Consider the following 56,812-nt stretch of genomic DNA (forward strand, 5'->3'; position numbering starts at 1 on the left):
GTTTTGTTCCTGCATCGAAATCAGTGGGTCGATCCGTGTTGCATGCTGTATCGCGTGCCGGGGCCGGGCGGCACGGCGGCCGACGTCGGCGCTTGAGCGCCATACGGCCCGCGATGCGGCTCAGGGCTCGCGCCTTCGTGCGCGCCGCCCGTTCGCCCGCTCCAGCCGGGCCCGGACACGCTGCGGCGAGCCGGACGCCGCCGGCCACCACGCGGCACACGCGGCGGCCGGCGCCCGCCGGCGCCGTTCGATCAATGGTGTCGCGCCTGCGCGCGACACGCGCTCATGCAGCCGATTCGCGCGAAGCGGCTTCCTTGCGTGCGGCAGCCGCCGTCTGCTTGGCACCGCGCGTCGCCGTTTCGCTAACTGCGTCGAAACCGCTTTGTGCGGCTTCGATTGCCTGCCCCGTCGCTGCGCGCACGGAGTCTGCCGCGGCAGTCGCCGCGGACAGCGCCGAATTCAGCGCGGCGACCACCGCGCCCGAACCGGCCGGCGCATGCTTCGTCAGCTCGCCGACCACCTCCTTCACGCGCTTGTCGTTCTGCTCGTATTGCGCCTGCGCGACCTTCGCCCACTCGGCCTGCGTCGACACCGCGATGTCGAACAGATGGCGACCGTACGCGACGGCCTTGCCGGCCGCTTCCTGCGGTGCGGCGACTTGCTGCGCGAAGCCCGCAGCCGGGTTGCTCGCGTTGAACGCGTTCTTCAGCTTGTCCTCGTATTCCTCGAGCGCCGTCTTGGCCGCTTGCAGGTTGAGTTCGACAACGGCCTCGAAACCATTAATTGCCGGACGGGCAATCGCGAACCAGGCGGCAATTCCGGACTGATAATCGGCGGCGAATTTTTCGGGGGCAAATACGGACATCGGGCACGCTCCTGTTAGCAATGCGAGAGACGAACGAAAAAAAATGGAAGCCAGATCGAGGTCCGCTTCCTTATTCACAACCCGCAGGCACGATTGACTGCGGGGAGTTGAAGATTGCCATTCTAGATGGATTAATTGTCAATTAAATGGCATTAATACTAGGTGAAAACCCTGATCGATCGGGTTGATCTCCTCGCAATCTGCGCCCGCACACAATGGGGCCGCGTCGCAACGCCTTGTCCCGAAATGATTTTTACTTTTTTACGGCATGGCGCACCGCGACGTCCGTAACATTTACCCCGTCATTATTCCGGTTATTTGAAAAACAGGTGCGCATTGGAAAATAGGGCGGATTCCCCTGTAATCGTTTTTCCAGATTTATTTTGAAATCGTTACCGGGATTATTAATGACGAATTCAATGATCGTATATAAACCGCCGGGCCGGGCCAGCGGCGACACGCTCACCCGACCAGTTCGCGATGCAGCGCGCGAAACTCCTGCGCGAGCTTGTGTGCCGGCTCGAGATGGATCACCGGCGTCGACTGCTGATGCGACTCGCGGATCTTCACCGATGCCGAGAGCCGCGACGCCAGCACCGGCAGCCCTTCCTCGACGAGTTCGTCGACCAGCCGCTGCGGCAGGCTCGCGCGCGGCTGGAACTGGTTGATGACGATCCCTTCGACCTCGAGCGCGGCGTTGTGGTCCTGCTGGATTTCCTTCACGTTCTCGAGCAGCGTGTACAGCGCGCGGCGCGAGAAGTCGTCGCAGTCGAACGGAATCAGGCAGCGCTCGACCGCGATCAGCGCCGAGCGCGTGTAGAAGTTCAGTGCGGGCGGCGTGTCGATGTAGACGGCATCGTAGGTGTCGAGCTCGTTGAGCGCGTCGCGCAGCTTGTAGATCTTGTAGCGCGACTCGAGCTTGCCGTGCAGCGTGTCGAGGTCCGGATGCGCGGGCATCACGTCGAGCCCGTCGAACGGCGTCGGATGGATGAACGATGCGACGTCGACCGGCCGGAAGTTGAACGTCAGCGCGGTCTCGAAGAATTCGGCGACGCCGGGATGCGCGTCGGTCGCCCGGTCGCCGAGCAGGTAGTGCGTGGAATTCGCCTGCGCGTCGAGGTCGATGACGAGCGTGCGCAGCCCTTCGCTCGCGCTGATCGCCGCCAGGTTGCAGACGATCGTCGACTTGCCCACCCCGCCCTTCTGGTTGAATACGACCCGCCGCATTGTGTCTCCTTCGATCGAAACGTCGAAACAACGAGCTTAGCCGGTCAATCGTGGCGGCCGCGTGACATCGATCAGATACACGAACCGCCCGGGAGATTTGCTGAGCGGCGCGACGAACGACTGGAAATCACGACGGAAGACGCGCGCACGAGGAACGGGCACAAGGGCTAATGTTGCGACGCAACATCCGAACTGTTAAACTAGGGAAAACCCGTAGTTCAAGCTTGCGAAGGAGCAGTCGTGTACCCCGTATTTTCGTTCCTGATGGATCTGCTGCCGGGCCGCAGCGCGGCTTCGTTTTCGCCGTCGGCAAAAGTAAACCGTGTCACGTTCACGGGTGCCGTGGACCGCAGCGATGGCGTGATCCTGTCGATCAACGGTAGCGACGCGCTGGTCCGTTGGCCGAAGGGTGGGAAATCCGTCGAGCGCGTCAGCAATCTGGTCGCGATCGTCACGGAAGCGTAAGCGGTTCTGTTCTGCGGCGGCCACGGCGCCGGTCTTGTGATGGTTCGCACCGTCCGAAGCAGGTGACTCGGGTGTGAATGCCACGGCCCCCATGTCGGGAATGCGCCGTTGCAGGGCTTCAGGAAACCTGCTCACCGGCGCGGTTGCGTCGGTTGAAGTTTGCGGTCGGCATGCTCGCCACGTAAGCACAACAGACGTCAGGGCCATCGCGCCCGCGACGACGAACGTCCGCTGACGGGGAGTCCATTCTCAAGTCTCGCCCATCCGACGCGGCCGGCGCCAGCGGCTTCTCCCCGCCTTGCACGACGCCACCACGACGCTCCTTACGCCCGATCGGGCACGTTCCGCCCACACCCCAAAAAACGCGTAAACGAAAAAAGGACCCGAAGATCCAGGCTGAACCAGTGATTCAGCGTGGAGATTCGGGCCCCTCTTTACATCGGGAACCAGCGTTCCGCTTAGAACGGAATATCGTCGTCCATCTCGTCGAAGCCGCCGCCTGCCGGCGCGCTCGGACGGCTCTGGCCGCCGCCTGCACCGCCGCGCGGCGCGCCGCCGGCACGACCGCCGCCGCCGCCGCGTTCCATCTGTTCGCCGCCGCGGCCGCCGCCACCACCACCGTAGCCGCCGCCGTAACCGCCTTCGTCACCGCCGCCACCGCCGCCGCCCGAACCGCCGCGGCCGCCGAGCATCTGCATCTGGTCGGCGACGATTTCGGTCGAGTAGCGATCCTGGCCGTCCTGGCCCTGCCACTTGCGCGTGCGGATGCGGCCTTCGATATAGACCGACGAACCCTTCTTCAGGTACTCGCTGACGATTTCGGCGAGACGGCCGAAGAACGCGACGCGGTGCCACTCGGTCATTTCCTTGAAATCGCCGCTTGCCTTGTCCTTGTAGCGATCGGTCGTCGCGAGACGGATGTTCGCAACCGCGTCGCCGCTCGGCAGGTAACGGACTTCAGGATCGGCGCCGAGATTGCCGACGAGGATGACCTTGTTGACGGATGCCATGTGTTTCTCCAGTAAATTCGATGCCGGGCCGCCCGCGAATGTCGTCGGAGCGGCCCGCCGGGCAAGCCGGCGAGCGCCGCCGGTGCCTGCCCGAAAAGAAGGTTCAGGCCTTGCGCGGCGGCGCTTTCATGCTGGCCGCGATTATAAGCCACGCCGCCACGAGCCCCGAGCACGCGTAGAAGACGGTGTTCGCGCCGCCGTGCTTCAGCAGCCAGCCGCCCACGATGCCGCCGAGCGCGAGCCCGATCGATTGCGTGGTGTTGTAGACGCCCGTGGCCGCGCCCTTGCGCGAACCGGGCGCGAGCTTCGACACGAGCGACGGCTGCGACGCTTCCAGGATGTTGAAACCCAGGAAGTACACGAACAGGATCGCCGCCACAATCAGGATGGTATGCGGAGCGCTGCCGAGCAACAATTGGCCGATCAGGATAGCCAGAATGCCACCGAGCAGCACCGGCTTCATCTTGCCCCGTTTTTCCGCGACGATGATCGCCGGGACCATCATCACGAACGCGAGCCCCATCACCGGCAGGTAGACCTTCCAGTGCGCGGCGACCGGCAGCCCGCCGTCGACCAAGAGGCGCGGCACGACGAGGAACAGCGCCGTCTGCGTCGCGTGCAGCACGAGCACGCCGAAGTTCAGGCGCAGCAGCTCGCCGTTGTGCAGCACCTCGCCGAACGGCGCCGGCACGTGCACGGGCTTCGCCGCGTCGGGCACGATCCACACCACGACCCCGATCGCGAGGATCGACAGCACGCCGACGATCGCGAACAGCCCGCTCATCCCGACCCAGTGGAACACGATCGGCGCGCCGACGATCGCGACCGCGAACGACACGCCGATCGAGCCGCCGACCATCGCCATCGCCTTCGTGCGGTTCTGCTCGGAGGTCAGGTCGGCGATGAACGCGAGCACCGCGGACGACACGGCGCCCATCCCCTGGATCACGCGGCCGACGATGATCCACGTGATGTCGTGCGCGAACGCGGCGACGAAGCTCCCGAGCGCGAAGATCAGCAGGCCGGTGGCGATCACGGGCTTGCGGCCGAACTTGTCCGACGCCCACCCGTAGAAGATGTACAGCAGCGACTGCGTGACGCCGTAGGCCCCGAGCGCGATGCCGACGAGCAGCACGTTGTCGCCGCCCGGGATGGTTTTCGCGTAGACCGAGAACACCGGCATGATCATGAACAGGCCGAGCATGCGCAGCGCGAAGATCGCCGCGAGCGACGTGGTCGCGCGCAGTTCGGGCGCACTCATGCGGGAAGACGTGGCGGACGGATTGGACATCGGGAATGAATTTCGAATGATCGGAATGTCCGCCCGGCGGCGGGCGGCGGAAGATCAGGGCCACCGGCCCGGCAGGCCTGGCAGGCGCTTTCCGGGGCCGCTTTCCGGGACGTCGGGCAGGCAGCCTGCGGGCCGCCTCGCGCCGTGCGGCGCGGCCGCCTTCCCGGCGTGGACACCGCCTTGCTGCCAGCTGCTGCAAAGGCTGGGGGCCCCCAACGACGGCCTCGAAAAGCCGTTATAGTAGCAGGTTTGGTTCCCTCCATTTTCGCCAGGTTCATGGAACAGATCCGTATCCGTGGGGCACGCACCCACAACCTGAAAAACGTCAATCTCGACCTGCCGCGCCACAAGCTGATCGTGATTACCGGGTTGTCCGGGTCGGGCAAGTCGTCGCTCGCGTTCGACACCCTTTATGCCGAAGGCCAGCGCCGCTACGTCGAGAGCCTGTCCGCGTACGCCCGCCAGTTCCTGCAGCTGATGGAGAAACCCGACGTCGACCTGATCGAGGGCCTGTCGCCCGCGATCTCGATCGAGCAGAAGGCGACGTCCCACAACCCGCGTTCGACCGTCGGCACGGTCACCGAAATCCACGACTACCTGCGACTTTTGTTCGCACGGGTCGGCACGCCGTACTGCCCCGACCACGACATCCCGCTCGAGGCGCAGAGCGTGTCGCAGATGGTCGACGCGGCGCTCGCGCTGCCCGAGGAAACCAAGCTGATGATCCTCGCGCCGGTTGTCGCGAACCGCAAGGGCGAGCACGCCGAGCTGTTCGAGGACATGCAGGCGCAGGGCTTCGTGCGCTTTCGCGTGCGCTCGGGGGGCGGCACCGCGAACGAAGGCGTCGCGAAGATCTACGAGGTCGAGTCGCTGCCGAAGCTCAAGAAGAACGACAAGCACACGATCGACGTCGTCGTCGATCGTCTCAAGGTGCGCCCGGACATGAAGCAGCGCCTCGCGGAATCGTTCGAGACCGCGCTGCGCCTCGCCGACGGCCGCGCGATCGCGCTGGAGATGGATACCGACCACGAACACCTGTTCAGCTCGAAGTTCGCGTGCCCGATCTGCTCGTACTCGCTGCAGGAGCTCGAGCCGCGCCTGTTCTCGTTCAACAACCCGATGGGCGCGTGCCCGGAATGCGACGGCCTCGGCCAGATCACGTTCTTCGACCCGAAGCGGGTCGTCGCGCACCCGTCGCTGTCGCTCGCCGCGGGCGCCGTGAAGGGCTGGGATCGCCGCAACCAGTTCTACTTCCAGATGCTGCAGAGCCTCGCGGCGTTCTACGAATTCGACATCGACGCCGCGTTCGAGGACCTGCCGGAAAAGATCCGCAAGGTGCTGCTGTTCGGCTCGGGCAAGCAGACGATCCCGTTTTCGTACATCAACGAGCGTGGCCGCACGACGATCCGCGAGCACGTGTTCGAAGGGATCATCCCGAACCTCGAGCGCCGCTACCGCGAGACCGATTCGGTCGCGGTGCGCGAAGAGCTCGCGAAATACCAGAACAACCAGCCGTGCCCGTCGTGCGACGGCACGCGGCTGCGCCGCGAGGCGCGCCACGTGCGGGTCGGCACCGGCGACTACGCGCGCGGCATCTATGAAATCAGCGGCTGGCCGCTGCGCGACGCGCTCGGCTATTTCGACGGCCTGTCGCTCGACGGCGCGAAGCGCGAGATCGCCGACAAGGTGATCAAGGAAATCGTCGCGCGCCTGACCTTCCTGAACAACGTCGGCCTCGACTACCTGTCGCTCGAGCGCAGCGCCGAAACGCTGTCCGGCGGCGAGGCGCAGCGGATCCGGCTCGCGTCGCAGATCGGCTCGGGCCTGACCGGCGTGATGTACGTGCTCGACGAGCCGTCGATCGGCCTGCACCAGCGCGACAACGACCGCCTGATCGCGACGCTCAAGCACCTGCGCGACCTCGGCAACTCGGTGATCGTCGTCGAGCACGACGAGGACATGATCCGCACGGCCGACTACGTCGTCGACATGGGCCCGGGCGCCGGCGAGCACGGCGGCGTGATCGTGGCCGAAGGCACGCCGAAGCAGGTGCAGTCGAACCCGCAGTCGCTGACGGGCCAGTACCTGGTCGGCAAGCGCACGATCGAATACCCGGACGAGCGGCTCGCGCCCGATCCCGAGCGGATGCTGCGCATCGTCGACGCGCACGGCAACAACCTGAAGCACGTCGATCTCGAACTGCCGGTCGGCCTGCTGACCTGCATCACCGGCGTGTCGGGCTCCGGCAAGTCGACGCTGATCAACGACACGCTGTATCACGCGGTCGCGCGCCACCTGTACGGCTCGTCGGCCGAGCCGGCGCCGCACGAGGCGATCGAGGGCCTCGAGCACTTCGACAAGGTGATCAACGTCGACCAGTCGCCGATCGGCCGCACGCCGCGCTCGAACCCGGCCACCTACACGGGCCTGTTCACGCCGATCCGCGAGCTGTTCTCGGGCGTGCCGACCGCGAAGGAGCGCGGCTACGATCCGGGCCGCTTCTCGTTCAACGTGAAGGGCGGCCGTTGCGAGTCGTGCCAGGGCGACGGCGTGCTGAAAGTCGAGATGCACTTCCTGCCGGACGTCTACGTGCCGTGCGACGTGTGCCACGGCAAGCGCTACAACCGCGAAACGCTCGAAGTGCAGTACAAGGGCAAGAACATCAGCGAAGTGCTCGACATGACGGTCGAACACGCGTACGAATTCTTCAGCGCGGTGCCGGTGATCGCCCGCAAGCTGAAGACGCTGCTCGACGTCGGCCTCGGCTACATCCGCCTCGGCCAGTCGGCCACGACGCTGTCGGGCGGTGAGGCGCAGCGCGTGAAGCTGTCGCTGGAGCTGTCGAAGCGCGACACGGGCCGCACGCTGTACATCCTCGACGAGCCGACCACCGGCCTGCACTTCCACGACATCGCGCTGCTGCTCGAGGTGATCCACCGGCTGCGCGACCAGGGCAACACGGTCGTGATCATCGAGCACAATCTCGACGTGATCAAGACGGCCGACTGGGTGATCGACCTCGGCCCCGAAGGCGGGGCCGGCGGCGGCCAGATCATCGCGCAGGGCACGCCCGAGCAGGTCGCGAAGACCAAGGCGAGCTTCACCGGCAAGTACCTCGCGCCGCTGCTCAAGCGCCCGGCCCGCAAGGTGGCGGCCGGCTGACACTTTCCGTTCCCGCGCGCGGCTGCCCGGCCGCGCGCGCCCGGCAGCGGGGCGGCGCCGGCCTCCTCGTTTTCCCTTCTGCGGTTTTCCCCTCTGCGTTTACACCACGAGCCAAACAGCCCCGTGGCGGACCATAATGGCAGCTATACTTTACGGTCGTAAGGTTCGCCATCCGCACCAATCCGGTGCGACGCCGGGCGATCGCCGCCGTGTCGCCCACCGCGCGGCACGGCACACGAACGACAGGAATCCATGATGGAGAAGCAACAAGAGTCGCGCGACGCGCAGAACCGCGAGCCGCACCTGCGCAGCGTGCGGCTGACGAGCGACTTCAGCCTGCCGAAGCTGTCGGCGATCGAGATCGGCAGCTACCTGTTCGCCCTCGTCGCGATGGTGCTCGTCATCGAACTCAAGCTGCTGGGCGGGCTGCTGGCCGGCATGCTGGTCTATCAGCTGATCCACACGATCGCCCCGGTGATCGAACGCCACACCACAAGCATGCGCGCGCGCTGGGTCGCCGTCGTGCTGCTGTCGATCGCGATCGTCGGCGGGCTCACGGGCCTCACGATCGGCATCATCGACCACTTCGAGCACACGGTGCCGAACCTGCAGAGCCTCCTTGGCCAGCTGATGCAGATCGTCGAGCAGACGCGCGCCCGCACGCCGGCCTGGATCGCGAACCTGCTGCCGGTCGACGTCGAACAGATGAAGACCAAGGCGGCGCTGCTGATGCATTCGCACATGGACCAGCTCCAGCAAGGCGGCAAGAGCGTCGCGCGCGGCTTCGGCCACGTGGTGTTCGGGATGATCATCGGCGCGATGATCGCGATCGGCGTCGAGCACGGCAAGGTGCGTCGGCCGCTGTCGACCGCGCTCGTCACGCGCGTGTCGCGCTTCGCCGAATCGTTCCGCCGGATCGTGTTCGCGCAGATCAAGATCTCGGCGATCAACGCGACCTTTACCGGCATCTACCTGCTCGTCGCGCTGCCGATCTTCCACCAGCGGCTGCCGCTGTCGAAAACACTGGTGCTCGTCACGTTCATCGTCGGCCTGCTGCCGGTGATCGGCAACCTGATCTCGAACACGCTGATCGTCGCGGTGTCGCTGTCGGTCAGCATGGGCACCGCGATCGCGTCGCTCGCGTTCCTCGTCGTGATCCACAAGCTCGAATACTTCCTGAATGCAAAGATCATCGGCGGCCAGATCGAGTCGCGCGCGTGGGAGCTGCTGCTCGCGATGCTGATCATGGAAGCCGCGTTCGGGCTGCCGGGCGTGATCGCCGCGCCGATCTTCTATGCGTACATGAAGCGCGAGCTGTACATGCTGCGGCTGATCTGACGCGCCGTACCCGACGCAACCCGATCCCCGCGCATCACGCGATAAAAAAACGCCGCGCCCCGTCAAGGGCGCGGCGTTCTTGTTTGCGGCAACCGACGGCCTGCGCAGGCCGGCCGGCGCGCATCACCGATCAGCCGATCAGCGGAACACGACGGTCTTCGTCCCGTTCAGCACGATCCGGTGCTCGACGTGCCACTTCACCGCACGCGCGAGCGTCACGCACTCGACGTCGCGGCCGATCGCGGTGAGCTGGTCGGGCGTCATGCTGTGGTCGACGCGCTCGACTTCCTGCTCGATGATCGGGCCTTCGTCGAGGTCGGTCGTCACGTAGTGCGCGGTCGCGCCGATCAGCTTCACGCCGCGGTCGAACGCCTGGTAGTACGGCTTCGCGCCCTTGAAGCTCGGCAGGAACGAATGGTGGATGTTGATCGCGCGGCCGGCGAGCTGCTGGCACATGTTCGGCGACAGGATCTGCATGTAGCGCGCGAGCACGACGAGATCGGCCTGGTGTTCGTCGATCACTTCCAGCACCCGCGCTTCCTGCGCGGCCTTCGCCGCATCGGACGAACCGCCGACGAGCGGGAAATGATGGAACGGGATGTTGTAGCTGGCGGCGAGCTGGTAGAACTCCTTGTGGTTCGACACGATCGCCGGAATCTCGATCGGCAGCTGGCCGGTGCGGTAGCGGAACAGCAGGTCGTTCAGGCAGTGGCCGATCTTCGACACCATGATCACGACGCGCGGCTTCACGGCCGCGTCGTGCATTTCCCAGCGCATCCCGAACTGCTCGGCGAGCGGCGCGAATTCCTTGCGCAGCGTGTCGAGCGCCGACGCGGCATCCGCGCCGTCGCCGTCCTGCACGAAGTGCACGCGCATGAAGAACTCGCCGGTGCGGCTGTCGCCGAACTGCGCCGAATCGAGGATGTTGTTGGCGCGCTCGAACAGGAAGCCCGAGACCGCGTGGACGATGCCATGCCGGTCGGGGCACGACAGTTTCAAGATAAAGCTGTGATCGGTCGACATGACCGCTACTCCCTTCGTTTCGGTATTCGTCAAATAGGCCGTTCGTCCGGCCTCACCCTGGGGCCCAAGCCCGGGCAGGCAGGCGGCGCCTTCAGGTGGCTCGCCAGGTGGCGCGTCAGGCGGCCGGCGCGAACAGCGCGTCGATGCCCGCGGCGTCCGCCGCCGATAGCCAGCGGTGGCGCAGCAGCGTGTCGAGCATCGCGAGGCTCGCATCCATCGTCGCGCGGCCTTCGCGCAGCCAGCCGATCACCTCGGGCACGCCGGCCAGCAGGTGCTCGGCCACTTCGCCGTCCTGGTTGTGCGGCGCGAAGTCGCGCGGCAGCGGCAGGTCGTACACGAAGATCAGTTCGGACTGCGTGCCTTCCGGCAGCGAACACAGTACCTGCACCGCGCGGCCCGCGATCGCGCGTGCCGCCAGTTCGGCCGGCATGCCGGCCTCTTCCCAGCATTCCTTCGTGAGCGTCTCGTGAACGCCCAGGCCCCAGCCGATGCCGCCCGCGACGACGTTGTCGAGCATGCCGGGGTCGGTGGCCTTGGTCGCGCTGCGGCGGCCGAGCCACATCTGCGGCGCGGCGGGCGAACCCGGCGCAGCCGCATATTCTACGATGCCGTTCAGGTGCACCGCATAAGTCTGCGTGCCGAAGAAGCGCGACGCGGCGCGCTCGATGTACGCGAGCGGCGGATCGTCGAAGCGGTTGCGGATCGCATAGATCTCGTCGCGCCAGCCGGGAATCGCGCCTTCGGCCGCCAGCGCGCCGATCGCGCTCGCGAGCGCCATGCTGCGCGCGTCGACCGTGTCATAGCGCGCCGACAGCACGACGCGCGCGTCCGTCAGCTCGAACACGTCGGGCCAGCGCGCGAGCTTCGCGATGTCCTGGCGGCGCACCCAGCCCACGGCCACGCCGGCGATCTCGAAACGCAGGTGCGCGGCCGGATCGAAGCGGCGCGCGGCCGCAATGCACGGAAACGTCATCGGGCTCAGTCCTTCAGCGCGACGCGGATGCCGATCGCGATGAAGGTCGCGCCGGCGATCCGGTCGAGCCACACACCGGCCTTCGGGCGGCGCTTCAGCCACGTGCCGATCGCGCCCGCGCCGACGCCGAACAGCGAGAAGATCGCGGCCGTCTGCAGCATGAACAGCGCGCCGAGTTCGAACATCTGCAGCGTCACGCCCTGCACGCCGTGCGGATCGACGAACTGCGGCAGGAACACGACGAAGAACAACGTGACCTTCGGGTTCATCAGGTTGCCGATCACGCTCTGCCGGAAGATCGCGCCAAGCGGCTGCGGCGGGCGCTCGTGCGCGTTCGCGAGGCCCTGGCTGCGCAGCGCCTTGATGCCGATCCACACGAGGTACGCGGCGCCCGCGAGCTTCAGCGTCTGGAACGCGACCGGCGACGAGCGCAGCACCGCCGCGACGCCGAGCGCCGCGAGCGTCGTATGGAACAGGATTCCGGCCGTGAAGCCGAGCGCGGCGACGAAGCCGGCCGCGCGGCCCTGCGAGATGCCGCGCGCGAGCACCTGCAGGTTGTCGGGACCCGGCGCGAACGTGATCGCGATCGACGTGGCGAGAAACAGCATGAAGTTGGGCATCGTGACCTCGCGGCGTGGGCCGGCTCCGGTGGTTCAGTGGCCGGCGAATTCGGTAACGGTATAGACGGGCAGCCCCGCGTTGCGCAGCAGCGTCGAGCCGCCGAGATCGGGCAGGTCGATGATCGCCGCGCCTTCGACGACGACCGCACCGAGCCGCTGCAGCAGGTTGCGCCCCGCCATCATCGTGCCGCCGGTCGCGATCAGGTCGTCCATGATGATCACGCGGTCGCCGGGGCGGCACGCGTCTTCATGGATCTCGACGGTCGCGCTGCCGTATTCGAGGTCGTACGATTCCGAGCGCGTCTTGTACGGCAGCTTGCCGACCTTGCGGATCGGCACGAAGCCGACGCTCAGCTCGTACGCGACGATCGGCGCGATGATGAAGCCGCGCGCGTCGAGCCCCGCGACGTAGTCGAGCTTCGCATCGACATAGCGTTCGACGAACAGGTCGACGAGGATGCGCAGCGCCTTCGGGCTCTGCAGCAGCGTCGTGATGTCGCGGAACTGCACGCCCGGCTGCGGCCAGTCGGGCACGGTGCGGATCTGGCTGTGGATGAAGGCGACCGGATCGAGCGGTGCGCCCGGCGACGAATGCGGCATGAAACTCTCCGAAAAAAACGGTGCGCGAAGATCGGGCACCGTTTCGAATAAATACGGGTCAGGTTATCGAAGCGCGACTCAGGCGAGCGCGGCCGGCGGCTCGCGCCGATGCCGCGACAGCCGCTCCTCCGCGAGCGCGAGCGCTTCCGGCAGCCCGCGCAGCACGACGATGTCGCTCGCGCGCAGCTTGGTCTGCGGGTCGGGTTCGACGCCGCGGATGCCGTGCCGGCGGATCGCCGTGACTTCCAGCCCGAGCGCATACAGCCCGAGTTCCTCCAGCGAGCGCCCGACCGCATCCGCGCGCGCGTCGACCGGCACCGATTGTAGCCGCACCTGCTCGTGATCGTCGTCGTCCGTGTCGTCGGCGCCGCGGAAATAGCCGCGCAGCAGGCTGTAGCGCTCGTCGCGCATCTCCTCGACGCGCCGCACGACCTTGCGCATCGGCACGCCGACCAGCACCAGCGTGTGCGACGCGAGCATCAGGCTGCCCTCGACGATCTCCGGAATCACCTCGGTCGCGCCGGCCGCGAGCAGCTTCTCGAGATCGGCATCGTCGACCGTGCGCACGATCGCCGGCAGCGTCGGCTCGAGCTCGTGCACGTGGTGCAGCACGCGCAGCGCCGACGGCGTGTTCGCATACGTGATCGCGACGGCCGCCGCGCGATGGATACCGGCCGCGAGCAGCGACTCGCGGCGCGCCGCGTCGCCGAACACGACCGATTCGCCGGCCGTCGCGGCCGCGCTCACGCGATCGGGGTCGAGGTCGAGCGCGACGTACGAAATGCCTTCCTGCTCGAGCATGCGCGCGAGGTTCTGCCCCGCGCGGCCGTAGCCGCAGATGATCACGTGGCCGCGCTGCTTGAGGCTTTGCGTCGCGATCCGCGTCATCTGCAGCGACTGCTGCATCCATTCCGTCGACGACAGCCGCATCACGATCCGGTCGGCGTTCTGGATCAGGAACGGCGCGGCGAGCATCGACAGCAGCATCGACGCGAGGATCGCCTGCAGCAGCGTCGAATCGACGAGATGCCGGTCGAGGATCAGGTTCAGCAGCACGAAGCCGAATTCGCCGGCCTGCGCGAGGCCGATGCCGGTGCGCATCGCGACGCCCGGCGTCGCGCCGAACAGCCGCGCGAGCCCGGCGATCATCGTCCCCTTGAACAGGATCTGCCCGACGAAGAAGCCGAGCACCAGCAGCGGATGCTCCCAGATCACGCGCGGATCGAGCAGCATCCCGGTCGTCACGAAGAACAGGCCGAGCAGCACGTCGCGGAACGGCTTGATGTCCTCTTCCACCTGATGGCGGAACGGCGTCTCGGAGATCAGCATCCCCGCGATGAACGCGCCGAGCGCGAGCGACAGGCCGAAGCGGTCGGTGATGAACGCGGCGCCGAGCGTGACGAGCAGCAGGTTCAGCACGAACAGTTCCTGCGAGCGGCGCCGCGCGACGACGTTGAGCCAGCGCGTCATGAAACGCTGGCCGACGATCAGCAGCAGCGCGAGCGCGATCACGATCTTGACGGCCGCGAACCCGAGCGTGAGCGCGAGATCCTTCGACGACTCGGCGCCGAACGCGGCGATCACGATCAACAGCGGCACCACCGCGAGATCCTGGAACAGCAGCACGCCGAAGATGTTGCGGCCGTGCGCGGTCTCGATCTCGAGCCGCTCCGCGAGCATCTTCGACACGATCGCCGTCGACGACATCGCGAGCGCGCCGCCGAGCGCGACGCTGCCCTGCCACGTGATGTGCACCCAGCGCTCGAACAGCGCGCCGAGCACGACCGCGAGCGCGAGGGTCGCGACCACCTGCAGCAGCCCGAGCCCGAACACGAGCCGCTGCATCGCCCGCAGCTTCGCGAGCGAGAATTCGAGGCCGATCGAGAACATCAGGAACACCACGCCGAATTCCGCGAGATGCTCGGCCCGTTCGAGGTCCGCGGCAACGCCGAACGCATGCGGGCCGACCAGGATGCCGACGGTCAGGTAGCCGAGCATCGGCGGCAGGTTCAACGAGCGAAATACGACGACGCCCACTACCGAGGCCAGCAACAGCAGCAGGGTCATTTCGAGCGGGGAAATCACGGGCGAAGCGTCCTCGTTCGTCGGGGCCACGGCAAGGCGGGCGCGGGTGGTGGCGGTGGGCAAGCGGCATCGGACGAGTCCGAAGGCGCGGCGCGGCGAACAAACGCCTTTGCTATACTCCGCGCATGATAGCGAAAATCAATGATGATCGGGCGCTCGCGCTCGCCCGCGACGTGCTCGACATCGAGGCGGACGCCGTGCGCGCGCTGCGCGACCAGCTCGACGGCGACTTCGTTCAGGCCGTCGCGCTGCTGCTCGGCTGCCGCGGCCGCGTCGTGGTATCCGGCATCGGCAAATCGGGGCATATCGCCCGCAAGATCGCGGCCACGCTCGCCAGCACCGGCACGCCGGCCTTCTTCGTCCATCCGGCCGAGGCCAGCCACGGCGACCTCGGCATGGTCACGTCGGACGACGTATTCATCGGCATCTCCTATTCCGGCGAGTCGGAAGAACTCGTCGCGATCCTGCCGCTCGTGAAGCGGATCGGCGCGAAGCTGATCGCGATCACGGGCCGTGCGGAATCGAGCCTCGGCACGCTCGCCGACGTGAACCTGAACGCCGCGGTGTCGAAGGAAGCCTGCCCGCTGAACCTCGCCCCCACCGCGAGCACGACCGCCGCGCTCGCGCTCGGCGACGCGCTCGCCGTCGCGGTGCTCGACGCGCGCGGCTTCGGTTCCGAGGATTTCGCGCGCTCGCATCCGGGCGGCGCACTCGGCCGGCGCCTGCTCACCCACGTGCGCGACGTGATGCGCTCGGGCGACGACGTGCCGCGCGTCGGGCTCGACGCGACGCTGTCGGACGCGCTGTTCCAGATCACCGCGAAGCGGCTGGGCATGACCGCCGTGGTCGAGCCCGACGGCCGCGTGGCCGGCATCTTCACCGACGGCGACCTGCGCCGCGTGCTCGCGCGCGACGGCGATTTCCGCACGCTGCCGATCGTCGACGTGATGACGCGCGAGCCGCGCACGATCGGCCCCGACCATCTCGCGGTCGAGGCCGTGGAACTGATGGAGCGCCACCGGATCAACCAGATGCTGGTGGTCGATGCCGACGGCGCGCTGATCGGCGCACTGAACATGCACGACCTGTTTTCGAAGAAGGTGATCTGATGAGCGCAGCGCTGACTGCGGCCGAACGCGCGAGCCGCGTGAAGCTGATGATTTTCGACGTCGACGGCGTGCTGACCGACGGCGGGCTGCTGTTTACCGCGGCCGGCGACGCGATGAAGTCGTTCAATTCGCTCGACGGCCACGGCGTGAAGCTGCTCGGCGAAGCCGGCATCGCGACCGCGATCATCACCGGCCGCCGCTCGGACATCGTCGCGGCACGCGCGAAGGAAATGAAGATCGCGCACCTGTTCCAGGGCGTCGAGAACAAGCTCGCCGTGTTCGCCGACCTGATTGCATCGCTCGGCATCACCGCCGACGCCTGCGGCTACATGGGCGACGACTGGCCCGACCTGCCGGTGATGCTGCGCTGCGGCTTCGCGACGGCACCGGCCAACGCGCACCCCGAGGTGATCGCGCGTGCGCACTGGGTGGCCGAGGCCCGCGGCGGCCACGGCGCGGTGCGCGAGGTCTGCGACGCGATCCTGCGCGCGCAGCGCCGCTACGACGCGCTGCTCGCGGCTGCCTGCGGAGCCTGACGGATGAACACGCATTTCCGCTGGACCCAGCTGCTGCCGCTCGTCGCGGTCGCCGCGCTCGCGGGCATCACGTGGTGGCTGCTGCAGGCGACGCTGCCGCCGCCCGGCGAAGGCGCCGTGCGGCCGAAGCGCCACACGCCCGATTATTTCGCGGACAACTTCTCGGTCACCGAGCTCGACCAGTCGGGCTCGACCCAGTACCGGCTGACGGCCGCGAAGCTGATCCATTACGAAGACACCGACAACAGCGACCTGACCGATCCGGCCATGCGCGCGTTCCAGCCCGGCAAGCCGGTCGTGACGACCACCGCGAAGCGCGGCACCGTCAACGGCGACGTGTCGATCGTCGACTTGTACGACGATGCACGCATCCTGCGCGTGGCCGGCGGCGGCGATCCGCAGATGCAGGCCGATTCCCAGCATTTCCGGATCTTCGTCAATGACGATGTGATCCAGACCGAAAAGCCGGTTAAACTTCAGCGCGGCCTGTCGCTCGTCAACGCGACCGACGGCATGAAGTACAACAACGTCACCCGGGTCATCGAGCTTTACGGCAACGTGCGCGGCACGATCGCCGCGGCGGACACGTCCGGCGGCTCGAAAGGTCAATCCAGGTGACGCATCCCTCACGTGACTGCATGAACGAACCGTTCCCTCGACAGAATTCCGGCGGCGCTGCGCGCGCCGTCCGCGCCGCGCTCGCCGCGACGCTCGTGGCGCTCCCGCTCGTCGGGCTGGCGCCGCTCGCCCATGCCGAGAAGGCCGACCAGAACAAGCCGATCAACGTCGAGGCGGACAACCTGACCTATGACGACCTGAAGCAGGTGACGGTCGCGACCGGCAACGTCGTGATCACGAAGGGCACGATCATCATCAAGGGCGACCGCGTCGAAGTGCGCCAGGATCCGGAAGGCTATCAGTACGCGACGTCGTTCGGCAGCGGCAAGAAGCACGCGACGTTCCGCCAGAAGCGCGAAGGCCTCGACGAATACATCGACGGCGACGCCGAGCGCATCGACTACGACGGCAAGCAGGACCTGACGACGCTGACGACCGCCGCGACCGTGCGCCGCCTGCAGGGCACGTCGACGATCGCCGACACCGTGCACGGCAGCGTGATCACGTACGACGGCCAGCGCGACTTCTACACCGCGAAGGGCGGCAAGGACGTCGCGGCGCCGGGCAACCCGAACGGCCGCGTGCGCGCGATGCTGTCGCCGAAGAACGGCGGCCCCGGGCAGCTGAACGGCGCGCCGGCGAAGCTGTCGCCGTCGACCACGATCCAGGGAGCGCCGGCCCAATGAACGCGCTTCCGAACCGCCAGCCGGCCGGCACGACGAGCTCGCTCGTCGTGCGCAACCTGAAGAAACGCTACGGCTCGCGCACCGTCGTCAAGGACGTGTCGCTCGACGTGAAGAGCGGCGAGGTCGTCGGCCTGCTCGGCCCGAACGGCGCCGGCAAGACGACGTCGTTCTACATGATCGTCGGCCTCGTGCCGACGGATGCGGGCGAGATCTCGCTGAACGGCAGCTCGATCAGCCTGCTGCCGATCCACAAGCGCGCGTCGCTCGGCCTGTCGTACCTGCCGCAGGAAGCGTCGGTGTTCCGCAAGCTGACCGTCGAGGAAAACATCCGCGCGGTGCTCGAGCTGCAGCACGGCGAAGACGGCAAGCGCCTGTCGAAGGACGCGATCGCGTCGCGCACCGAGGCGCTGCTCGACGAACTGCAGATCGGCCACCTGCGCGAGAACCCGGCGCTGTCGCTGTCGGGCGGCGAACGCCGTCGCGTCGAGATCGCGCGCGCGCTCGCGACCAATCCGAACTTCATCCTGCTCGACGAGCCGTTCGCCGGCGTCGACCCGATCGCGGTGCTCGAGATCCAGAAGATCGTCAAGTTCCTGAAGCAGCGCAACATCGGCGTGTTGATTACCGATCACAACGTCCGCGAAACGCTCGGCATCTGCGACCACGCTTACATCATCAGCGACGGTTCGGTGCTCGCCGCCGGCGCGCCGAGCGAAATCATCGAAAACGAAAGCGTGCGCCGCGTGTACCTCGGCGAACACTTCCGCATGTAAATCCCCCGTGGCTGGCCGCCCCCGCCCGGCATCGCCGCGCGGGGCGCGCCCGCGTGTCCTGCGGCCCCGCCGCGGCCGGGCGCCGCGCCGCGCGTAATCGCGGATGGCTCAAGGCGCCTGGGTCGTGGCAAACTGCCGGTATGACTCCCTCTCTGCCATGAAAGCCAGCCTTCAACTCCGCCTGTCGCAACACCTGGCGCTGACACCGCAACTGCAGCAGTCGATCCGGCTCCTGCAGCTGTCGACGCTCGAACTGCAGCAGGAAGTCGCGATGGCCGTCGCGCAGAATCCGCTGCTCGAGAACGATGACGAATGGATCGCGAGCCCGCTGCGCGTCGCGGCGGACGGATCGCTGATCGCGCAGACGCCGCCCGGACAGAACACCGAACCGGGCATCACGAACGGCAGCAGCCAGTCGAGCGAACGCGCCGAGCGCGACGAGCCGGCCGGCGCCGACGAATACGACGGCTACGCATCGGGCGACGCCGGCGACGGCCCGCAGTGGAATCTCGACGAGTTCGGCCGCTCGAGCGGCGCCTCGGACGATGACGATCTCCCGCCGCTGCAGGTGCAGGAAGCCGCGACGTCGCTGCGCGACCACCTGTCCGCGCAATTGCGCGTCACGCAGGCCGGGCCGCGCGACCGCGCGCTCGTGATGTTCCTGATCGAATCGCTCGACGACGACGGCTACCTGACCGCCACGCTCGACGAAGTGCTCGCCGACCTGCCGCCCGAACTGGAAATCGACTGCGACGAACTGAATGCGGCGCTCGCGCTGCTGCACAGTTTCGATCCGGCCGGGGTCGGGGCCCGCTCGGCGTCCGAATGCCTGAAGCTGCAGTTGCTGCGCCTCGATCCGTCCCCCACCCGCACGCTCGCGCTGGAGATCGTGTCGCAGCACCTCGAACTGCTCGCCGCGCGCGACTTCACGCGGCTGCGCAAGCAGCTGAAGGCGAGCGACGACGCGCTGCGCGACGCGCACGCACTGATCCGCTCGCTGGAGCCGTTCCCCGGCGCTGCCTACGGCAAGGCCGAGGCCGACTACGTCGTGCCCGACATCATCGTGAAGAAGGCTGGCCAGGGCTGGCTCGCGGAACTCAATCCGGAAGTGATGCCGCGCCTGCGGATCAACAACCTGTACGCGAACATCCTGCGCAACAGCCGCGGCGACCCGTCGGCCGGATCGTTGAAACAACAGCTCCAGGAAGCACGCTGGCTGATCAAGAATATCCAGCAGCGATTCGACACGATCCTGCGTGTCGCGCAGGCTATTGTCGAACGTCAGAAGAACTTCTTTGCGCATGGCGAAATTGCCATGCGCCCCTTGGTTTTGCGGGAAATAGCTGATACGCTGGGCCTACACGAGTCGACTGTCAGCCGTGTGACAACCGGGAAGTACATGCTGACCCCGTTCGGGACGCTGGAATTTAAGTACTTCTTCGGATCACACGTTTCGACCGACACCGGAGGCGCCGCATCGTCGACTGCCATCCGAGCCCTGATCAAGCAACTGATAGGAGCTGAAGACCCAAAATCGCCACTTTCGGACAGCCGCATTGCCGAGCTGCTGGCAGAACAGGGATTCGTGGTTGCGCGCCGCACGGTCGCCAAGTATCGCGAAGCCCTCAAAATCCCGGCAGTGAATCTGCGCAAGTCTCTTTAAGCCTGCTGCCTGCCCGGCGGCAGGCGTGTTCCGGCCACCGCGCATTCGGGGAACAGGCCGGGCGACTTGTCCGCGAATTTGCCGCGCCATGCGGCAGGGGCAAGTCGACCGGAGCGCCGCCTCGATGCGGCCGCGTGGTCACTCGCTTGGAGAAGCACTATGAACCTGAAGATCAGTGGACATCATCTCGAAGTCACGCCTGCAATTCGCGAATACGTGATCACCAAGCTGGACCGGGTGCTACGGCATAGCGATCAGGTGATCGATGGCACTGTGATCCTCTCGGTCGACAATCACAAGGAAAAGGACAAGCAGCAGCGCGCGGAAATCAACCTGCATCTGAAGGGCAAGGACATCTTCGTCGAAAGCGCAAACGGCAACCTGTACGCTGCGATCGATCTGCTGATCGACAAGCTGGATCGCCAGGTCGTCAAGCACATGGAGCGTCTGCAGACCCATGCGCACGACCCGATCAAGCTGCAGCCGTCGATCGACCAGATCGAACTGCCGCCGCAATAACGTTCACCGCAACACACACGCCGCCCGGTTCGCCGGGCGTTTTTTTTGCGTCCACGCGGCAGTGGTGCGACCGGTCCGTCCATGCCGCGCCACGCACGCGGCTGTGCTCTATAATGTTCCGGTTATCGCCGGGGGGCGTTGGGTGCGGTAGCTGTCGTGCAGGTTTCCGATGCCGAACGCCTTGATATCGCCGAACATGGAAAATCAGTCTGCCGCCGCAAGGAGACCCCAGGCCGCCCAATCGCCTGCCAACATGAATCGCCTAGCCAAAATCCTGCCCATAGAGAACGTCGTCATCGACCTCTCCGTCACCAGCAAGAAACGCGTCTTCGAACAAGCCGGGCTGATGTTCGAGAATCAGAACGGCATCGCCCGCAGCACCGTCACGGACAACCTGTTCGCGCGCGAGCGCCTCGGCTCGACCGGGCTCGGCGAAGGCGTCGCGATTCCGCACGGGCGCATCAAGGGGCTCAAGCATCCGCTCGCCGCCTTCGTGCGGCTCGCCGACGCGATCCCGTTCGAAGCGCCCGACGGCCAGCCGGTCGGTCTCCTGATTTTCCTGCTCGTCCCCGAGCAAGCCACCCAGCAGCACCTCGAGATCCTGTCGGAAATCGCGCAACTGCTGTCCGATCGCGACGCGCGAGAGCGTCTGCACAACGAAACGGATCTCGCCGAGTTGCATCGCCTGCTCACTCAGTGGCAACCTTGAGTTGATCCGGGCGGATTATTTTCCCGAACGAGGCGGCACACGCCGCCGACCAGGGCCGCCCGGCGCCGGTCCGGCATGGCGACGCCCGTCGCCGCGCGCATGCACCGGCTCATTGGAGTGACGAGAGTCATGGATACGTCCAGCATCAACGCCCAGAGCATCTTCGACGACAACGCGGCCACGCTGAAACTGAGCTGGCTGACGGGGCATGAAGGCTGGGAGCGCGGTTTTTCGGCCGACACCGTCGGCAACGCCACGTCGAGCGCCGACCTCGTCGGCCACCTGAACCTGATCCACCCGAACCGGATCCAGGTGCTCGGCGAAGCCGAAATCGACTACTACCAGCGGCAGACCGACGAAGACCGTTCGCGCCACATGGCCGAGCTGATCGCGCTCGAACCGCCGTTCCTCGTCGTCGCCGGCGGCGCCGCCGCGCCGCCCGAGCTCGTGCTGCGCTGCACGCGCTCGTCCACGCCGCTGTTCACGACGCCGATGTCGGCCGCCGCCGTGATCGACAGCCTGCGGCTCTACATGTCGCGCATCCTCGCGCCGCGCGCGACCCTGCACGGCGTGTTCCTCGACATCCTCGGGATGGGCGTGCTGCTCACCGGCGACTCCGGGCTCGGCAAGAGCGAACTCGGCCTCGAACTCATCAGCCGCGGCCACGGCCTCGTCGCCGACGACGCCGTCGACTTCGTCCGACTTGGCCCCGATTTCGTCGAAGGCCGCTGCCCGCCGCTGCTGCAGAACCTGCTCGAAGTGCGCGGCCTCGGCCTGCTCGACATCAAGACGATCTTCGGCGAAACGGCGGTGCGCCGGAAAATGAAGCTGAAGCTGATCGTCCAGCTCGTGCGCCGCCCGGACGGCGAATTCCAGCGGCTGCCGCTGGAAAGCCAGACGGTCGACGTGCTCGGTTTGCCGATCAGCAAGGTCACGATCCAGGTCGCGGCCGGCCGCAACCTCGCGGTGCTGGTCGAGGCGGCCGTGCGGAACACGATCCTGCAGTTGCGCGGCATCGACACGTTGCGCGATTTCATGGATCGGCAACGACTCGCGATGCAGGATCCCGACAGCCAGTTCCCCGGCAAGCTCGTGTAACCGCCCCGCGCCGGCCTCGCAGCGCCGACGCGTCGAGCCGGTGCTATGATGAAACGTCAGGATTCTCTGCTTCCCATGCGCATCGTCCTCATCACCGGCATCTCCGGCTCAGGCAAGTCCGTCGCGCTGAACGCGCTCGAAGACGCAGGCTACTACTGCGTCGACAACCTGCCGCCGCACGTGCTCCCCGAACTCGCCCGCTACCTGGCCGACGGCGGCCAGCACCGGCTCGCGGTCGCGATCGATGCGCGTTCGAGCGCATCGCTGGACGAAATGCCCGGCCTGATCCGCTCGCTGTCGCTCGAGCACGATGTCCGCGTGCTGTTCCTCAACGCAAGCACGCAGGCGCTGATCCAGCGCTTCTCCGAAACGCGCCGGCGCCACCCGCTGTCCGGCTCGCCGTCGCACGACGCGAACGTCGGGCTGCTGTCGTCGCTCGAGGAAGCGATCGAGCGCGAACGCGAGTTGGTCGCGCCGCTCGCCGAATTCGGCCATCAGATCGATACGAGCACGCTGCGCGCGAACGTGCTGCGCACGTGGGTCAAGCGCTTCATCGAGCAGAAGAACAACGACCTGATGGTGATGTTCGAGTCATTCGGCTTCAAGCGCGGCGTGCCGCTCGATGCCGACCTGATGTTCGACGTGCGCGCGCTGCCCAATCCGTACTACGACCATGAGCTGCGCCCGCTCACCGGGCTGGACCAGCCGGTCATCGCCTTTCTCGACGCACTGCCGATCGTCCACCAGATGATCGACGACATCCATGCGTTCCTGATGAAATGGCTGCCGCACTTTCGTGAAGACAACCGCAGCTACCTGACCGTCGCCATCGGCTGCACGGGCGGTCAGCATCGCTCGGTGTTCATCGCGGAAACGCTCGCCGCGCGCCTCGTGCACGATGCGAACGTGATCGTGCGGCATCGTGACGCGCCGGTGGATGTCGACGCGTCGTCGCGGCTCGTCACCGAGGTCGAACGACCTTAGCGACACCGCCCTCTCGCCGGCGCGCCATGTCCACCCTATCGACCACCCTGATCGACCTGCCGCTGTTTCCGCTGCATACGGTGCTGTTCCCCGGTGGCTTGCTGCCGCTCAAGGTATTCGAGGCGCGCTATCTCGACATGTCGCGCGCGTGCCTGCGCGACGACGCGCCGTTCGGCGTGTGCCTCCTGAAGAGCGGGCCCGAAGTCGCGCAGGACGGCGCCGTGTCGGTGCCCGAGACGATCGGCTGCATGGCGCGCATCACCGAGTGCGACACCGGCGAATTCGGGATGCTGTACCTGCAGGCGATCGGCACGCAGCGATTCGAGTTGCTGTCGTATCGCGTCGAAAGCAACGGGCTGCTGGTCGGGATCGCGGAGCCGCTGCCCGACGACATCCCGCTCGAAGGCGAACAGGCGCTCGCACAATTCGGCTCGTGCGCCGAGGTGCTCGAGCGCATCATCGAAGCGCTGAAGAAGTCCGAACCGGACAAGATGCCGTTCGGCGAACCGTTCCGCCTCGACGACCCGAGCTGGGTGTCGAACCGACTCGCGGAACTGCTGCCGCTCGACCTGCGCGCACGGCAGAAGCTGATGGAGTTTCCGGATGTCGGCGCGCGAATCGACGCCGTGCACCACGTGCTCGACCGGCACGGCTGGCTGTAAGGCGCGGCCGGCCAGCCGCGTCGCACTGGCGTCGCCGGGCGGATCATCCTGACGGGCGAGCCGACCGCGTCGGCGCGGCACTTCCGCAAGCACGGCCCGCGCAGCGCCCTTTCCCCATCGTTACAGCAGCGACCCGCTCAGCGCATCGAGCAGCTTGCGCACGGGCGCCGGTACGCCGTACGCATCGAGCCCGGCGAGCGGCACCCACGCCGTCTCGGTATCCCGTGCATGCGCGAGCGGAAGGCCGCCGTTCGTCATGTCGCTCAGCCGCGGCTCGATCTCGAGCCGGAAATGCGTGAACATGTGCGTGAACGGCGCGAGCGGCACCGGGCCGCCGCCGCCGAAGCCACGCGCGAGTTCCGCGAGTGCCGCATCGCCGTCCGCCTGCGGCAGGCACCACAGGCCGCCCCAGATGCCGGCCGGCGGACGCCGTTCGAGCAGCACGGCGTCGCCGTCGCGCAGCACGAGCATCCAGGTCTTGCGCGTCGGCACGGCCTTCTTCGGCCGCGCGGCCGGCAGTTCGCGCTGGCGGCCCGTCGATTGCGCGACACAGTCGCCCGCGAACGGGCAGCGCGCGCAATCCGGCTTGCCGCGCACGCACAGCGTCGCGCCGAGATCCATCAGCCCCTGCGTATAGGCACTCACGTCGGCCGCGTTCGCGGCATCCGGCAGCAGCGATTCGGCCAGCGCCCACATGTCGTTCTCGACGCGCTTCTCGCCCGGAAAGCCTTCGACGCCGAACACGCGCGCCAGCACGCGCTTCACGTTGCCGTCGAGGATCGTCGCGCGTGCACCGTATGCGAACGACGCGATCGCCGCGGCTGTCGAACGGCCGATGCCGGGCAGTTCGGCGAGCGCTTCCGGCGTCGACGGGAATACGCCGCCATGCTCGGCGACGACGACCTGCGCGCAGCGGTGCAGATTGCGCGCGCGCGAGTAGTAGCCGAGCCCGGCCCACAGCGCCATCACGTCGTCGGACGGCGCGGCCGCGAGCGCGGCGACGTCGGGAAAACGCTCGAGAAAGCGCGTGTAATACGGGACGACGGTCGAGACCTGCGTCTGCTGCAGCATGATTTCCGACAACCAGATCCAGTAGGGATCGCGGGTGTTCTGCCACGGCAGGTCGTGGCGGCCGTGCTCGCGTTGCCAGGCGATCAGGCGCGTGGCGAACGTGCGATGCAGCGGCGTGACGGGGAACGGAGCGGGGGCGATGCGGGGCGGCTTCAAGTGTTCGAATCTTCGGAAAAAGGTTGCAACGCGGGGCTCAACGCTGGCAGGTCGGGCAGTAATAGGTCGAACGCTGACCCTGCACGATCTGGCGGATCGGCGTGCCGCAGACGCGGCAAGGCAGCCCCGCACGGTCGTAGACGAAGCAGTCGAGCTGGAAATAGCCGCTTTCGCCGTTGCTGCCGACGAAATCGCGCAGCGTGCTGCCGCCGCGCTCGATCGCGTCGGCGAGCGTCGCGCGCACCGCGTCGGCCAGCCGCTCATAGCGCGGCAGCGATACCTTGCCGGCGGCGGTCGTCGGCCGGATGCCCGCGCGAAACAGGCTCTCCGACGCATAGATGTTGCCGACGCCGACGACCATGTCGCCCGCGAGCAGCGCCTGCTTGACCGACACCGTGCGGCCGCGCGTGCGTGCGTGCAGCAGCGCGCCGGTGAACGCCGGCGAGAACGGCTCGACGCCGAGGCTCGCGAGCAGCGGATGCGCATGCACGTCGCCGGCTTCGCGCGGGTGCCACAGCACGGCGCCGAAACGGCGCGGATCGCGGAACCGCAGCACGAATTCGTCGAAGATCCAGTCGATGTGGTCGTGTTTCGCGGCCACCGGCACGCCGGCCGCGGGCAGCACGCGCAGCGTGCCCGTCATCCCGAGATGGACGATGAACCAGCCTGCGTCGACCTCGAACAGCAGATACTTGCCGCGACGCTCGACGGCGAGCACCTCGCGCGCGCGCAACTGCTCGGCGAGCCCCGCCGGCACGGGCCAGCGCAGCATCGCGGTACGGACGTCGACACGCTCGACGCGGCGGCCCGCGACAAAGGGCTCGATGCCCCGGCGCGTGACTTCTACTTCTGGCAACTCTGGCATGTTCTACGGGTCTGAAACTGGATTCACGATCGTGCGTGTATTGTAGCGAGCGCGTTACAATCGGTTGAAACGTGCGACACGACACTCTTCGTGTAGAGGCGGAGCCGGACTCTTAACAAGCCGGCAACAGTTGTAAATACAAGGCTCTCGGGCAATTCTGACCGGATGTTTCGGGGGAATTTTGCCTGAGTTGCCAAGTGCCAAATACGTGCCGGTTCGGCTGCAAATGAACCACACGGGCACCCGCATGAACCGGAAAAGCGTTGTATTTCTGCGACATTTCGCATGTCAGAGATGTTAGCAGCAGTACGCGCCGAAGAACTACAACAGCGCAATCCCGGCCACCGATCCCTCTCGGGAGAATGGTGCTCGGCCACGCGAATAAATCCGTGAATGCACCGCCTCAATGAAGAAAACTCCAACGGCCATTGTTCAACCGCAGATCGATCGCGGTAGGGAACCGTTTGTACGGCCAAATGTAGCCTAGGAAGATGTGCGTCGCTGGTAACGGCGGGGTTCAAAGCTCTTCTGACAAAGTAACCCCCGCAGTAAGGGCGGACTGACCCCGCGAGGTGTTCGTTCGGAGATCTCTAGCAGCATGGGATCGAGGTGCAAGGCTGGCTGGCATGGTCAACACACGTGAATCGCTGATAAACCCCGTGACGATTGAAGAGCCAAACGCTGCTGGGCTCTAACCAAAAAGGTATGTGGCCGGTTGATCCGCTGTTTTATCGGGTCACGCCGTCGTATGGCCATCGGGGAATAGGCGGGACCTAAACCAGTCGTGTGGCAGTTGGGGAACGTGGTAAGCCCGTATCTCCGCCAGCGGAAGTTTGCTGGCAGGTGAACCGCAAGGGGATCTGACGGGGGTGCGGGTATGGGAACGAGGAAAAAGCGAACGTCGTCCTGTAATGGGACGGATAGGAGTTGAGACATTACTCCACGCGAAAGCGGGCAGACTTCCTCATGGTCTACCGTCGCAAGACGGCTGTGGGACCCTTGTAACTGGTTGCGGCACGGACTTGTACGTGTCGCGCTGAAACCTTCCCCACGGGGGGCGCTATCGCTCCCCGTCGGGGGAAAGATGCGACTCCTCGTCCGGGAAATTTCTATCACCGGAAAGGAGAGCAGCATGAGAGAACTTGTCCGAAAGGACGAGTCTGCGCTTTCCCATGCTCCGGACGACTGGCACGCCATTGACTGGCGCCGGGTCGAACGGAACGTGAGGGGGATGCAGATTCGAATTGCGAAGGCGACGCGGGAAAGTGACTGGCGTAGGGTGAAAACTCTGCAACGGATGCTGACCCGCACGTTGTCCGCGAAGCTGTATGCGGTACGACGTGTTACGCAAAACACTGGCGCGCGAACGGCGGGAGTCGATCGTGAACTGTGGGAAACGCCTGCAAGCCGGCTGGCAGCAGCCGGCGGGTTGAAGCGGCGCGGATATAGGCCCCTGCCACTACGGCGGGTTTATATCCCGAAGGCCAATGGAACGAAGCGCCCTCTGGGTATTCCGACCATGCGAGACAGGGCGATGCAAGCCCTGTATCTGCTGGCTCTCGAGCCCGTGGCAGAAACCATCAGCGACCCGAACTCGTATGGGTTCAGGCAAAACCGCTCGACGGCCGACGCCATGTCCCAGATTTTCGTCACCATGTCCAAACGGGCTTCGGCTCAATGGGTGCTGGAGGCGGACATCAAGGGATGCTTCGACCACATCAGTCATGACTGGCTGATTGCCAATGTCCCGATGGACAGGGGCATTCTCCGGAAATGGCTGAAGTCCGGCCTGCTGTATCGGGGCCGGTATGAGGCAACAGAGGCCGGTACGCCGCAGGGGGGCATCATTTCCCCGACCTTGGCGAACGTTGCACTGAACGGGCTGGAACGGGATCTGGAAAAGTATCTGGCTGCAAAGTTCCGGACGCGGGAAAACCGGAAGCTGAAAGTGAACGTGGTGCGGTACGCGGATGACTTCGTGATCACTGGTGTCTCGAAAGAGGTGCTGGAAGAAGTGATCAAACCTTGGGTAGAAGCATTCCTTGCTGTACGAGGTCTGCGACTGTCGGAGGAGAAAACGCGGATCACCCACATCGAGGACGGCTTCGATTTCCTAGGGTGGAATTTCCGGAAGTATTCGGGAAAACTGCTCATCAAACCAAGCAAGAAAAACGCGCAAGCGTTCTATCGCAAGGTGGCGGAAACGATCAGTCGCAACAAAACGGCAAAGCAGGAGAGCCTGATCCAACTGCTGAACCCGATGCTGCGTGGCTGGGCGCAATACCATCAGCCCGTGGTAGCCAAGGAAGCGTACAGCCGCATGGGGTCTCTGATTTTCCGGAGGCTCTGGTGGTGGTCGAAGCGGCGGCATCCGAACAAGAACGCCGAATGGGTGCGGACGAAATACTTCCACACAGTCGGTGAACGGAATTGGGTGTTCGCCACTCCCATAGTGCATGACGACGGTAGCAAGGAGTTGTCTGCTCTGTATCACCTCAGTGGTACGGTAATCAGGCGACATAAAAAGATCGAGGGAAAGTACAACCCCTTTGATCTGAGTATGGAGCAATACGGTGAAGAACTGCGGCAGAAGCGCATGGAGCAATCCAGAGGCTATCTGAGGACGTGGTTCCAGCTGTATTCATCGCAGGGCGGGCTGTGTGCTCACTGCGGATGTGCCCTGACGGAGGAAACGGGCTGGCACGATCATCATCTGGTGTATCGGATGAATGGCGGGTCAGACGCGCTCTCCAACCGGGTACTCCTCCATCCTGTCTGCCACCGAAAGGTGCACGCTGGTAACATTGACGTAGCGAAGCCGGTCCGGCCTACAGGTCGGGCTTCGAAATAGCTGTATATGTAGGCTTGAGCCGTATGCGGGGAAACTCGCACGTACGGTTCTTAGGGGGCTCCTTTTCCGCAAGGGAAAGGGGCTACCCTCCATCGAACGGATTTCCATGACCCTGCCCTCGAAGCTGCTTCTGAAGCGCCCCGCCGCCGAGCGCGGCGTGCGTGCCTTCCCGGTCCGCCGCGCGCTCGGCGCCGCGCTGTTCGCCGCCTGGACCCTCACCGCCATCCCGGCTCACGCGCAGGATCCGGTATCGGACGACGCGGAGCCGCAGGGCGCGTTCGAGCACGTGATGCCGGACGAGCAGAAGAATCTCCCGGGCGTCCCGCTGACGAGCCAGATCGTCTACCAGGTACTGGCCGCCGAAGTCGCGCTTCAGCGCAACCAGCCGGCGCCGGCCTACCAGACCTACCTCGCGCTCGCCCGCGACACGCGCGATCCGCGCATGGCGCAGCGTGCGACCGAGATCGCGCTCGGCGCGCAAAGCCCGGCCGACGCGCTGTCCGCGGCCAATCTCTGGCGCCAGTACGCACCGGATTCGAACCGCGCATCGCAAGTCGACGCCGCGCTGCTGGTGCTCGCCGGCAAACCGGCCGACGCGCAGCCGATGCTCGCGCGCGAACTGGCCCGCGCGACCGGCGAAACGCGCGGCCCCGCGATCCTCGCGCTGCAGGCGCTGCTGGTGCGCGGCGCGGACCGCGTCGGCGGCCTCGCGGTGCTGAAGGACATGCTGAAGAACGACATGAACCGTCCCGAGGCGCAGCTCGCGATCGCGCGGCAGCAGCTCGCGGTCGACGACAAGGAAGGCGCCGCGCAGTCGCTGAAGCAGGCGCTGCAGCTCCGCCCCGACTATCTGCCGGCGGCGCTGATGCTGTCGCAGATGGGGCCTGCCGAGCGCGCAGCCGGCATCACGTCGTTCGAGAAATATGTTCAGCAGAATCCGAAGTCGCGCGATGCGCGCCTCGCACTGTCGCAGCTCTACCTCGCCGACGACCGCCTCGACGACGCGCAGAAGCAGTTCGAGACGATGCGCAAGCTCGACGCGAAGGACCCGACGCCGCTGATGGCGCTCGCGCTGATCAAGATCCAGCAGAAGAAGCTCGACGACGCGAACGCGTACCTGAAGCAGTACGTGCAGCTCGGCAACAAGCAGCCGAACCTCGACGTCGGCCAGGGCTACATCTACCTCGCGCAGATCTCGATCGAACAGGGCAATGACGCGCAGGCGTCGCAATGGCTCGACAAGGTCGACCAGACGAGCCAGCACTACCTGCCCGCGCAGATCACGCGCGCGCAGCTCCTGCAGAAACAGGGCAAGACCGACGAGGCCCGCAAGGTGCTCGACGACCTGCCGATCAGCGATCCGCGCGATGCGGCCGTGGTCGCACGCACCGACGCGTCGATCCTGTTTACCGCGAAGCGCTATCCGGAAGCCGAGGCGCGACTCGCGCAGGCGGTCCAGGACTTCCCGGACGATCCCGACCTGCGCTACGACTACGCGATGGCAGCCGAGAAGACGGGCCACTACGCGGCAATGGAAAAGCAGCTGCGCGAGCTGATGCGCACGCAGCCCGACAACCCGCAGGCGTACAACGCGCTCGGCTATTCGCTGGCCGATCGCAACCAGCGCCTGCCCGAAGCCAGCAAGCTGATCGACAAGGCGCTGTCGCTCGCGCCGAACGACGCGTACATCATGGACAGCCTCGGCTGGGTGAAGTACCGGATGGGCGACGCGGCCGGCGCGGCGAAGGTGCTGCGGCGCGCGTACGAGCTGCAGCCGAACGCCGAAATCGGCGCGCACCTCGGCGAAGTGCTGTGGAAGAGCGGCGCGCAGGACGACGCGCGCACCGCGTGGCGTGCCGCGCAGAAGCTCGAGCCCGACAACGACACGCTCGTGCAGACGCTCAAGCGCCTGCAGATCAACGGCCTCTGATGCGAATGTTCCCGATGCTTTCCCTGTCTTCCCGCGCGCTGCGCACGCTGGCCGCGGCCGGCGCCGCGCTTGCGCTCGCCGGCTGCGCGAGCACGCCGCCGTCGGCGAATGCGCCGGCGGGCGCGGTGCTGCAGACGGCCGCGACGCACGCGTACCACGGCCGTTTCGCGGTGCAGTACAACGATCGCCTCGGCCGACCGCAGAACGTGTACGGCAACTTCGACTGGCAGGAGTACGGCGACGACGTGTCGCTGGAGCTGCGCAGCCCGCTCGGCCAGACGCTCGCGATCGTGAAATCGACACCGCAGGCCGCGTCGCTCGAACTGCCGAACCGTCAGCCGCAATACGCGACGGACGTCGGCGAGCTGATGCAGAACACGCTCGGCTTCTCGCTGCCGCTGGCGGGCCTGCGCTACTGGCTGCTGCCGACGCCCGCGCCCGCGACGCCCGCGCAGACGGTGCGCGACCCGGCCGACGCGACGCACGTCAAGCAGATCCGCCAGGACGGCTGGACGATCGACTATCTCGCCTACGCGGACGCACCGGCCACGGGCGTCAAACGCGTCAACCTCGTGCGCGCGACGCCGCCGCTCGACATCAAGCTCGTGCTCGACCAGTAAGCACGTGAACCTAGCCCCGACATACGCATGACCGATTCGATCCGCTCGCTGCGCAACTGCCTTGCGCCCGCGAAACTCAACCTGTTCCTGCACATCACCGGCCGCCGCCCGAACGGCTATCACGATCTGCAGAGCGTGTTCCAGCTGCTGAACTGGGGCGACACGCTGCATTTCACGCTGCGCGACGACGGTCGCGTTGCACGCGTCACCGACGTGCCGGGCGTGCCCGAGGAAAGCGATCTCGTCGTGCGCGCGGCCAACCTGCTGAAAACGCATACGGGCACCGCGGCCGGCGTCGACATCGAGATCGACAAGCGCCTGCCGATGGGCGCGGGCCTCGGCGGCGGCAGCTCGGATGCGGCAACGACGCTGCTCGCGCTGAACCGCCTGTGGCAACTGAACCTGCCGCGCGCGGAACTGCAGTCGCTCGCGGTGAAACTCGGTGCCGATGTTCCGTTTTTTGTTTTTGGAAAAAATGCGTTCGCAGAGGGTATCGGAGAAGAATTAGCTGAGGTAGAATTGCCGACTCGCTGGTTTTTGGTTGTGACGCCGCGAGTTCATGTCCCCACCGCTGAAATTTTTTCAGACGAGTTGTTGACAAGAGATACAAAGCGAGTCACAATTACAGACTTTCTTGCACAGCAAAACAGCGATGCGGGATGGCCAGACAGCTTCGGCCGGAACGATATGCAGCAAGTTGTGACAAGTAAGTACGCGGAAGTTGCGCAGGTGGTCAAATGGTTGTATAATGTGACCCCCGCGAGGATGACCGGCTCCGGAGCAAGCGTGTTTGCAGCGTTTCATAGCAAGCACGAGGCAGAAGCGGCGCAAGCCAAGCTGCCCACCGGTTGGAACGGTGCAGTTGCCGAGAGCTTGAACGAGCATCCGCTCTTCGCTTTCGCGTCATGAAGTTTTGCTTTGCCGGATGGCCTACAAGTCCGGTGAAGTTATCAGTTGAGTGTAGGGGAGTCGCCAAGTTGGTCAAGGCACCGGATTTTGATTCCGGCATGCGAGGGTTCGAGTCCTTCCTCCCCTGCCAAAAATTTTCCCGCATTTCCCGCCTAAGCCTGAAGCAGGTGCACGATGAGCAGCCACAGCCATGATGGCTTGATGGTCTTTACTGGCAACGCGAATCCCGCGCTCGCCCAGGAAGTCGTCAATATCCTTGGAATCCCCCTCGGCAAAGCAATGGTCAGCCGTTTCTCCGACGGTGAGATCCAGGTCGAGATCCAGGAAAACGTGCGCGGCAAGGACGTCTTCGTCCTGCAATCCACGTGCGCGCCGGCCAACGACAACCTGATGGAACTGATGATCATGGTCGATGCGCTCAAGCGCGCATCCGCCGGCCGGATCACCGCTGCCATCCCCTACTTCGGCTATGCCCGCCAGGACCGACGCCCGCGTTCGGCGCGCGTCGCGATCTCGGCGAAGATCGTCGCGAACATGCTGGAAATCGCCGGCGTCGAGCGGATCATCACGATGGATCTGCACGCCGACCAGATTCAAGGCTTCTTCGACATCCCGGTCGACAACATCTACGCAACGCCGATCCTGCTGGGTGACCTGCGCAAGCAGAACTACTCGGATCTGCTCGTCGTGTCGCCGGACGTCGGCGGCGTGGTCCGCGCCCGGGCACTCGCGAAGCAACTCAACTGCGATCTCGCGATCATCGACAAGCGTCGCCCGAAGGCGAACGTCGCCGAAGTGATGAACATCATCGGTGAAGTCGAAGGCCGCACCTGCGTGATCATGGACGACATGGTCGATACGGCCGGCACGCTCTGCAAGGCCGCGCAAGTGCTGAAGGATCGCGGTGCGAAGCAGGTGTTCGCGTACGCGACGCACCCGGTTCTGTCGGGTGGCGCCGCCGAGCGTATCGCCGCATCGGCACTCGACGAGCTGGTCGTCACCGATACGATCCCGCTGTCGGCCGAATCGCTGTCCTGCTCGAAGATCCGCTCGCTGACGAGCGCGAGCCTGCTGGCAGAAACGTTCTCGCGGATTCGCCGCGGCGACTCGGTGATGTCGCTGTTCGCGGAATCCTGATCGCGGAACGACACGATATAGCATGCGCAGAAAGCGAAGCGGCAACGCTTCGCTTTTTGCACAATCGGACGGGATAGACGAAACCCCGTCCGTTTCATCGGGGGCCGCCATTTCGCCGGCCCCGTTTTACTGCCTGGTCGCGGGCAGCAAATGGAGAATCACATGAAAGTCGTCGCTTTCGAGCGCCAACAGCAAGGTACGGGTGCGAGCCGCCGCCTGCGCAACGCCGGTAAGACCACGGGTATCGTCTACGGTGGCGAAGCAGCCCCGCAAAAGATCGAACTGGATCACAACGCGCTGTGGCACGCCCTGAAGAAGGAAGCCTTCCACTCGTCGATCCTCGACCTGGAAGTCGCTGGCCAGTCGCAACAGGTTCTGCTGCGCGACGTGCAATACCACCCGTTCAAGCAACTCGTGCTGCACGTGGACTTCCAGCGCGTCGACGCGAAGAAGAAGCTGCACACGAAGGTGCCGCTGCACTTCCTGAACGCTGAAGTCAGCCCGGCAGTGAAGCTGTCGAGCGCAATCGTCTCGCACGTCGCGACGGAAATCGAAGTCGAGTGCCTGCCGTCGGCTCTGCCGGAATTCCTCGAAGTCGATCTGTCGAAGATCGAAGCAGGTCAGTCGCTGCACGCGAAGGACATCGCACTGCCGAAGGGCGTGACGCTGGTCGCGCACGTCGACGCGGAAAACCCGGTTGTCGCATCGGCGACGGTCCCGGCTGGTGCCGTGTCGGACGCAGCAGGCGAAGGCGAAACGCCGGCTGCCTAAGCGGCTGCCCACGCGCCATTCGATCCGTTTCGCGAAACGGTCGATGCAACCCGCCGCGGCTTGCCCGGCGGGTTTTTCTTTTTCTGCGCCCAGGCGGGCGCTGCCGCCTACGAAACGTCATGATCAAACTGATCGTCGGCCTCGGCAATCCCGGGGCGGAATACACCGCGACGCGCCACAACGCCGGCTTCTGGCTGATCGACCAGCTCGCCCGCGAAGCCGGCACGACGCTGCGCGACGAGCGCCGCTTTCACGGCTTCTACGCAAAAGCGCGCCTGCACGGCGAGGAAGTCCACCTGCTGGAGCCGCAAACCTACATGAACCGCTCCGGCCAGTCAGTCGTCGCGCTCGCGAATTTCTTCAAGATCCTGCCCGACCAGATCCTCGTCGCCCACGACGAACTCGATCTGCCGCCCGGCACCGTGAAGCTGAAGCTCGGCGGCGGCAGCGGCGGCCACAACGGCCTGAAGGACATCTCCGCGCATCTGTCGTCGCAACAGTACTGGCGCCTGCGCATCGGCATCGGCCATCCGCGCGACCTGATTCCGGAAGGCGCGCGCGCCGGCGCGAAACCCGACGTCGCGAACTTCGTGCTGAAGCCGCCGCGCCGCGAGGAGCAGGACGTGATCGACGCATCGATCGAACGCGCGCTCGCCGTGATGCCGATGGTCGTCAAGGGCGAACTCGACCGCGCGACGATGCAGTTGCATCGCAACTGAACCCGCGCTGCACCGGCGCGGTGCAATGTGCCGCCCGGTTGCGCCGGGCAGCGTCGCCCTGCCGCGCAATTGCGCACTGCAACGCCCACATGCGGTAATCTGGTCGCTTTTGCCCGTCAGGAGCCAAGCGGTGAGCCGTTACTGGAGCGACGTCGTTCAGCAACTCGTGCCTTACGTGCCGGGCGAACAGCCCGCGCTCGCACACCCCGTCAAGCTGAACACCAACGAGAATCCCTATCCGCCTTCGCCGCGCGTCGTCGCGGCGATCGCACGCGAACTCGGCGATACCGGCGACACGCTGCGCCGCTATCCCGATCCGCTCGCGCGCGCACTGCGCGAGACGGTCGCGGCCCATCACCGCATCAAGCCCGAGCAGGTCTTCGTCGGCAACGGCTCCGACGAAGTGCTCGCGCACGCATTCCAGGCCCTGCTCAAGCATGACCGGCCGCTGCGCTTTCCCGACATCTCGTACAGCTTCTACCCGACCTACGCGCGCCTGTATGGCGTAGAAACTTCGATCGTGCCGCTCGCGGACGACTTCTCGATCCGGGTCGAAGACTATCTCGACGACGCAGGCGGCGTGCTGTTCCCGAACCCGAACGCGCCGACCGGGCGCGCGCTGCCGCTCGCGGACATCGAGCGGATCGCGGCCGCGAACCCGTCGTCGGTCGTGCTGATCGACGAGGCGTATGTCGATTTCGGCGCGCAATCCGCGATCGCGCTGATCGACCGCCATCCGAACCTGCTCGTCGTGCAAACGACGTCGAAAGCGCGCTCGCTCGCGGGCATGCGCGTCGGCTTCGCGTTCGGCGATGCCGCGTTGATCGACGCACTGAACCGCGTGAAGGACAGCTTCAATTCCTATCCGCTCGACCGGCTCGCGCAGGCCGCGGCGCAGGCGGCATACGAAGATACCGACTATTTCGGCGCGACCTGCCGGCGCGTGATCGACAGCCGCACGCGGCTCACGCACGCGCTCGAGGCGCTCGGTTTCGAGGTCGTGCCGTCGGCCGCGAACTTCGTGTTCGCGCGCCATCCCGCGCACGATGCGGGGACGATCGCGGCAAGGTTGAAGGACCGGGAAATTTTCGTGCGGCACTTCCGGGCACCGCGCATCGACCAGCACTTGCGCATCACCGTCGGCACCGACGCCGAATGCGACGCGCTCGTCGCGGCATTGCGCGAGCTGATCGGCTGAAACGGTAGCGGAAGCTGAAACGGAACCGGCGCCGAACGGCGCCGGCCAAGGAAATCGTGACGTCGAGACGCGCGCGACGTCACCAGCGCGTCACTGCGCGTCGTCGCCCTTCGCGGCGGTCAACGCGTGATACTTCGCCATCAACTGCGCGTGCGATTCGTCGTGCTGCGGATCGCGCGGAATGCATTCGACCGGACACACCTGCTGGCACTGCGGTTCGTCGAAATGGCCGACGCACTCGGTGCACTTGTTCGGGTCGATCACGTAGATATCCGGGCCCATCGAAATCGCGCCGTTCGGGCACTCGGGCTCGCACACGTCGCAATTGATGCACTCGTCGGTAATCATCAAAGACATACTGATCTCACTTCTTCAGGCCGGCGGCCGGCTTCACGACGAAACCGGCCGGCGCCGCGTCACGCGGCCGGGCCTCCCATCGCAGTGACTTTCTCGGTCAGCCACTTCTCGACGGACGGGAACACGAACTTGCTGACATCGCCGCCCAACTGCGCGATTTCGCGCACGATCGTCCCCGAGATGAACTGGTACTGATCGGACGGCGTCATGAACATCGTCTCGACGTCGGGCAACAGATAGCGGTTCATCCCCGCCATCTGGAACTCGTATTCGAAATCGGACACGGCACGCAGGCCGCGCACGATCACGCGCGCGTTGTTGATGCGGACGAAATCCTTCAGCAGGCCCGTGAAACTCATGACCTTCACGTTCGGATAGTGACCCAGCACCTCGTTCGCAATCGTCAGACGTTCTTCCAGCGAGAAGAACGGCTTCTTCGCGCGGCTGTCGGCGACACCCACCACCAGCGTATCAAAAATGCTCGACGCACGCCGCACGAGGTCTTCGTGCCCGCGCGTCAGCGGATCGAACGTACCGGGATACACGGCGACTACCATGTCGCTCCTCCTGTCATCACGCAAACGGGGTGGCAGCCGTGCGACGCGCACGCCACTGCCGAGATGGGCATGCGTCGCCTTTGCCGCGCGCCGCCTCGTATGGAACGCGCATTATTCATCATTTTCGCGCCGCAGCAAATGATAGTGAACCGCACCGGCCTTGCCGTGCTTCACCACCTGCCAGCCGGCCAGTGCGTCGTGCGCGGCCGGGTCGAGCTCCGCCCCCGTTTCGACGTACAGCGCGCCATCCGGCGAGACGAGCGGCGCCGCCAGCGCGATCGCGCGATCGAGCACGGCCGGCTCGCCGAACGGCGGATCGAGGAACACGACGTCGAACGCGCCCGGGGTCAGCCCGGCCGCGAGCCGCAGCGCTTCGGCTTCCGCGACCTCGACCGAGCGTGCGCCGAGCTTGTCCTTGATCGTGCGCAGCTGCTGCGCCGCGCGCGGGTGGCGCTCGACCATCACGACGCTCGTCGCGCCGCGCGACGCGGCCTCGAAGCCGAGCGCGCCGGTGCCCGCGAACAGGTCGAGGCAGCGCCGGCCTTCGAGATCCTGGCCGAGCCAGTTGAACAGGGTCTCGCGCACGCGATCGGGCGTCGGCCGCAGGCCGTCGAGATCGAGCACGGCGAGCGGCGTGCGTTTCCAGTCACCGCCGATGATGCGGATCGTGTGCGGCTTGCCACGGCCGGCGGGGGCCGCCGGGCGGCCGGAAGAGGAACGGGACATACGGAATATCGACAACGGAGGGAACGGGTGCGCACGCGGGCGCACCGCCAAACAGGCGCACGTTACCACAGCGGCGGCACCGACTGACGCGAGTGCCTCGCCGCACTGATAAAATGCACGGTTTCGGCCGCCGTGCGCACGCGCGACGGCCTCTCCGGCGCTCCGCCCTGGCGGCGCCCCGCCCTCTTCCCGACGTCAGACCATGTTCAGCTTCTTCAAACGATTCAAGAAAACGCAGGAGCCCGACTCCGCGGAATCGCAATCAGCCGACGCGCCGCAACCGGACGAGCCGTCCGACGCGCCCGCGCCCGAGCCCCGCCGGGCGGTCGAAGCACCGCAAGCGCCCGCGCAGCCGCGACAGGCCGCGCCGGCCGTCGTGATGACGGTCACGCCGACCAACGACGGCAGCGACGAAGTCGTCGAAGCGGTCGAGATCGTGCCGCCGCCGACGCAGGACGCGTCCGCGAAGAAGTCGTGGCTCGCGCGCCTGAAGTCGGGGCTCGCGAAGACGGGCTCGAGCATCACCGGCGTGTTCGTCAACACGAAGATCGACGAGGATCTGTACGAGGAGCTCGAAGCCGCGCTGCTGATGTCCGACGCCGGCGTCGACGCGACCGAGTACCTGCTCGGCGCGCTGCGCGAGAAGGTGCGCGCGGGCCGGCTGACCGATCCGCAGCAAGTGAAGGGCGCGCTGCACGACCTGCTCGTCGAACTGCTGACGCCGCTCGAGAAGTCGCTGATGCTCGGTCGCGCGCAACCGCTCGTGATGATGATCACGGGCGTGAACGGCGCGGGCAAGACCACCAGCATCGGCAAGCTCGCGAAGCACCTGCAGAGCTTCGACCAGTCGGTGCTGCTGGCCGCGGGCGACACGTTCCGCGCGGCCGCGCGCGAACAGCTGGCGGTCTGGGGCGAGCGCAACAACGTGACGGTCGTCCAGCAGGAAAGCGGCGACCCGGCCGCGGTGATCTTCGACGCGGTCAGCGCCGCGCGCGCCCGCAAGATCGACGTGATGATGGCCGACACGGCCGGCCGCCTGCCGACGCAGCTGCACCTGATGGAAGAGCTGAAGAAGGTGAAGCGCGTGATCTCGAAGGCGCACGACGGCGCGCCGCACGAGGTGCTGCTCGTGATCGACGCGAACACGGGCCAGAACGCGCTCACGCAGGTGAAGGCCTTCGACGATGCGCTCGGCCTCACGGGCCTGATCGTCACGAAGCTCGACGGCACCGCCAAGGGCGGGATCCTCGCCGCGATCGCGCGGCAGCGCCCGGTGCCCGTCTACTTCATCGGCGTCGGCGAGAAGGTCGAGGACCTGCAGCCGTTCAACGCAGTGGAATTCGCGGACGCGCTGCTCGGCTGAACGCCGCCGGCCCGCATCGCACGGGGCGCCTCCGGGCGCCCTTTTTTCATGCGCGGCCGGAAGCCTGCGGCTCCGCGGCGTCATTCGCCCTCATTCGGCGTCGGGCTGCACGCCAGGCTCGGCGGCCTTGAACGCATCGAGCGTCGACGCATGATCGGCGATCCGCTGGATCGTCGGAAAGCGCGTCGTGTCGATCGAGAAACGGTTCGCGTTGAACACCTGCGGCACGATGCAGATATCGGCGAGCGTCGGCGTGTCGCCGAAGCACAGCTTGCCGGTGCGCGGATCGTTCGCGAGGCGCGTCTCGAGCGACGCGAAACCCGCCTCGATCCAGTGCCGGTACCATTCGTTCTTCGCTTCCTCCGGCACCTTCAGCGTGTGCTTCAGGTATTTCAGCACGCGCAGGTTGTTCAGCGGATGGATCTCGCACGCGACCTGCAGCGCGATCGCCCGCACATACGCGCGGTCGACCGGCGCCTTCGGCAGCAGCGCGGGTTCGGGATGCGTTTCCTCGAGATATTCGATGATCGCGAGCGATTGCTGCAGCGTGGCATCGCCGTCGATCAGCGTCGGCACGACGGCATCCGGATTCACCGCGCGATACGCGTCCTTCAGTTGCTCGCCGCCGTCGCGCAGCATGTGCACGGGGACCGTGTCGAACGGCAGCTGCTTCAGGTTCAGGGCGATCCGCACGCGGTACGACGCGGAACTGCGGAAATAGCTGTAAAGCTTCATGGGTGTCTCTCTGTTGGTCGTATTCGGCCGGTAACGGCGCCTGCAGCGCACGCACGGCACCGCCGGGAACCCGAGTTTAGCGCGCCGCGCGGCGGTGGCGCGCAGCCGCGCTTGGGCGAGCCGCGCCCATGCGATACTCGGGGCATTCCTTACCGCTCACCGCGCGGCCCGATGCCGGCCGCCCGCCCCACGCCCCGATGACCGCTCCCCACGACTCCGCCGCCTCGCCGTTCCCTTGCGCCCGCTTCATCAAGGAAATCGGCCGCGGCCCGAACGGCGCACGCGCGCTGTCCGCCGAAGACACGTTCGAGCTCTATCGCGCGATGCTCGACGCGCGCGTGTCGGACGTCGAACTCGGCGCGATCCTGATCGCGTATCGCCTGAAGGGCGAAAGCGCCGACGAACTGTCCGCGATGCTCGCCGCCGCGCAGGCGTCGTTCGAACCGGTGCACGTGCAGGACGCCGCCTTCCGCCCGGTATCGATCCCGAGCTACAACGGCGCGCGCAAGCAGCCGAACCTGGTGCCGCTGCTCGCGCTGCTGCTCGCGCGCGAAGGCGTGCCGGTGCTCGTGCACGGCGTCGAGCGCGATCCGGGCCGCGTGACGAGCGCAGAGATCTTCTCGGCGCTGTCGATCGCGCCGTCGAAGTCGCACGACGCGATCGAGGACATGCTCGCCGAGCGCCGGGTCGCGTTCGCGCCGATCGACGCGCTGGCGCCGCGCATCGCGCGTCTGCTGGCGCTGCGCGGCGTGCTCGGCGTGCGCAACTCCACGCACACGCTCGTGAAGATCCTGCAGCCGTTCGCACCGGCCGGGCTGCGGCTCGTCAACTACACGCATCCGCCGTACCGCGACAGCCTCGCGCAACTGTTCCGCGATCATCCGGACGCCGCGCGCGGCGGTGCGCTGCTCGCGCGCGGCACCGAAGGCGAAGCGGTGGCCGACACGCGGCGCCAGGTGCAGGTCGACTGGCTGCACGACGGCGTGTGCGACACGCTGATCGAGCCCGAGCGCTCGTCGAGCGACGCACCGCCCGTCGCGCTGCCCGAATCGCGCGACGCGGCGACCACGGCCGCGTGGACGGACGCCGTGCTGCGCGGCGAAGTTCCGGTGCCGGAAGCGCTTGCGCGGCAGGTCGACACGATCGTGCGGATCGCCCGGATCGCACCCTGACCGGCATCCCGGGCCGGCGTGCTGTCGCGCCGGCCTTTCAACCGACCATTTGACACGCACCCGCATCCTGGCATAGAGTTGTCGCCATGCGTTCCTTTCCGAACACCCTCCGAATTACCTCCGGCCGCCTAGCGCGGTCGCTATCGCTACGACTAGCCTAAGGCTGTCTTAGCGCCGTGTGCTGTCCGCACGGTCCCTCCCTGCAGTTCCTCGCAGCACCCTTCTCGCAGTTTTTACAACCCGAAGTCGTCAGCATTCGTCCGTCTATCCGTCGGTCGATTCGCGAAGATCATCCGCATCCGCAGCGCGTTTCCGGCGCCACGGTGCGAGGCAGCGCCTACCGTCGCCCATGCCGCCCGTCTTCGCTCGCGACTTGAGACCCGAGGTCCAGAAGATGAAGCGCAACCCGCAAGACAAGTATCGTCCGTTCGAACCCGTCCGCATCAATGGCCGCCGCTGGCCGACCCGCACCATCGAGCGTGCGCCGGTCTGGATGAGCACCGACCTGCGCGACGGCAACCAGTCGCTGATCGAGCCGATGAGCATCGAACAGAAGCTGGAGTTCTTCGACATGCTGGTCGCGATCGGTTTCAAGGAGATCGAAGTCGGTTTTCCGTCGGCGTCGCAAACCGACTTCGATTTCGTCCGCAAGCTGATCGACGAGAAGCGGATCCCCGACGACGTGACGATCGAAGTGCTCGTGCAGTCGCGCGAAGACCTGATCGCGCGCACCTTCGACGCGCTCGAAGGCGTGCCGCGCGCGATCGTGCACCTGTACAACGCGATCTGCCCGTCGTTCCGGCGCATCGTGTTCGGGATGTCGAAGGACGACGTGAAGGCGCTCGCGGTCGACGGCACGCGACTCATCAAGGAACACGCGGCGGCTCGCCCGGACACGCACTGGACCTATCAGTACTCCCCTGAAACCTTCAGCATGACCGAGCTGACGTTCGCGCGCGAAGTATGCGACGCGGTCGCGCAGGCGTGGCGTCCGACCCGCGATCACAAGATGATCGTCAACCTGCCGGCGACCGTCGAAGCCGCGAGCCCGAACGTGTTCGCCGACCAGATCGAGTGGATGGACCGCAACCTCGCGTATCGCGACAGCATCGTGCTGTCCGTGCATCCGCACAACGATCGCGGCACCGCGGTCGCCGCCGCCGAACTCGCGCTGCTCGCGGGCGCCGACCGCATCGAGGGCTGCCTGTTCGGCAACGGCGAGCGTACCGGCAACGTCGACCTCGTCACGCTCGCGCTGAACCTCTATACGCAGGGCATCGACCCGGGCCTCGATTTCTCCGACATCGACGCGGTGCGCCGCGTGGTCGAGCGCTGCAACCAGATTCCGGTGCATCCGCGCCATCCGTACGCGGGCGACCTCGTGTTCACCGCGTTCTCCGGCTCGCACCAGGACGCGATCCGCAAGGGCTTCGCGCAGCAGCGCCCCGACGCGGTGTGGGAAGTGCCGTACCTGCCGATCGACCCGGCCGACCTCGGCCGCAGCTATGACGCGGTGATCCGCGTGAACAGCCAGTCCGGCAAGGGCGGCGCGACGTTCCTGCTCGAACGCGGGATGGGCTTCACGCCGACGCGCCGCGTGCAGATCGAATTCAGCCACGCGGTGCAGACGCTCGCCGACGCATCCGGCGAGGAGGTGACCGGCGACGCGATCTGTGCGCTGTTCGCGCGCGAATTCTTCGAGACCGACGGCCCGGCCGCGCGCCACGGCAACGGCGCGCGCTGGCAGAACCGCGACATCGCGAGCGCGCCGCCGGCCGATGCGACGCCCGAAGACGCCGTGCAATGCGTGGCCGCGGCCTTCGCGACGGCAGCCGGCGCGACGATCGACGTCGCCTCGTGCGAACACGCGCGCACGACGGACGGCCGGATCGCGGTATCGGTCGGCTGCCGGGTCGGCGACGCGCCGCTGCGGCATGGTGTCGGGGTGCACGACGACGCCGCGAGCGCCGCGCTCGATGCGGTCGTCAGCGCGATCAACCGCTCGGCCTGGCATTGCGCCGACCGCCGTGCGGCGGCCTGACGGCAGGTTTCGCTTCAGGGTTCGAACGTCAGCGAGCGGTGCGTGACCGCCCGTGCGCCGCGCGATCCGCGCCGCACGGGCCAATGAAAAGCGGCCCAGAAGGCCGCTTCGGTCGGGACATGAAAAGGAGCGCCAGGCGCGCTCATGTCTCGGTCGCGCACCGCGTCGCCTGCCACGCGAGCAGGCGCCAGTGGCCCTGCTCATGCGTGTGGACGGCCGTATAGGCGATCGGAAACACCAGCCCGCCGTTGTTCGTTTCCATCTCGATCAACGCGCGCCCGGTGACGACGCAGGTCGCGTCGCCGACGGGCAGCAGGTCCTGCGACTGGATTTCGATCTGGCGATAGCGGCGGCGGCCGGCGACGATGGCGTCGATGAACTGCTGCTTGGTTTCGCGTTTGCCGTTGGTGTGCACGAAGAACACCTTGTCCGACAATTGCGCATCGAGCGCCTCGCCGTCTCCGTCGACCATCGCCCGGAACCGTTCGCGCTCGAGCGCGCGAATCGCATCGACCACCTTCGCCATCGCCTGACTCCTCGGCAACGCGCCCGCCGTGCGCCGGCGTGCGGATCAGAAGTTGTACTGCACGTAGAACTGGTGGAAATTTATACCAGGATTCGGCTCTTTGATACCCGCGTTAGACACATGTTGAAAACGGTAACCGACCTGATACTGTTGCCGTTCTCCGAACTGGGCGCCAACGCCGGCGATGTCCACGAACTGGAACGACGTCGCCAGCGACAGATTGTTGGAGATCGTCGGGGAAGTCAGGAAGCGGATGCCGGCACCGGCCTCGATGAACGGACGCACCTGGCCCGCGCTCTTGATGAAGCGGAACATCGGCTGCGCGCCGAATTCGCCGATGCTGCCATGAACATTGCCGCCCGTGTGCCAGTAGCCGGCGTGCCCTTCCACCACGAACGCGAAGTGCCAGCCGCCGATTTCCCACCAGTTCCAGCCCGGATCCCACACGACGCCGAGATCGCCCTTGTCGATCCCGTGGCGATCGGAAAACCCGCCGCCGGCCTGGATTCCCCATCGATCCGCGAACGCGGCAGCCGATCCGCCCAGCAGCGACGCCGCCAGCAGCGCGTGCAGCGCAAGCCGACTATGGGGCCGGCAATTCTTCTTATTGTTCATCTGACACTCCAACTTTGTGGGTTGAATGGAGCCTTGCCGCAGCGGCCGGGCCCGAGCGAACTGAATGGTATGGTAAAGGACTTTTCGGATCGGCATCGCGAAGCGAAATTGTTTGCTTCCAAAACTACAAAAATCGAAATCGTCTACTGATTACCATCAGAAACAATGGCTTACGGAACTTCCCCCCGCCAGCCCGGTCGCAAATTAGACTATCGACTCGACAAGTTCGATAGAAAACCGGGAACTCGGATGCCCCCGTGCCCTCTAAGGAATTAGCACTCGGATTACGGGAGTGCTAAGATGGGCCCCGGAATCTCATCCGAGACTAGGGGTTTGTCCCTGATTCCAAAGGAGTTTTTTAGTGAGCCACGCCCTGACCCTTCCGAATACCCTGAGCCCGACGCCGGCCAAGGCCGAATCGGCAGGCTCGCTGGCGCTCGCGACTCAATCGATGTTGCCGGGCCAGCTTGGCAACATCGACGCGTATATCCAGGCCGTCAACCGGATCCCGCTGCTGAGCGCCGAAGAGGAACGCCAGTACGCGACCGAATTCCGCGAAGACAACAACCTCGACTCGGCACGCCGCCTCGTGCTGTCGCACCTGCGGCTCGTCGTGTCGATCGCGCGCAACTATCTCGGCTACGGCCTGCCGCACGGCGACCTGATCCAGGAAGGCAACATCGGCCTGATGAAGGCGGTGAAGCGTTTCGACCCGGCGCAAAACGTGCGTCTGGTGTCGTACGCGATCCACTGGATCAAGGCCGAGATCCACGAGTACATCCTGCGCAACTGGCGGATGGTGAAGGTCGCGACGACGAAGGCGCAGCGCAAGCTGTTCTTCAATCTGCGCAGCCACAAGAAGAGCATGCAGGCGATGACGCCGGAGGAAATCGACGGCCTCGCGCAGGAGCTCAACGTCAAGCGCGAAGACGTGACCGAAATGGAAACGCGCCTGTCGGGCGGCGACATCGCACTCGAGGGCCAAGTGGAAGACGGCGAGGAGTCGTACGCGCCGATCGCCTACCTGGCCGATTCGCACAACGAGCCGACCGCCGTGCTCGCCGCGCGTCAGCGCGACATGCTGCAGACGGACGGCATCGCGCAGGCGCTCGAGGCGCTCGACGCACGCAGCCGCCGGATCATCGAGGCGCGCTGGCTGAACGTCGACGACGACGGCTCGGGCGGCTCGACGCTGCACGATCTCGCGGCCGAGTTCGGCGTATCGGCGGAACGCATCCGCCAGATCGAAGCGAGCGCCATGAAGAAGATGCGCACCGCACTCGCCGAATACGCCTGAATCCGCGATTTAGAGCGCTTCACCCAAAACCGCTGCCCGCCCGGCAGCGGTTTTTTTTCGTCTGTCGTTTTTAGCCTCGATCGTGTCTGATTAATCGACCTTGTTGATCGGGTATCGGGCGAATTCCGGCCCCTTCCGCATAACCTTGATCTGCCTCAAGTTTCGACACGCGCTTCGCGACGGTCTGCCGCATCGCCGCACTCGGCATCGGAAAGCCGGCATTTTAAAATTGGCATGTCGGCTCAAAAGGATTAAAACAGCTTAACTGCCGTCATAAATCCGACGTAAAGTCGCCCCAAAACCGATGTAAATCGATTCAGGATAATCACCTTGATCTCGATCAATAAAGCGCCTGCGCCGCGTCCCCCGCAGGCCGCATGCAGCGGCTGGCGCGCCCGCATCGCCGCGTGGGCGCGCGGGCCGACCCTCATGCGCGACATCACGCTGGTGCTGATCGTCAAGCTGATCCTCCTGATGTCGCTCAAATACGCATTCTTCAATCATCCGCAGGCCGAGCACATGTCGCTGCCGCCTGCCGTCGTCGCCGAGAAGCTGCTCTCGGTGCCGGCGCCTGCATCTACCGAGGGAGACCACCATGATAAGTAGCGAAGTCGTCGATCTGTCGCGTCTGCAGTTCGGCATCACGGCGCTCTACCACTTCCTGTTCGTGCCGCTGACGCTCGGCCTGTCCTGGCTGCTCGTCATCATGGAAGCCGTCTACGTGATGACCGGCAAACAGGTCTACAAGGACATGACGCAGTTCTGGGGCAAGTTGTTCGGGATCAACTTCGCGATGGGCGTGACGACCGGCATCACGCTCGAATTCCAGTTCGGCACGAACTGGTCGTACTACTCGCACTATGTCGGCGACATCTTCGGCGTGCCGCTCGCGGTCGAGGGCCTGATGGCGTTCTTCCTCGAATCGACGTTCGTCGGCCTGTTCTTCTTCGGCTGGAACCGCCTGTCGAAGGTCAAGCACCTGATGGTCACGTTCCTCGTCGCGCTGGGCTCGAACCTGTCCGCGCTGTGGATCCTCGTCGCGAACGGCTGGATGAACAACCCGGTCGGCGCCGAGTTCAACTACCAGACGATGCGCATGGAGTTGACGAACCTGTTCGACGTGCTGTTCAACCCGGTCGCGCAGGTGAAGTTCGTGCACACCGTGTCGGCCGGCTACGTGACGGCCGCGATGTTCGTGCTCGGCATCTCGTCGTGGTATCTGCTGAAGAAGCGCGACACCGATTTCGCACTGCGCTCGTTCGCGGTCGCGGCCGGCTTCGGTCTCGCGTCGACGCTTTGCGTGATCGTGCTCGGCGACGAGTCGGGCTATACGACCGGCGAAGTGCAGAAGATGAAGCTCGCCGCGATCGAATCGGAATGGGAAACCCAGCCGGCGCCGGCGTCGTTCACGCTGATCGGCATTCCGAACCAGAAGGAAGAGCGCACCGACTACGCGATCAAGATCCCGTACGCGCTCGGCCTGATCGCGACGCGCTCGATCGACGAGCCGGTGATCGGCCTGCGCGAGCTCGCGAAGCGCAGCGAGGAGCACATCCAGAGCGGGATGGTCGCGTACGGCGCATTGCAGAAGATCAAGCAGGGCGATACGAGCGACGCGACCCGCGCATTGTTCGACCAGCACAAGCAGTATCTCGGCTACGGGCTGATGCTCAAGCAGTTCACGCCGAACGTGACCGATGCGACGCCGGATCAGATCAAGGCCGCCGCGAGGAAGACCATCCCGCCGGTCGCGCCCGTGTTCTTCTCGTTCCGGATCATGGTGTTCCTCGGCTTCCTGTTCCTCGCGACCTTCGTCGCCGCGTTCTGGTTCTGCGCGCGCCGCGAGCTGCTGCAGGACAACCGCCGCTGGTTCCTGCGCTATGCGGTGTGGGCGATCCCGCTGCCGTGGCTCGCCGCGGAATTCGGCTGGGTCGTCGCCGAGCTCGGTCGCCAGCCGTGGACGATCGCGGGCATCCTGCCGACGCATCTGTCCGCGTCCAGCCTGACGTCGACGGACCTGTACCTGAGCCTCGCCGGTTTCATCGCGTTCTACACGGCACTGTTCGTCATCGAGATCAAGCTGATGTTCAAGTACGCGCGCCTCGGCCCGTCGTCGCTGCATACCGGCCGCTATCACCACGAACTCGCCGCAGCCGGCGAGCGTGCCGCGGTTTGAGCACGCCCCCGCAACGGAACAAGGAATCGCTATGGACTATGCAACTCTCAAGCTGATCTGGTGGCTGCTCGTCGGCGTGCTGCTGATCGGCTTCGCCGTCACCGACGGCTTCGACATGGGCGCGACCGCGCTGCTGCCGTTCCTCGGCAAGACCGACGAGGAACGCCGCATCATCGTCAACACGGTCGGCGCGACGTGGGAAGGCAACCAGGTGTGGCTGATCACGGCCGGCGGCGCGATGTTCGCCGCCTGGCCACTCGTCTATGCCGCGTCGTTCTCCGGCTTCTACTTCGCGATGCTGCTCGTGCTGTTCGCGCTGTTCTTCCGGCCGGTCGGCTTCGACTATCGCAGCAAGCGGCCCGACCCGCGCTGGCGCGCGGGCTGGGACTGGGGCCTGTTCGTCGGCGGTTTCGTGCCGGCGCTGGTGTTCGGCGTCGCGTTCGGCAACCTGCTGCAGGGCGTGCCGTTCAAGTTCGACAGCGACCTGCGCGTCACCTACTACGGCGGCTTCTGGGCGCTGCTGAACCCGTTCGCGCTGCTCTGCGGACTCGTCAGCCTCACGATGCTGGTCGCGCACGGCGCGGCATTCATCAAGATGAAGACCGACGGCGTGATCGCACGCCGCGCGTCGATCGCGCTGCGGGTGTCGGCGCTCGTCGCGGTCGTGCTGTTCGTGCTGGCCGGCGTGCTGATCGCGTCGACCATCGGCGGCTTCCACATCACGCACGCCGCGCCGACCGACACGGTCGCGAACCCGCTGCTGAAGGACGTGGCGGCCGGCTCGGGCCTGTGGCTCGCGAATTACGGCGAGTATCCGTGGATGATCGCGGCGCCGGTCGTCGGGATCGCGGGCGGCCTGCTCGCGCTGCTGCTCGCCGGCTCGAAGCAGGAAAAGACGGCGTTCTTCTGCACCGGCCTGATGATCGCCGGCGTGATCCTGACCGCGGGTTTCTCGATGTTCCCGTTCATCATGCCGTCGTCGCTCGACCCGCGCAGCAGCCTGACCGTGTGGGATTCGACGTCGAGCCACATGACGCTGCAGGTGATGCTGTTCGCGGTGATCGTGTTCCTGCCGATCGTCCTGCTCTATACGAGCTGGGTGTACCGCGTGATGCGCGGCAAGGTCACGCACCAGTCGCTCGAAGAGAACAAGCACTCGATGTATTGAACCCGGCCGGGGCGCGCACGCGCCCTCGCCCACCGTTTCGCAAGGAGTCGGATCATGTGGTACTTCAGCTGGATTCTCGGTATCGGCGTCGCGCTGTCGTTCGGCATCGTCAACGCGATGTGGCTCGAAGCGCGGCAGAAGCCGCAGGAAGCGCCGGTGCGCGCACGCCGCGACTGACCGCTCATATGCGGCGGCGGTTGATCGCCCCGCCGCGCGCCATCGGGAACGGAACCTCGCTACGTGCGAGGTTTTTTTCGTCCGAGTCATTCGTTCGGCACGCGCGGCACGTCGATGCCAATGCACGCATCGCAACCGCGCGCCACCAATGAAAAACGGCTTGCGACACACGCGTCGCAAGCCGTTTTCGTTTTACCGACCGGCGGCCCGCATCCGCGAGGCGGATCGGGCCGGTCTCATCGCATCATGCCGGTTGCGGGGCCGCACCGCCGCCCGTCGACGGCAGGCGCGCGCCGATCTGTTCCGCATAGCGCGCCGCCGCGTTGCCGCAGACGATATGGAACGTGTCCGGCGTCACCCATGCGACATCGAGCGCGCCGAGCCGATCGCGATCGACCGCCGCTGCATCGCGCACGACGACGCGCAGGCGCGTGGTCGCGATCGCATCGAGCGATGCGACGTTGGTCGCGCCGCCGAACACCGCAAGCCAACGCAGCGGATCGGGATCGAGCGGACCGGCCGCAGCGCCGGTGACCGGCTGCGCGGCCGCGACCGGGGCCGTCGCCGCGGCACCGGCCGCACCGCTGCCGATCGCCGAACGCATCTCGTCGGCGATGATGTCCGCCTCCGGCCCGATGATCACCTGCACGCTGTTGCCGCCGCGCTTGAGCACGCCGCGCGCGCCGATCGACTTCAGTTCCGGCTCCGACACCTTCTCCGGATCGACGACGCTCAGGCGCAGGCGCGTCGTGCAGGCGTCGACGACCGTCAGGTTGCCCGCGCCGCCGAGCGCGGCGATGTAGCGCTGCGCACGCGGCGCTGCCGCCGCGGCACCGGCCGCCGGTGCGACGAAGCCGCCCGATGCGAACGACTCGGTTGCCGAGTCGGCCGAGGCCGGCTCGCGACCGGGCGTCGCCATGTTGAACTTGCGGATGAAGAAACGGAACAGCCCGTAGTACGCGACGCCGTACGCAATGCCGAGCGGCACCGCGATCCAGCCCTTCGTCGACAGCCCGTAGTTCAGCACGTAGTCGATCGCGCCGGCCGAGAACGTGAAGCCGAGCTTCACGCCGAGGATCTGGCAGATCGCGAGCGACAGCCCGGTGAGCACCGCGTGGATCACGTACAGCACCGGCGCGAGGAACATGAAGCTGAATTCGATCGGCTCGGTCACGCCGGTCAGGAACGACGTGAGCGCCATCGAGAACAGCAGGCCGCCGACCATCGCGCGACGCTCCTTCGGCGCTTCGTGCAGCATCGCGAGACACGCGGCCGGCAGGCCGAACATCATGATCGGGAAAAAGCCGGCCATGAAGGTGCCCGCGGTCGGATCGCCCGCGAAGAAGCGGTGCAGGTCGCCGTGCACGAGCTCGCCGCCGGCCGGCGGCGTGAAGTTGCCGAACACGAACCACGCGAGCGAGTTGATGATGTGGTGCAGGCCCGTGACGAGCAGCAGGCGGTTCAGGAAGCCGAACACGAACGCACCGATCGCGCCCGCCGTCGTCAGCCACTGGCCGGCCGCGTCGATCAGATGCTGGACCGGCTGCCACACGTATCCGAACACGATGCCGAGTACCACGCACACGAGCCCGGTGATGATCGGCACGAACCGCTTGCCGCCGAAGAACGCGAGGTAGTCGGGCAGCTTGATGTCCTTGTAGCGGTTGTACAGCAAGCCCGCAACGACACCCGCGATGATCCCGGACAGCACGCCCATGTTCAGCTTGGGATCGATGTCCTTCATGATCGCGGTTTCGATCAGGTAGCCGATCGCGCCCGCGAGTGCCGCCACGCCGTTGTTGTCCTTCGCGAAACCGACCGCCACGCCGATCGCGAACAGGAGCGGCAGGTTGTCGAAGATCGCGCCGCCGGCGTCGGCGATCATCTTGATGTTGAACACGTCCGGCTGCCCGAGCCGCAGCAGGATGCCGGCGACCGGCAACACCGCGATCGGCAGCATCAGCGCCCGGCCCAGGCCCTGTATCTTCAGAAACGGATTCCCGTCCATTCAATCCTCCAATCCATGTCTCGTCATTAAGCGTCGTTGACCTAATTGCTTGCGTAGTGAAACGGGTCGCGCGCCCGCCGTCGACGTTCAGTCGAGCGGCCAGACCTCGCGGCTTGCTGCCCTTACCGCCTGTGCCGAGTCGAGTGCGAGCAGATCCTGCGCACGCTGGCGACACAGCTGGTAATCGAGACGGCGCACGCGCGCCTTGATGCCCGGCACCGACACCGGGTCGACCGACAGTTCGGTCACGCCGAGGCCGACGAGAATCGGCACCGCGAGCGGATCGCCGCCCAGCGCGCCGCACACGCCGACCCACTTGCCGTGCTTCGCGGCGCCGCGCACCGCGATGTCGATCAGGCGCAGCACGGCCGGATGCAGGCCGTCGGACTGCGCGGCCAGATCGGCCTGGCAGCGATCCATCGCGAGCGTGTACTGCGTCAGGTCGTTGGTGCCGATCGACAGGAAATCCGCGTGCTGCGCGAGCTGGTCGGCGAGCAGCGCCGCCGACGGCACCTCGATCATCACGCCGACCTCGATCGGCTCGGTGCGGCCCTGCGCCCGCGCGAATTCGTCGATGCGCTGGCGCAGCCGCACGAGTTCCCCGGCATCCGTCACCATCGGCAGCAGGATGCGCACCGCGCCGAACGGCTTCACCGCGAGCAGGCCCTGCAGCTGATCGTCGAGCAGATCGGGGCGCACCTGCGCGAGGCGGATGCCGCGCAGGCCAAGCGCCGGGTTCGGCTCGGGCGGCAGCGTCAGGTAGTCGACTTCCTTGTCGGCGCCGACGTCGAGCGTGCGGATGATCGCCGTGCGGCCCTGCAGCGCATCGACGATCGACTGGTAGCTCTGCTGGTGCTCGACGACGCTCGGCGCGGTCTGGCGATGGATGAACATCAGCTCGGTGCGCAGCAGGCCGACCGCGTCCGCGCCGTTGTCGACTGCGGTGTTCGCGTCGTCGAGCGTCGCGATGTTCGCGGCGACCTCGATCGCGCGGCCGTCGACCGTCGCGGCGGCGGCGCCGGCCAGCTGCCGGTTCGCTTCGCGCACGCCGTCCAGGCGCTGGCGCTCGTGGCGCGCGCGTTCGACGTCGAGTGCGGTCGGTGCGTGTTCGAGACGGCCCGCGCTCGCATCGACGACGACCTGCGTGCCGTCGGGAATCGCATACAGCGCGTCGCCGACCGCGACGAGCGCCGGAATGCCGAGCTGGCGCGCGATGATCGCCGCATGCGACGTCGCGCCGCCGCGCGCCATCACGAGCGCGGTCACGCGCTGGCGATCGAGCGACGACAGGTCCGACGGCGTGAATTCCTCGGCGGCGAGCACGGCCTCGGCGGGCAGCGTGCGGGTCGCGCCGCTCGTGTGGCCGAGCGCGCGCAGCACGCGCTTCTCGATGTCGCGCAGGTCGGCCGCGCGCTCGGCAAGCAGCGCATCGTCGAGCTTCGACAGCGTGTCGATCTGCGCACGAATCGTCGCGCGCCACGCGAAGCCCGCGCTCTTGCCGAGGCTGATCTGGTCGCGCGCCGCGTCGACCAGCGTCGGGTCTTCGAGCAGCACGCGATGCACCGCGAAGATCCCCGCCTCGCCGACCGCGCCGCGCGCCGATGCGTTGCGCACCGTTTCGTCGAGCTCGGCGTCGACCGCCGTCAGCGCCTGGTCGAGCCGGCGGCTTTCCGACGCGGGCGTGCCGCTCGCCTGTTCGGGCGGCACGATCTCCGCATCGTCGAGACGCACCAGCGTGCCGACCGCGATGCCGGGCGCCGCGCACACGCCCGCGAGCGTGTTCGGATCGAGTGTCGCGCCGGTGTCGTGCACGATCGGCTGCGGTGCGGGCGAACGCAGCCGCGCCGGCTTCTCCTCGACTTCGCCGTGCGCTTCGCGCAGCAGCTCGTGCTCGACCGCGTCGACGGCCTGCTGCGCGTGCGCGCCGCGACCGATCAGCTCGATCGTCGCACCTTCGCCGGCGCCGAGGGCGAGCAGGCCCACGACGCTCGCGATCGACGCCTTGCGGCCGTCGAACTGCACGTCGACCGTCGCGTCGAAGCCGCGCACGGATTCGCGTGCGCGTGCGGCCGGCCGGGCATGCAGGCCGCCCGGCTGCGTCAGCACGAGTTCGCGACGCACTTCGTTCATCGCCGCAGCGCCGGCCTGCGCCGCCTGCGCGGCCGCTTCGCCCTTGCCGCGCAGCGTCAGGAGCGGCGTCTCGCCGGCCGTCGCGAAACCGCTCGCGCGCTCGACGACGTCGAACGCGTCGGAGTTCGCGATCGCGATCACCGAAACCAGCGAATGCGCGCTGCGCGCGACCGCGTCCTGGTCGAACTCGATCAGCAGGTCACCCGCCGCGACGCGTGCGCCGGCTTCGACGTGGGCGGTGAAGCCCTGCCCGTTCAGCTCGACGGTGTCGATGCCGATGTGCAGCAGCACTTCCGCGCCTTGCGGCGTCGTGATCGTCACCGCATGCCCGGTGCGCGCGAGATGCGACACGACGCCGGCGCACGGCGCGACGAGCTGGCCCGCGAGCGGGTCGATGCCGATGCCGTCGCCGAACATCCCGCCGGAGAACACCGGATCGGGCACATCGGCCAGCGCGACGATCGGCCCGGTCAAGGGGCTGAGCAGGACGATCTGATCATGGGTGGAACTCTTCAACTGGGACTCCTCGGCGCGTCTCATCGGCTGTCTCGGCTATCAGTGCGTTTCGGTGACTTTGTTCAGGTGGCGCGGCGTGTCGGGATTGCGGCCGCGCGCGACGGCGAGTTCCGCCGCCATCACGTAGAACGAGAGAATGGCGGCGATCGGGTCGAGCGCCGAATGGGCGGACTGCGCGAGCGGCAAGGTCGCGCCGGGCGTGCCGGCCGGCGCCGCGAGCAGCACGGCCGCGCCGCGTGCGCGCATGTCCTGCGCGAGCTGCAGCAGCCCGGCCTGCTCGGGCCCCGGCGGCGCGAACACGAGCAGCGGATAGTCGCGGTCGATCAGCTCCATCGGGCCGTGACGGACTTCGGCGCTCGAGAATGCCTCGGCCTGGATGCCGGAGGTTTCCTTCAGCTTCAGCGCAGCTTCCTGCGCGATCGCAAGCCCGAGGCCGCGGCCGATCACGATCATCCGCTCGATGCCCGCGAGCGCGGCGACGGCCGGCGACCAGTCGAGCCGGCCGGCTTGCGCGAGCACGTCGGGCAGGCCGCGCAAGGCCGTCATCAGCGCGGCGTCGCGCTGCCAGTACGCGACGATCTGCGCGGACAGCGACAGCATCGCGATGTAGCTCTTGGTCGCGGCGACCGACAGCTCGGGGCCGGCGAGAAGCGGCAGCTGGTGCTCGCACGCGTCGGCGAGCGGCGACGGCAGCACGTTGACGGCGGCGACGGTGCGCGCGCCGGCTTCGCGCAGCGCGGCCATCGTGTTGACGAGATCGGGGCTCTTGCCCGACTGGGAGAATGCGAGCGCGAGCTGGTCCTGCACCTTCAGCGGCGCCTGCTGCAGCGTGGCGACCGACATCGGCAGCGACGCGACCGGCACGCCGAGGCGGCTCATCGTCAGGCTCGCGAAATAGCTGGCGGCGTGATCCGAGCTGCCGCGCGCGACCGTCAGCGCGACGGCCGGCGGGTGATCGAGCAGTTGCGCGGCGAGCGTTTCGACGCGCGTGGTGTCGGCGAGTTGCGCGGCGACGACCTGGGCGGACTCGCGCGCTTCCTTAAGCATATTCGACAATCGATTCTCCTTCGACGTAGGTCGCGGTGAGGTTCAGGTCGCGATCGAACACGACGAGGTCGGCCCATGCGCCGCGCTCGAGGCGGCCGCGATCGGTGACGCCGAGGTAGTCGGCCGCATAGCGCGACATCCGGTTCGACACGTCGGCGATCGGCAGGCCGAGCGACACGAGGTTGCGCAGCGCCTGGTCCATCGTCAGCGTGCTGCCGGCGAGCGTGCCGTCGGCGAGCCGCACGCCGCCGAGGCATTTCGTCACGTGCTGGCTGCCGAGCCGGTATTCGCCGTCGGGCATGCCGGTCGCGGACGTGCTGTCGGTCACGACGTACAGGCGCGGAATCGCGCGCAGCGCCGCCCGAATCGCGCCCGGATGCACGTGCAGCAGATCGGGGATGATTTCCGCGTATTCGGCATGCGCGAGCGCGGCGCCGACCAGGCCCGGGTTGCGGTGATGCAGCGGCGACATCGCGTTGAACAGGTGCGTGAAACCACACGCGCCGTGCTTGAGCGCGGCGACGGCGTCGTCGTAGGTCGCGAGCGAGTGGCCGAGCTGCACGCGCACGCCGCGCGCGGCCATCTCGCCGATGATCTCGATGTGGCCGGCGATCTCCGGCGCGAGCGTTACGACGCGGATCGGCGCGATCGACAGGTACTTCAGCACTTCGTCGAGCACGGCCGACACGGCCGCGTCCGGCTGCGCGCCGAGCTTGCCGGGGTTGATGTACGGCCCTTCGAGGTGCACGCCGAGCACGCGCGCGCCACCCTGCGTGCGGGTGCGGGCGACGGTGCCGAGGTTCGCGACGACCTGCATCAGTTCGTCGCGCGGCGCGGTCATCGTCGTCGCGAGCAGGCTCGTCGTGCCGAACTGCGCGTGCGTGCGCGCGATCGTCTCGATCGCGTCGCCGCCTTCCATCACGTCGGCGCCGCCGCCGCCGTGCACGTGCAGGTCGATGAAGCCGGGCAGGATGTACGGCGCGTCGTTCTTCGCGGGATCGGCGGGCGTGCCGTCGAGCGTGGTGATGCGGCCGTTCTCGCTGTCGAGCGAGCCGTGAATCCAGCCGTCGGGGGTGAGGATGTTTCCAGTCAGCATGACGTTTCTCTTGATGATCTGGTGACGCGGACATCCGCGTCGCGATTTGCAAATGCGTTGCGCTTCGTTGCACATGGCGCGCGGGCAGTCTCGCGCGTCAGCGTTTCAGTTCGGCGACGAAGTCGTAATAGTCGTCGCGGCAATACGTTTCGGTCACTTCGATCGCGCGCTGGTCGACGCCGTAGCCGATGCGCGTGATCACGAGCAGGGCCGAGCCCGGCTTCACCGCCATCCACTTCGCGATGTCGTGCGTCGCGTTCGACGCGCGAAAGTGCTGCAGCGCGCGCACGACGGTCATCCCGCGGGCGTCGAGGTATTCGTACAGCGACGCGCCGAGTGCCTGCGGATCCGGCACCGCCGCGGCCGGCAGCGTCGAATGCTCGACGGCCATCACGATGCCGTCCGCGCGGCGCAGCCGCTCCAGCCGCGCGACCGTCGCGCCCGGCGCGAGGCCGAGACGCGTGATCTCGTCGCGGCGCGCGGCGCGCAGCGTGCGCGACAGCCACACCGAATCGGGCACGAAACCGCGCTGCTGCATCTTCGCGGTGAAGCCGACGAGACGCGACAGCGGATCGGCGACGCGCGGCGTGATGAAGCTGCCCGCCCCGCGCGCCCGCTTGATCAGCCCCTGCTCCACCAGCAGCGCGAGCGCACGGCGGGCCGTGATCCGCGACACGCCGACCGACCCCGACAGCAGCCGCTCCGACGGCAGCGCCTCGCCGGCGCGCCATGCGCCGGCGTGAATCGCGCTCGCCAGGTTGCGGGCGAGCTGCAGATACAGCGGCGTGTCGTCGAGGGGATCGGGCGCCAGTTCGGACCAGCCGGTTTCCATGTGCCTCCGGGTGTCGGACGACGATCTCGG

General features: G+C 66.5%; 52 protein-coding genes and 1 tRNA gene. 31 read left to right on the forward strand and 22 right to left on the reverse strand.

Annotated features, from left to right (window positions below; translation table 11 throughout):
- Positions 1 to 283: 283 nt before the first annotated feature.
- Complete coding sequence (gene phaP, locus U5A56_RS20710) at positions 284 to 865, reverse strand: TIGR01841 family phasin (RefSeq protein ID WP_044847447.1); 582 nt, start codon at positions 863 to 865, stop codon at positions 284 to 286.
- A gap of 462 nt (positions 866 to 1,327) precedes the next feature.
- A complete protein-coding gene (locus tag U5A56_RS20715; RefSeq protein WP_044847448.1) occupies positions 1,328 to 2,092 on the reverse strand; it encodes a ParA family protein in 765 nt (254 codons plus the stop codon).
- Positions 2,093 to 2,332: 240 nt separating this feature from the next.
- On the opposite strand from U5A56_RS20715, the gene U5A56_RS20720 reads away from it, so the two are divergent.
- Positions 2,333 to 2,557: a hypothetical protein gene (locus tag U5A56_RS20720; protein ID WP_044847449.1), complete on the forward strand. Its 225-nt coding sequence runs from the start codon at positions 2,333 to 2,335 to the stop codon at positions 2,555 to 2,557.
- Between the two features lie 458 nt (positions 2,558 to 3,015).
- On the opposite strand, the gene U5A56_RS20725 is transcribed toward U5A56_RS20720, so the two are convergent.
- Positions 3,016 to 3,567, reverse strand: coding sequence for a single-stranded DNA-binding protein (locus tag U5A56_RS20725; protein WP_059603013.1), 552 nt, complete (start codon positions 3,565 to 3,567; stop codon positions 3,016 to 3,018).
- A gap of 103 nt (positions 3,568 to 3,670) precedes the next feature.
- Positions 3,671 to 4,858: an MFS transporter gene (locus U5A56_RS20730; RefSeq protein WP_044847451.1), complete on the reverse strand. Its 1,188-nt coding sequence runs from the start codon at positions 4,856 to 4,858 to the stop codon at positions 3,671 to 3,673.
- A 276-nt stretch (positions 4,859 to 5,134) separates the two neighbouring features.
- Between U5A56_RS20730 and uvrA the strand changes: the two genes are divergently transcribed.
- On the forward strand, positions 5,135 to 8,020 hold the full coding sequence (gene uvrA / locus U5A56_RS20735) for an excinuclease ABC subunit UvrA (protein ID WP_321924331.1): 2,886 nt from the start codon (positions 5,135 to 5,137) through the stop codon (positions 8,018 to 8,020).
- A 255-nt stretch (positions 8,021 to 8,275) separates the two neighbouring features.
- Positions 8,276 to 9,358, forward strand: coding sequence for an AI-2E family transporter (locus tag U5A56_RS20740; RefSeq protein WP_044847453.1), 1,083 nt, complete (start codon positions 8,276 to 8,278; stop codon positions 9,356 to 9,358).
- A 138-nt stretch (positions 9,359 to 9,496) separates the two neighbouring features.
- On the opposite strand, the gene purU is transcribed toward U5A56_RS20740, so the two are convergent.
- The 5 genes from purU to U5A56_RS20765 all read right to left on the reverse strand — a co-directional run bounded on the left by purU (position 9,497) and on the right by U5A56_RS20765 (position 14,659).
- Positions 9,497 to 10,381: a formyltetrahydrofolate deformylase gene (gene purU, locus U5A56_RS20745; protein ID WP_257773593.1), complete on the reverse strand. Its 885-nt coding sequence runs from the start codon at positions 10,379 to 10,381 to the stop codon at positions 9,497 to 9,499.
- Between the two features lie 115 nt (positions 10,382 to 10,496).
- Positions 10,497 to 11,354, reverse strand: coding sequence for an NUDIX hydrolase (locus U5A56_RS20750; protein ID WP_044847455.1), 858 nt, complete (start codon positions 11,352 to 11,354; stop codon positions 10,497 to 10,499).
- Positions 11,355 to 11,359: 5 nt separating this feature from the next.
- The gene (locus U5A56_RS20755) at positions 11,360 to 11,974 is read right to left on the reverse strand and encodes a LysE family translocator (protein ID WP_044847456.1); all 615 of its coding nucleotides are present in this window, start codon (positions 11,972 to 11,974) and stop codon (positions 11,360 to 11,362) included.
- 33 nt (positions 11,975 to 12,007) lie between these two features.
- The gene (locus U5A56_RS20760; RefSeq protein WP_011657958.1) at positions 12,008 to 12,574 is read right to left on the reverse strand and encodes an adenine phosphoribosyltransferase; all 567 of its coding nucleotides are present in this window, start codon (positions 12,572 to 12,574) and stop codon (positions 12,008 to 12,010) included.
- Positions 12,575 to 12,652: 78 nt separating this feature from the next.
- A complete protein-coding gene (locus U5A56_RS20765) occupies positions 12,653 to 14,659 on the reverse strand; it encodes a monovalent cation:proton antiporter family protein (protein WP_257773591.1) in 2,007 nt (668 codons plus the stop codon).
- Positions 14,660 to 14,784: 125 nt separating this feature from the next.
- Here U5A56_RS20765 and kdsD point away from each other — a divergent pair, with 125 nt between their 5' ends.
- The 11 genes from kdsD (at position 14,785) to U5A56_RS20820 (ending at position 24,016) form a co-directional block, all read left to right on the forward strand.
- Positions 14,785 to 15,768 carry an arabinose 5-phosphate isomerase KdsD gene (kdsD, locus tag U5A56_RS20770; RefSeq protein ID WP_044847458.1) on the forward strand — a complete coding sequence of 328 codons (984 nt, stop codon included), beginning with the start codon at positions 14,785 to 14,787 and terminating at the stop codon, positions 15,766 to 15,768.
- On the forward strand, positions 15,768 to 16,304 hold the full coding sequence (locus U5A56_RS20775) for an HAD family hydrolase (RefSeq protein WP_321924336.1): 537 nt from the start codon (positions 15,768 to 15,770) through the stop codon (positions 16,302 to 16,304). Before kdsD ends, U5A56_RS20775 begins: the two co-directional genes overlap by 1 nt.
- Before the next feature lie 3 nt (positions 16,305 to 16,307).
- On the forward strand, positions 16,308 to 16,922 hold the full coding sequence (gene lptC, locus U5A56_RS20780) for an LPS export ABC transporter periplasmic protein LptC (RefSeq protein ID WP_044847460.1): 615 nt from the start codon (positions 16,308 to 16,310) through the stop codon (positions 16,920 to 16,922).
- 20 nt (positions 16,923 to 16,942) lie between these two features.
- On the forward strand, positions 16,943 to 17,608 hold the full coding sequence (gene lptA, locus U5A56_RS20785) for a lipopolysaccharide transport periplasmic protein LptA (RefSeq protein WP_044847461.1): 666 nt from the start codon (positions 16,943 to 16,945) through the stop codon (positions 17,606 to 17,608).
- Positions 17,605 to 18,381: an LPS export ABC transporter ATP-binding protein gene (gene lptB / locus U5A56_RS20790; protein ID WP_044847462.1), complete on the forward strand. Its 777-nt coding sequence runs from the start codon at positions 17,605 to 17,607 to the stop codon at positions 18,379 to 18,381. The genes lptA and lptB overlap by 4 nt, the downstream gene beginning before the upstream one ends.
- A 157-nt stretch (positions 18,382 to 18,538) precedes the next feature.
- Entirely contained in the window at positions 18,539 to 20,044 is a 1,506-nt protein-coding gene (locus U5A56_RS20795) for an RNA polymerase factor sigma-54 (protein ID WP_044847463.1), read from the forward strand.
- Between the two features lie 159 nt (positions 20,045 to 20,203).
- Positions 20,204 to 20,563, forward strand: a complete 360-nt coding sequence (gene hpf, locus U5A56_RS20800; protein ID WP_006477786.1) for a ribosome hibernation-promoting factor, HPF/YfiA family — start codon at positions 20,204 to 20,206, stop codon at positions 20,561 to 20,563.
- 169 nt (positions 20,564 to 20,732) lie between these two features.
- Positions 20,733 to 21,272, forward strand: a complete 540-nt coding sequence (locus tag U5A56_RS20805) for a PTS sugar transporter subunit IIA (RefSeq protein WP_044847464.1) — start codon at positions 20,733 to 20,735, stop codon at positions 21,270 to 21,272.
- A gap of 129 nt (positions 21,273 to 21,401) precedes the next feature.
- Complete coding sequence (gene hprK, locus U5A56_RS20810; protein WP_006483133.1) at positions 21,402 to 22,370, forward strand: HPr(Ser) kinase/phosphatase; 969 nt, start codon at positions 21,402 to 21,404, stop codon at positions 22,368 to 22,370.
- Positions 22,371 to 22,445: 75 nt separating this feature from the next.
- The gene (gene rapZ / locus U5A56_RS20815; protein ID WP_044847465.1) at positions 22,446 to 23,354 is read left to right on the forward strand and encodes an RNase adapter RapZ; all 909 of its coding nucleotides are present in this window, start codon (positions 22,446 to 22,448) and stop codon (positions 23,352 to 23,354) included.
- Positions 23,355 to 23,380: 26 nt separating this feature from the next.
- Positions 23,381 to 24,016 carry an LON peptidase substrate-binding domain-containing protein gene (locus U5A56_RS20820; protein WP_124486506.1) on the forward strand — a complete coding sequence of 212 codons (636 nt, stop codon included), beginning with the start codon at positions 23,381 to 23,383 and terminating at the stop codon, positions 24,014 to 24,016.
- Positions 24,017 to 24,136: 120 nt separating this feature from the next.
- On the opposite strand, the gene mutY is transcribed toward U5A56_RS20820, so the two are convergent.
- The gene (gene mutY, locus U5A56_RS20825; RefSeq protein ID WP_321924340.1) at positions 24,137 to 25,243 is read right to left on the reverse strand and encodes an A/G-specific adenine glycosylase; all 1,107 of its coding nucleotides are present in this window, start codon (positions 25,241 to 25,243) and stop codon (positions 24,137 to 24,139) included.
- 37 nt (positions 25,244 to 25,280) lie between these two features.
- Positions 25,281 to 26,108 carry a bifunctional DNA-formamidopyrimidine glycosylase/DNA-(apurinic or apyrimidinic site) lyase gene (gene mutM / locus U5A56_RS20830; RefSeq protein ID WP_044847468.1) on the reverse strand — a complete coding sequence of 276 codons (828 nt, stop codon included), beginning with the start codon at positions 26,106 to 26,108 and terminating at the stop codon, positions 25,281 to 25,283.
- A gap of 1,132 nt (positions 26,109 to 27,240) precedes the next feature.
- On the opposite strand from mutM, the gene ltrA reads away from it, so the two are divergent.
- The 9 genes from ltrA (at position 27,241) to hisC (ending at position 36,243) form a co-directional block, all read left to right on the forward strand.
- Positions 27,241 to 28,959, forward strand: a complete 1,719-nt coding sequence (gene ltrA, locus U5A56_RS20835) for a group II intron reverse transcriptase/maturase (protein WP_321924342.1) — start codon at positions 27,241 to 27,243, stop codon at positions 28,957 to 28,959.
- 106 nt (positions 28,960 to 29,065) lie between these two features.
- Positions 29,066 to 30,889, forward strand: a complete 1,824-nt coding sequence (locus U5A56_RS20840; protein WP_321924344.1) for a tetratricopeptide repeat protein — start codon at positions 29,066 to 29,068, stop codon at positions 30,887 to 30,889.
- A complete protein-coding gene (gene lolB / locus U5A56_RS20845) occupies positions 30,889 to 31,509 on the forward strand; it encodes a lipoprotein insertase outer membrane protein LolB (RefSeq protein WP_321924345.1) in 621 nt (206 codons plus the stop codon). The genes U5A56_RS20840 and lolB overlap by 1 nt, the downstream gene beginning before the upstream one ends.
- 27 nt (positions 31,510 to 31,536) lie before the next feature.
- On the forward strand, positions 31,537 to 32,418 hold the full coding sequence (gene ispE / locus U5A56_RS20850) for a 4-(cytidine 5'-diphospho)-2-C-methyl-D-erythritol kinase (RefSeq protein ID WP_124666527.1): 882 nt from the start codon (positions 31,537 to 31,539) through the stop codon (positions 32,416 to 32,418).
- A gap of 53 nt (positions 32,419 to 32,471) precedes the next feature.
- A tRNA-Gln gene (locus U5A56_RS20855) sits at positions 32,472 to 32,548 on the forward strand.
- Positions 32,549 to 32,592: 44 nt separating this feature from the next.
- Positions 32,593 to 33,555, forward strand: coding sequence for a ribose-phosphate pyrophosphokinase (locus tag U5A56_RS20860; RefSeq protein ID WP_044847472.1), 963 nt, complete (start codon positions 32,593 to 32,595; stop codon positions 33,553 to 33,555).
- A 162-nt stretch (positions 33,556 to 33,717) separates the two neighbouring features.
- Complete coding sequence (locus tag U5A56_RS20865; protein WP_044847489.1) at positions 33,718 to 34,326, forward strand: 50S ribosomal protein L25/general stress protein Ctc; 609 nt, start codon at positions 33,718 to 33,720, stop codon at positions 34,324 to 34,326.
- Positions 34,327 to 34,445: 119 nt separating this feature from the next.
- Complete coding sequence (pth, locus tag U5A56_RS20870; RefSeq protein ID WP_044847473.1) at positions 34,446 to 35,045, forward strand: aminoacyl-tRNA hydrolase; 600 nt, start codon at positions 34,446 to 34,448, stop codon at positions 35,043 to 35,045.
- Positions 35,046 to 35,175: 130 nt separating this feature from the next.
- On the forward strand, positions 35,176 to 36,243 hold the full coding sequence (gene hisC / locus U5A56_RS20875; RefSeq protein ID WP_321924350.1) for a histidinol-phosphate transaminase: 1,068 nt from the start codon (positions 35,176 to 35,178) through the stop codon (positions 36,241 to 36,243).
- A gap of 90 nt (positions 36,244 to 36,333) precedes the next feature.
- Here the strand turns inward: hisC and U5A56_RS20880 are convergent, their stop codons facing one another.
- From U5A56_RS20880 to rsmD, 3 genes are all read right to left on the reverse strand, one after another.
- On the reverse strand, positions 36,334 to 36,600 hold the full coding sequence (locus U5A56_RS20880) for a YfhL family 4Fe-4S dicluster ferredoxin (protein ID WP_044847475.1): 267 nt from the start codon (positions 36,598 to 36,600) through the stop codon (positions 36,334 to 36,336).
- Between the two features lie 59 nt (positions 36,601 to 36,659).
- Complete coding sequence (gene coaD, locus U5A56_RS20885) at positions 36,660 to 37,157, reverse strand: pantetheine-phosphate adenylyltransferase (RefSeq protein WP_044847476.1); 498 nt, start codon at positions 37,155 to 37,157, stop codon at positions 36,660 to 36,662.
- A gap of 111 nt (positions 37,158 to 37,268) precedes the next feature.
- Positions 37,269 to 37,883, reverse strand: a complete 615-nt coding sequence (gene rsmD, locus U5A56_RS20890) for a 16S rRNA (guanine(966)-N(2))-methyltransferase RsmD (RefSeq protein WP_321924351.1) — start codon at positions 37,881 to 37,883, stop codon at positions 37,269 to 37,271.
- A 202-nt stretch (positions 37,884 to 38,085) separates the two neighbouring features.
- On the opposite strand from rsmD, the gene ftsY reads away from it, so the two are divergent.
- The gene (gene ftsY / locus U5A56_RS20895; RefSeq protein ID WP_321924352.1) at positions 38,086 to 39,246 is read left to right on the forward strand and encodes a signal recognition particle-docking protein FtsY; all 1,161 of its coding nucleotides are present in this window, start codon (positions 38,086 to 38,088) and stop codon (positions 39,244 to 39,246) included.
- A 90-nt stretch (positions 39,247 to 39,336) separates the two neighbouring features.
- On the opposite strand, the gene maiA is transcribed toward ftsY, so the two are convergent.
- Positions 39,337 to 39,981: a maleylacetoacetate isomerase gene (maiA, locus tag U5A56_RS20900; protein ID WP_257773578.1), complete on the reverse strand. Its 645-nt coding sequence runs from the start codon at positions 39,979 to 39,981 to the stop codon at positions 39,337 to 39,339.
- Between the two features lie 197 nt (positions 39,982 to 40,178).
- On the opposite strand from maiA, the gene ybiB reads away from it, so the two are divergent.
- Entirely contained in the window at positions 40,179 to 41,153 is a 975-nt protein-coding gene (ybiB, locus tag U5A56_RS20905) for a DNA-binding protein YbiB (protein WP_321924354.1), read from the forward strand.
- Positions 41,154 to 41,547: 394 nt separating this feature from the next.
- Complete coding sequence (gene leuA / locus U5A56_RS20910; protein WP_321924356.1) at positions 41,548 to 43,194, forward strand: 2-isopropylmalate synthase; 1,647 nt, start codon at positions 41,548 to 41,550, stop codon at positions 43,192 to 43,194.
- 142 nt (positions 43,195 to 43,336) lie between these two features.
- Here leuA and U5A56_RS20915 read toward each other — a convergent pair whose 3' ends face one another.
- Positions 43,337 to 43,720, reverse strand: coding sequence for a nuclear transport factor 2 family protein (locus tag U5A56_RS20915; protein WP_044847482.1), 384 nt, complete (start codon positions 43,718 to 43,720; stop codon positions 43,337 to 43,339).
- Between the two features lie 45 nt (positions 43,721 to 43,765).
- Positions 43,766 to 44,335, reverse strand: coding sequence for an acyloxyacyl hydrolase (locus U5A56_RS20920; protein ID WP_321924490.1), 570 nt, complete (start codon positions 44,333 to 44,335; stop codon positions 43,766 to 43,768).
- A 361-nt stretch (positions 44,336 to 44,696) separates the two neighbouring features.
- On the opposite strand from U5A56_RS20920, the gene rpoH reads away from it, so the two are divergent.
- From rpoH to cydX, 5 genes are all read left to right on the forward strand, one after another.
- Positions 44,697 to 45,632: an RNA polymerase sigma factor RpoH gene (gene rpoH / locus U5A56_RS20925; RefSeq protein WP_044847484.1), complete on the forward strand. Its 936-nt coding sequence runs from the start codon at positions 44,697 to 44,699 to the stop codon at positions 45,630 to 45,632.
- Positions 45,633 to 45,962: 330 nt separating this feature from the next.
- Positions 45,963 to 46,238, forward strand: a complete 276-nt coding sequence (gene cydP / locus U5A56_RS20930; protein ID WP_374692732.1) for a cytochrome oxidase putative small subunit CydP — start codon at positions 45,963 to 45,965, stop codon at positions 46,236 to 46,238.
- Positions 46,228 to 47,808, forward strand: coding sequence for a cytochrome ubiquinol oxidase subunit I (locus U5A56_RS20935; RefSeq protein WP_321924359.1), 1,581 nt, complete (start codon positions 46,228 to 46,230; stop codon positions 47,806 to 47,808). The genes cydP and U5A56_RS20935 overlap by 11 nt, the downstream gene beginning before the upstream one ends.
- 31 nt (positions 47,809 to 47,839) lie before the next feature.
- Positions 47,840 to 48,976 carry a cytochrome d ubiquinol oxidase subunit II gene (gene cydB, locus U5A56_RS20940; RefSeq protein ID WP_044847487.1) on the forward strand — a complete coding sequence of 379 codons (1,137 nt, stop codon included), beginning with the start codon at positions 47,840 to 47,842 and terminating at the stop codon, positions 48,974 to 48,976.
- A 54-nt stretch (positions 48,977 to 49,030) separates the two neighbouring features.
- Positions 49,031 to 49,153, forward strand: coding sequence for a cytochrome bd-I oxidase subunit CydX (cydX, locus tag U5A56_RS20945; protein ID WP_006483737.1), 123 nt, complete (start codon positions 49,031 to 49,033; stop codon positions 49,151 to 49,153).
- Between the two features lie 244 nt (positions 49,154 to 49,397).
- On the opposite strand, the gene nagE is transcribed toward cydX, so the two are convergent.
- The 5 genes from nagE to U5A56_RS20970 form a co-directional block, all read right to left on the reverse strand.
- Complete coding sequence (gene nagE / locus U5A56_RS20950) at positions 49,398 to 51,161, reverse strand: N-acetylglucosamine-specific PTS transporter subunit IIBC (protein ID WP_321924361.1); 1,764 nt, start codon at positions 51,159 to 51,161, stop codon at positions 49,398 to 49,400.
- An 87-nt stretch (positions 51,162 to 51,248) separates the two neighbouring features.
- Complete coding sequence (gene ptsP / locus U5A56_RS20955) at positions 51,249 to 53,831, reverse strand: phosphoenolpyruvate--protein phosphotransferase (protein WP_321924363.1); 2,583 nt, start codon at positions 53,829 to 53,831, stop codon at positions 51,249 to 51,251.
- 15 nt (positions 53,832 to 53,846) lie between these two features.
- Entirely contained in the window at positions 53,847 to 54,854 is a 1,008-nt protein-coding gene (locus tag U5A56_RS20960) for an SIS domain-containing protein (RefSeq protein ID WP_321800779.1), read from the reverse strand.
- Positions 54,847 to 55,950 (reverse strand): N-acetylglucosamine-6-phosphate deacetylase, encoded by a 1,104-nt coding sequence (gene nagA / locus U5A56_RS20965; RefSeq protein ID WP_044849197.1) that lies wholly within the window; start codon positions 55,948 to 55,950, stop codon positions 54,847 to 54,849. Before nagA ends, U5A56_RS20960 begins: the two co-directional genes overlap by 8 nt.
- 97 nt (positions 55,951 to 56,047) lie before the next feature.
- Entirely contained in the window at positions 56,048 to 56,782 is a 735-nt protein-coding gene (locus U5A56_RS20970; RefSeq protein ID WP_321924365.1) for a GntR family transcriptional regulator, read from the reverse strand.
- Positions 56,783 to 56,812: the final 30 nt, after the last annotated feature.

This window comes from Burkholderia sp. BCC1998 (assembly GCF_905339875.1).
GTDB lineage: Bacteria > Pseudomonadota > Gammaproteobacteria > Burkholderiales > Burkholderiaceae > Burkholderia.

What these genes read in the sequence shown, in the direction of transcription:
- lolB (WP_321924345.1), top strand. Translation starts at nt 30,889, where the DNA reads ATGCGAATGTTCCCGATGCTTTCCCTGTCTTCCCGCGCGCTGCGCACG.
- lptA (WP_044847461.1), top strand. Translation starts at nt 16,943, where the DNA reads ATGAACGAACCGTTCCCTCGACAGAATTCCGGCGGCGCTGCGCGCGCC.
- rsmD (WP_321924351.1), bottom strand. Translation starts at nt 37,883, where the DNA reads ATGTCCCGTTCCTCTTCCGGCCGCCCGGCGGCCCCCGCCGGCCGTGGC.
- cydB (WP_044847487.1), top strand. Translation starts at nt 47,840, where the DNA reads ATGGACTATGCAACTCTCAAGCTGATCTGGTGGCTGCTCGTCGGCGTG.
- ftsY (WP_321924352.1), top strand. Translation starts at nt 38,086, where the DNA reads ATGTTCAGCTTCTTCAAACGATTCAAGAAAACGCAGGAGCCCGACTCC.
- U5A56_RS20935 (WP_321924359.1), top strand. Translation starts at nt 46,228, where the DNA reads ATGATAAGTAGCGAAGTCGTCGATCTGTCGCGTCTGCAGTTCGGCATC.
- phaP (WP_044847447.1), bottom strand. Translation starts at nt 865, where the DNA reads ATGTCCGTATTTGCCCCCGAAAAATTCGCCGCCGATTATCAGTCCGGA.
- U5A56_RS20795 (WP_044847463.1), top strand. Translation starts at nt 18,539, where the DNA reads ATGAAAGCCAGCCTTCAACTCCGCCTGTCGCAACACCTGGCGCTGACA.
- U5A56_RS20760 (WP_011657958.1), bottom strand. Translation starts at nt 12,574, where the DNA reads ATGCCGCATTCGTCGCCGGGCGCACCGCTCGATCCGGTCGCCTTCATC.
- maiA (WP_257773578.1), bottom strand. Translation starts at nt 39,981, where the DNA reads ATGAAGCTTTACAGCTATTTCCGCAGTTCCGCGTCGTACCGCGTGCGG.
- ptsP (WP_321924363.1), bottom strand. Translation starts at nt 53,831, where the DNA reads ATGAGACGCGCCGAGGAGTCCCAGTTGAAGAGTTCCACCCATGATCAG.
- cydX (WP_006483737.1), top strand. Translation starts at nt 49,031, where the DNA reads ATGTGGTACTTCAGCTGGATTCTCGGTATCGGCGTCGCGCTGTCGTTC.
- ltrA (WP_321924342.1), top strand. Translation starts at nt 27,241, where the DNA reads ATGAGAGAACTTGTCCGAAAGGACGAGTCTGCGCTTTCCCATGCTCCG.
- U5A56_RS20880 (WP_044847475.1), bottom strand. Translation starts at nt 36,600, where the DNA reads ATGTCTTTGATGATTACCGACGAGTGCATCAATTGCGACGTGTGCGAG.
- U5A56_RS20725 (WP_059603013.1), bottom strand. Translation starts at nt 3,567, where the DNA reads ATGGCATCCGTCAACAAGGTCATCCTCGTCGGCAATCTCGGCGCCGAT.
- lptB (WP_044847462.1), top strand. Translation starts at nt 17,605, where the DNA reads ATGAACGCGCTTCCGAACCGCCAGCCGGCCGGCACGACGAGCTCGCTC.
- ispE (WP_124666527.1), top strand. Translation starts at nt 31,537, where the DNA reads ATGACCGATTCGATCCGCTCGCTGCGCAACTGCCTTGCGCCCGCGAAA.
- U5A56_RS20730 (WP_044847451.1), bottom strand. Translation starts at nt 4,858, where the DNA reads ATGTCCAATCCGTCCGCCACGTCTTCCCGCATGAGTGCGCCCGAACTG.
- kdsD (WP_044847458.1), top strand. Translation starts at nt 14,785, where the DNA reads ATGATAGCGAAAATCAATGATGATCGGGCGCTCGCGCTCGCCCGCGAC.
- leuA (WP_321924356.1), top strand. Translation starts at nt 41,548, where the DNA reads ATGAAGCGCAACCCGCAAGACAAGTATCGTCCGTTCGAACCCGTCCGC.
- U5A56_RS20805 (WP_044847464.1), top strand. Translation starts at nt 20,733, where the DNA reads ATGCCGAACGCCTTGATATCGCCGAACATGGAAAATCAGTCTGCCGCC.
- U5A56_RS20775 (WP_321924336.1), top strand. Translation starts at nt 15,768, where the DNA reads ATGAGCGCAGCGCTGACTGCGGCCGAACGCGCGAGCCGCGTGAAGCTG.
- coaD (WP_044847476.1), bottom strand. Translation starts at nt 37,157, where the DNA reads ATGGTAGTCGCCGTGTATCCCGGTACGTTCGATCCGCTGACGCGCGGG.
- U5A56_RS20820 (WP_124486506.1), top strand. Translation starts at nt 23,381, where the DNA reads ATGTCCACCCTATCGACCACCCTGATCGACCTGCCGCTGTTTCCGCTG.
- U5A56_RS20715 (WP_044847448.1), bottom strand. Translation starts at nt 2,092, where the DNA reads ATGCGGCGGGTCGTATTCAACCAGAAGGGCGGGGTGGGCAAGTCGACG.
- mutM (WP_044847468.1), bottom strand. Translation starts at nt 26,108, where the DNA reads ATGCCAGAGTTGCCAGAAGTAGAAGTCACGCGCCGGGGCATCGAGCCC.
- nagA (WP_044849197.1), bottom strand. Translation starts at nt 55,950, where the DNA reads ATGCTGACTGGAAACATCCTCACCCCCGACGGCTGGATTCACGGCTCG.
- U5A56_RS20750 (WP_044847455.1), bottom strand. Translation starts at nt 11,354, where the DNA reads ATGACGTTTCCGTGCATTGCGGCCGCGCGCCGCTTCGATCCGGCCGCG.
- U5A56_RS20860 (WP_044847472.1), top strand. Translation starts at nt 32,593, where the DNA reads ATGAGCAGCCACAGCCATGATGGCTTGATGGTCTTTACTGGCAACGCG.
- U5A56_RS20865 (WP_044847489.1), top strand. Translation starts at nt 33,718, where the DNA reads ATGAAAGTCGTCGCTTTCGAGCGCCAACAGCAAGGTACGGGTGCGAGC.
- hprK (WP_006483133.1), top strand. Translation starts at nt 21,402, where the DNA reads ATGGATACGTCCAGCATCAACGCCCAGAGCATCTTCGACGACAACGCG.
- U5A56_RS20920 (WP_321924490.1), bottom strand. Translation starts at nt 44,335, where the DNA reads ATGAACAATAAGAAGAATTGCCGGCCCCATAGTCGGCTTGCGCTGCAC.
- U5A56_RS20915 (WP_044847482.1), bottom strand. Translation starts at nt 43,720, where the DNA reads ATGGCGAAGGTGGTCGATGCGATTCGCGCGCTCGAGCGCGAACGGTTC.
- U5A56_RS20840 (WP_321924344.1), top strand. Translation starts at nt 29,066, where the DNA reads ATGACCCTGCCCTCGAAGCTGCTTCTGAAGCGCCCCGCCGCCGAGCGC.
- pth (WP_044847473.1), top strand. Translation starts at nt 34,446, where the DNA reads ATGATCAAACTGATCGTCGGCCTCGGCAATCCCGGGGCGGAATACACC.
- U5A56_RS20740 (WP_044847453.1), top strand. Translation starts at nt 8,276, where the DNA reads ATGGAGAAGCAACAAGAGTCGCGCGACGCGCAGAACCGCGAGCCGCAC.
- uvrA (WP_321924331.1), top strand. Translation starts at nt 5,135, where the DNA reads ATGGAACAGATCCGTATCCGTGGGGCACGCACCCACAACCTGAAAAAC.
- lptC (WP_044847460.1), top strand. Translation starts at nt 16,308, where the DNA reads ATGAACACGCATTTCCGCTGGACCCAGCTGCTGCCGCTCGTCGCGGTC.
- ybiB (WP_321924354.1), top strand. Translation starts at nt 40,179, where the DNA reads ATGACCGCTCCCCACGACTCCGCCGCCTCGCCGTTCCCTTGCGCCCGC.
- rapZ (WP_044847465.1), top strand. Translation starts at nt 22,446, where the DNA reads ATGCGCATCGTCCTCATCACCGGCATCTCCGGCTCAGGCAAGTCCGTC.
- U5A56_RS20960 (WP_321800779.1), bottom strand. Translation starts at nt 54,854, where the DNA reads ATGCTTAAGGAAGCGCGCGAGTCCGCCCAGGTCGTCGCCGCGCAACTC.
- nagE (WP_321924361.1), bottom strand. Translation starts at nt 51,161, where the DNA reads ATGGACGGGAATCCGTTTCTGAAGATACAGGGCCTGGGCCGGGCGCTG.
- U5A56_RS20755 (WP_044847456.1), bottom strand. Translation starts at nt 11,974, where the DNA reads ATGCCCAACTTCATGCTGTTTCTCGCCACGTCGATCGCGATCACGTTC.
- U5A56_RS20970 (WP_321924365.1), bottom strand. Translation starts at nt 56,782, where the DNA reads ATGGAAACCGGCTGGTCCGAACTGGCGCCCGATCCCCTCGACGACACG.
- purU (WP_257773593.1), bottom strand. Translation starts at nt 10,381, where the DNA reads ATGTCGACCGATCACAGCTTTATCTTGAAACTGTCGTGCCCCGACCGG.
- hpf (WP_006477786.1), top strand. Translation starts at nt 20,204, where the DNA reads ATGAACCTGAAGATCAGTGGACATCATCTCGAAGTCACGCCTGCAATT.